Origin of the sequence: Methylacidimicrobium tartarophylax (genome assembly GCF_902143375.2) — a bacterium.
GTDB classification, from domain to species: domain Bacteria; phylum Verrucomicrobiota; class Verrucomicrobiia; order Methylacidiphilales; family Methylacidiphilaceae; genus Methylacidimicrobium; species Methylacidimicrobium tartarophylax.
In genome coordinates this window covers 1-40984 of sequence record NZ_CABFVA020000034.1, presented here as the reverse complement: position 1 = coordinate 40984, position 40984 = coordinate 1, and the positions used below count along the sequence as shown (strand labels likewise).

Annotated in this window: 41 protein-coding genes and 2 tRNA genes; 23 read left to right on the top strand and 20 right to left on the bottom strand. The window is 60.3% G+C overall.

Annotation, left to right across the window (positions count from 1 at the left end):
• From MAMT_RS04345 to MAMT_RS04335, 3 genes are all read left to right on the top strand, one after another.
• Positions 1–536, top strand: a 536-nt coding sequence (locus MAMT_RS04345) for a YceI family protein (RefSeq protein WP_142659786.1), incomplete at its 5' end; no start/stop codon positions are given.
• A 27-nt stretch (positions 537–563) separates the two neighbouring features.
• The gene (locus MAMT_RS04340; protein ID WP_142659785.1) at positions 564–1955 is read left to right on the top strand and encodes a hypothetical protein; all 1392 of its coding nucleotides are present in this window, start codon (positions 564–566) and stop codon (positions 1953–1955) included.
• The gene (locus MAMT_RS04335) at positions 1945–2940 is read left to right on the top strand and encodes an MBL fold metallo-hydrolase (protein WP_142659784.1); all 996 of its coding nucleotides are present in this window, start codon (positions 1945–1947) and stop codon (positions 2938–2940) included. Before MAMT_RS04340 ends, MAMT_RS04335 begins: the two co-directional genes overlap by 11 nt.
• A gap of 90 nt (positions 2941–3030) precedes the next feature.
• Here MAMT_RS04335 and MAMT_RS04330 read toward each other — a convergent pair whose 3' ends face one another.
• The gene (locus tag MAMT_RS04330) at positions 3031–3687 is read right to left on the bottom strand and encodes a class I SAM-dependent methyltransferase (RefSeq protein WP_142659783.1); all 657 of its coding nucleotides are present in this window, start codon (positions 3685–3687) and stop codon (positions 3031–3033) included.
• A gap of 230 nt (positions 3688–3917) precedes the next feature.
• On the opposite strand from MAMT_RS04330, the gene MAMT_RS04325 reads away from it, so the two are divergent.
• Together MAMT_RS04325 and MAMT_RS04320 are read left to right on the top strand one after the other, a co-directional pair.
• Positions 3918–4175 (top strand): AbrB/MazE/SpoVT family DNA-binding domain-containing protein, encoded by a 258-nt coding sequence (locus tag MAMT_RS04325; protein WP_142659782.1) that lies wholly within the window; start codon positions 3918–3920, stop codon positions 4173–4175.
• The gene (locus tag MAMT_RS04320) at positions 4172–4498 is read left to right on the top strand and encodes a type II toxin-antitoxin system PemK/MazF family toxin (protein WP_142659781.1); all 327 of its coding nucleotides are present in this window, start codon (positions 4172–4174) and stop codon (positions 4496–4498) included. The genes MAMT_RS04325 and MAMT_RS04320 overlap by 4 nt, the downstream gene beginning before the upstream one ends.
• Here the strand turns inward: MAMT_RS04320 and MAMT_RS11765 are convergent.
• On the bottom strand, positions 4482–4604 hold the full coding sequence (locus tag MAMT_RS11765; RefSeq protein WP_281289098.1) for a hypothetical protein: 123 nt from the start codon (positions 4602–4604) through the stop codon (positions 4482–4484). The two genes, MAMT_RS04320 and MAMT_RS11765, sit on opposite strands and share 17 nt — an antisense overlap.
• A 372-nt stretch (positions 4605–4976) precedes the next feature.
• Here MAMT_RS11765 and uvrA point away from each other — a divergent pair, with 372 nt between their 5' ends.
• Positions 4977–7853 (top strand): excinuclease ABC subunit UvrA, encoded by a 2877-nt coding sequence (gene uvrA, locus MAMT_RS04310; protein WP_142659780.1) that lies wholly within the window; start codon positions 4977–4979, stop codon positions 7851–7853.
• The gene (locus MAMT_RS04305) at positions 7850–10384 is read left to right on the top strand and encodes a tetratricopeptide repeat protein (RefSeq protein WP_142659779.1); all 2535 of its coding nucleotides are present in this window, start codon (positions 7850–7852) and stop codon (positions 10382–10384) included. The genes uvrA and MAMT_RS04305 overlap by 4 nt, the downstream gene beginning before the upstream one ends.
• A gap of 9 nt (positions 10385–10393) precedes the next feature.
• Here MAMT_RS04305 and MAMT_RS04300 read toward each other — a convergent pair whose 3' ends face one another.
• The 3 genes from MAMT_RS04300 to MAMT_RS11300 form a co-directional block, all read right to left on the bottom strand.
• On the bottom strand, positions 10394–12415 hold the full coding sequence (locus MAMT_RS04300; RefSeq protein ID WP_142659778.1) for a hypothetical protein: 2022 nt from the start codon (positions 12413–12415) through the stop codon (positions 10394–10396).
• A gap of 69 nt (positions 12416–12484) precedes the next feature.
• Positions 12485–13612: a citrate/2-methylcitrate synthase gene (locus MAMT_RS04295; RefSeq protein ID WP_142659777.1), complete on the bottom strand. Its 1128-nt coding sequence runs from the start codon at positions 13610–13612 to the stop codon at positions 12485–12487.
• Positions 13613–13633: 21 nt separating this feature from the next.
• Positions 13634–14038, bottom strand: coding sequence for a hypothetical protein (locus MAMT_RS11300; protein ID WP_178086908.1), 405 nt, complete (start codon positions 14036–14038; stop codon positions 13634–13636).
• Between MAMT_RS11300 and MAMT_RS04285 the strand changes: the two genes are divergently transcribed.
• Both MAMT_RS04285 and MAMT_RS04280 read left to right on the top strand, forming a co-directional pair.
• The gene (locus tag MAMT_RS04285) at positions 14037–14753 is read left to right on the top strand and encodes a polysaccharide deacetylase family protein (RefSeq protein ID WP_246186518.1); all 717 of its coding nucleotides are present in this window, start codon (positions 14037–14039) and stop codon (positions 14751–14753) included. The genes MAMT_RS11300 and MAMT_RS04285 overlap by 2 nt on opposite strands.
• Positions 14754–14835: 82 nt before the next feature.
• Positions 14836–14911: transfer RNA gene (locus tag MAMT_RS04280), tRNA-Phe, on the top strand.
• A 24-nt stretch (positions 14912–14935) separates the two neighbouring features.
• Here MAMT_RS04280 and MAMT_RS04275 read toward each other — a convergent pair.
• Positions 14936–15562, bottom strand: coding sequence for a D-sedoheptulose-7-phosphate isomerase (locus tag MAMT_RS04275; protein WP_142659775.1), 627 nt, complete (start codon positions 15560–15562; stop codon positions 14936–14938).
• Between the two features lie 145 nt (positions 15563–15707).
• On the opposite strand from MAMT_RS04275, the gene folK reads away from it, so the two are divergent.
• The 4 genes from folK to MAMT_RS04255 all read left to right on the top strand — a co-directional run bounded on the left by folK (position 15708) and on the right by MAMT_RS04255 (position 19321).
• Positions 15708–16244, top strand: a complete 537-nt coding sequence (folK, locus tag MAMT_RS04270; protein WP_246186517.1) for a 2-amino-4-hydroxy-6-hydroxymethyldihydropteridine diphosphokinase — start codon at positions 15708–15710, stop codon at positions 16242–16244.
• Positions 16216–17016: a 3-methyl-2-oxobutanoate hydroxymethyltransferase gene (gene panB / locus MAMT_RS04265; RefSeq protein ID WP_142659774.1), complete on the top strand. Its 801-nt coding sequence runs from the start codon at positions 16216–16218 to the stop codon at positions 17014–17016. The genes folK and panB overlap by 29 nt, the downstream gene beginning before the upstream one ends.
• A 319-nt stretch (positions 17017–17335) precedes the next feature.
• Positions 17336–17953 (top strand): hypothetical protein, encoded by a 618-nt coding sequence (locus MAMT_RS04260; RefSeq protein ID WP_142659773.1) that lies wholly within the window; start codon positions 17336–17338, stop codon positions 17951–17953.
• A 105-nt stretch (positions 17954–18058) separates the two neighbouring features.
• On the top strand, positions 18059–19321 hold the full coding sequence (locus tag MAMT_RS04255) for an FIST signal transduction protein (RefSeq protein WP_142659772.1): 1263 nt from the start codon (positions 18059–18061) through the stop codon (positions 19319–19321).
• A 37-nt stretch (positions 19322–19358) separates the two neighbouring features.
• Here the strand turns inward: MAMT_RS04255 and MAMT_RS04250 are convergent, their stop codons facing one another.
• Entirely contained in the window at positions 19359–20501 is a 1143-nt protein-coding gene (locus tag MAMT_RS04250; protein WP_178086909.1) for a glycosyltransferase family 4 protein, read from the bottom strand.
• Positions 20494–21513 carry a glycosyltransferase family 2 protein gene (locus MAMT_RS04245; RefSeq protein ID WP_246186516.1) on the bottom strand — a complete coding sequence of 340 codons (1020 nt, stop codon included), beginning with the start codon at positions 21511–21513 and terminating at the stop codon, positions 20494–20496. The genes MAMT_RS04250 and MAMT_RS04245 overlap by 8 nt, the downstream gene beginning before the upstream one ends.
• 70 nt (positions 21514–21583) lie before the next feature.
• Between MAMT_RS04245 and MAMT_RS04240 the strand changes: the two genes are divergently transcribed.
• From MAMT_RS04240 to MAMT_RS04225, 4 genes are all read left to right on the top strand, one after another.
• Positions 21584–22357, top strand: coding sequence for a polysaccharide deacetylase family protein (locus tag MAMT_RS04240; protein WP_142659769.1), 774 nt, complete (start codon positions 21584–21586; stop codon positions 22355–22357).
• Between the two features lie 21 nt (positions 22358–22378).
• Positions 22379–23203: a glycosyltransferase family 2 protein gene (locus tag MAMT_RS04235; RefSeq protein ID WP_142659768.1), complete on the top strand. Its 825-nt coding sequence runs from the start codon at positions 22379–22381 to the stop codon at positions 23201–23203.
• Positions 23204–23484: 281 nt separating this feature from the next.
• Complete coding sequence (locus tag MAMT_RS04230; protein WP_142659767.1) at positions 23485–25326, top strand: cytochrome c oxidase subunit I; 1842 nt, start codon at positions 23485–23487, stop codon at positions 25324–25326.
• A gap of 87 nt (positions 25327–25413) precedes the next feature.
• Positions 25414–25641 (top strand): hypothetical protein, encoded by a 228-nt coding sequence (locus MAMT_RS04225; protein ID WP_142659766.1) that lies wholly within the window; start codon positions 25414–25416, stop codon positions 25639–25641.
• 201 nt (positions 25642–25842) lie between these two features.
• On the opposite strand, the gene MAMT_RS04220 is transcribed toward MAMT_RS04225, so the two are convergent.
• From MAMT_RS04220 to MAMT_RS04210, 3 genes are all read right to left on the bottom strand, one after another.
• The gene (locus MAMT_RS04220) at positions 25843–26142 is read right to left on the bottom strand and encodes a hypothetical protein (RefSeq protein WP_142659765.1); all 300 of its coding nucleotides are present in this window, start codon (positions 26140–26142) and stop codon (positions 25843–25845) included.
• Between the two features lie 400 nt (positions 26143–26542).
• Positions 26543–26926 carry a hypothetical protein gene (locus tag MAMT_RS04215; protein WP_142659764.1) on the bottom strand — a complete coding sequence of 128 codons (384 nt, stop codon included), beginning with the start codon at positions 26924–26926 and terminating at the stop codon, positions 26543–26545.
• Between the two features lie 170 nt (positions 26927–27096).
• Complete coding sequence (locus tag MAMT_RS04210) at positions 27097–27591, bottom strand: thioredoxin family protein (RefSeq protein WP_142659763.1); 495 nt, start codon at positions 27589–27591, stop codon at positions 27097–27099.
• A 132-nt stretch (positions 27592–27723) separates the two neighbouring features.
• Between MAMT_RS04210 and MAMT_RS04205 the strand changes: the two genes are divergently transcribed.
• Entirely contained in the window at positions 27724–29190 is a 1467-nt protein-coding gene (locus MAMT_RS04205; RefSeq protein WP_142659762.1) for a sigma-54-dependent transcriptional regulator, read from the top strand.
• Positions 29191–29213: 23 nt separating this feature from the next.
• Here MAMT_RS04205 and MAMT_RS04200 read toward each other — a convergent pair whose 3' ends face one another.
• The 3 genes from MAMT_RS04200 to MAMT_RS04190 all read right to left on the bottom strand — a co-directional run bounded on the left by MAMT_RS04200 (position 29214) and on the right by MAMT_RS04190 (position 31083).
• Positions 29214–29591: a Fur family transcriptional regulator gene (locus tag MAMT_RS04200; protein ID WP_142659761.1), complete on the bottom strand. Its 378-nt coding sequence runs from the start codon at positions 29589–29591 to the stop codon at positions 29214–29216.
• Between the two features lie 17 nt (positions 29592–29608).
• Positions 29609–30154: a ribonuclease H-like domain-containing protein gene (locus tag MAMT_RS04195; protein ID WP_142659760.1), complete on the bottom strand. Its 546-nt coding sequence runs from the start codon at positions 30152–30154 to the stop codon at positions 29609–29611.
• Between the two features lie 164 nt (positions 30155–30318).
• Positions 30319–31083 (bottom strand): hypothetical protein, encoded by a 765-nt coding sequence (locus MAMT_RS04190; RefSeq protein ID WP_142659759.1) that lies wholly within the window; start codon positions 31081–31083, stop codon positions 30319–30321.
• 376 nt (positions 31084–31459) lie between these two features.
• On the opposite strand from MAMT_RS04190, the gene rpsB reads away from it, so the two are divergent.
• The 5 genes from rpsB (at position 31460) to MAMT_RS04165 (ending at position 36458) form a co-directional block, all read left to right on the top strand.
• The gene (gene rpsB, locus MAMT_RS04185) at positions 31460–32239 is read left to right on the top strand and encodes a 30S ribosomal protein S2 (RefSeq protein WP_142659758.1); all 780 of its coding nucleotides are present in this window, start codon (positions 31460–31462) and stop codon (positions 32237–32239) included.
• 58 nt (positions 32240–32297) lie between these two features.
• Positions 32298–32900: a translation elongation factor Ts gene (gene tsf, locus MAMT_RS04180; RefSeq protein ID WP_142659757.1), complete on the top strand. Its 603-nt coding sequence runs from the start codon at positions 32298–32300 to the stop codon at positions 32898–32900.
• Positions 32901–33014: 114 nt separating this feature from the next.
• Positions 33015–34376 carry an acetyl-CoA carboxylase biotin carboxylase subunit gene (gene accC, locus MAMT_RS04175; RefSeq protein ID WP_142659756.1) on the top strand — a complete coding sequence of 454 codons (1362 nt, stop codon included), beginning with the start codon at positions 33015–33017 and terminating at the stop codon, positions 34374–34376.
• Between the two features lie 4 nt (positions 34377–34380).
• Entirely contained in the window at positions 34381–35052 is a 672-nt protein-coding gene (gene thiE, locus MAMT_RS04170) for a thiamine phosphate synthase (RefSeq protein WP_142659755.1), read from the top strand.
• A 431-nt stretch (positions 35053–35483) separates the two neighbouring features.
• Positions 35484–36458, top strand: coding sequence for an NADPH:quinone reductase (locus MAMT_RS04165; RefSeq protein ID WP_142659754.1), 975 nt, complete (start codon positions 35484–35486; stop codon positions 36456–36458).
• Positions 36459–36492: 34 nt separating this feature from the next.
• On the opposite strand, the gene htpX is transcribed toward MAMT_RS04165, so the two are convergent.
• From htpX to infA, 6 genes are all read right to left on the bottom strand, one after another.
• The gene (gene htpX / locus MAMT_RS04160; protein WP_142659787.1) at positions 36493–37398 is read right to left on the bottom strand and encodes a protease HtpX; all 906 of its coding nucleotides are present in this window, start codon (positions 37396–37398) and stop codon (positions 36493–36495) included.
• 8 nt (positions 37399–37406) lie between these two features.
• Positions 37407–38741 (bottom strand): phosphoribosylamine--glycine ligase, encoded by a 1335-nt coding sequence (purD, locus tag MAMT_RS04155; RefSeq protein ID WP_142659753.1) that lies wholly within the window; start codon positions 38739–38741, stop codon positions 37407–37409.
• Positions 38738–39550 (bottom strand): MBL fold metallo-hydrolase, encoded by an 813-nt coding sequence (locus MAMT_RS04150; protein ID WP_142659752.1) that lies wholly within the window; start codon positions 39548–39550, stop codon positions 38738–38740. Before MAMT_RS04150 ends, purD begins: the two co-directional genes overlap by 4 nt.
• Before the next feature lie 16 nt (positions 39551–39566).
• Positions 39567–39640, bottom strand: a tRNA-Asp gene (locus MAMT_RS04145).
• Between the two features lie 214 nt (positions 39641–39854).
• Positions 39855–40724 carry an MBL fold metallo-hydrolase gene (locus MAMT_RS04140; protein WP_142659751.1) on the bottom strand — a complete coding sequence of 290 codons (870 nt, stop codon included), beginning with the start codon at positions 40722–40724 and terminating at the stop codon, positions 39855–39857.
• Positions 40725–40745: 21 nt separating this feature from the next.
• The coding region (gene infA / locus MAMT_RS04135) for a translation initiation factor IF-1 (protein WP_142659750.1) at positions 40746–40984 on the bottom strand (239 nt) is incomplete at its 5' end.

Here is a 40984-nt window from a genome sequence, read left to right as displayed (position 1 = left end):
GGGCCTCGGCCCAGCCCGTCTCGCTGCCGGTCGACAGCAGCAAAAGCTACGTGAAATTTGTCGCGGACTCCTTCCTTCACGACTTCCACGGCGCGGAAACCCGGATCACGGGGAGCGCGGATTGGGACGCCGCGACAACCCCGTCGATCCAGAAGGCCGTGTTGGTCTTCCCGATCGCGGGCCTTACGACCTTCCACAAGAAGCGGGACGAGGAGATGTTCCACTGGCTTCATGCCAAGCTTCACCCGCAAGCCTCGTTTCGATGTGAGGGAATCCGCGTGCTCTCCGGCAATTGTTCGACCGCCACGGCCCAGGATCCGGCTCACGTCTCGGTTTCCGGTATTTTCGATCTGAATGGAGCGCGACATCCGCTGAACGGTGACGCACTCTGGTGGCAGGAAGGAAAACGGATCATGGTCTCGGGCAAGACAAAGCTCGATACGCTTCAATTCGACCTGCCCCAGATTAAGAAATCGTTCATGACGGTCGGCACCACGTTGCCCATCGAATATCAGTTTGCCTTCATTCTCCCGTAACCGGACCTGTTGCGACTCTCGGGAGGAATGGCGGTCCGTCCCGTCCTGGAGGACGGATCGCCCTCCCGGGCCAGTGCGATGAATGTCCTCCTCGGCGAGCAGCAAAACCCGGTCGGGTTTCAGACCGGACTTTATCGGCTTACCGCCGGCTTCAGCCTCTTCTGGCTGAGCGCCGCCAATCTCGTCGGACTCTGGCTCGCGCTTCTCCTCTGCTGGCCGGAGGTGGGAGCCGTGTCCGGTCCTGCGGGCTATGGGAGGTGGATGGCGCTCCATCTCAACTGGCAACTCTATGGCTGGTGCTCTCTCCCGGTTGTCGGCGTTCTCTTGAGCCGATGGCTTCCTCGCCGATCCGATGCGCTGCTCCAGGCGCGCTGGTCTTTTGTCCTCTGGTCATGGGCTCTCGGGCTGGGCGGCGCCTGGTGGCTCGAAGGGGAGAGCAGCGGCAAGCTCTTCCTGGATTGGTCCGGTCTGTCCCGGATCTGCTTCGTTGCGGTTCTTGTCGGGCTCTGGGGTCTACTGGCCTACTCTCTGCTCCGCGGGTTCCGGGGCAAAAAGAGCGGTGAGCAGAGCGAGGGCTCGATCCGGGCGCCCTCGATGTTCGACTGGCTTCTGCTTGCTGGGCTCGGCACCGTCCCCCTGGCGATCTGGAATGCAAGCAAACCCCAGCTTTATCCACCCATCAATCCGGAAAGCGGGGGGCCGACGGGTACCAATCTTCTTGGTTCTACCCTAGCGGTTATCCTCATCCTCGGGCTCCTTCCCGCCTTTCTGGAGATCCCACGCCGGAATCGGCGGATGGTACGTCCATTCTGGGGGATCTTCGTGGTAGAGAGCATCCTCTACCTGCTGCTCAATCATGGTGACCAGTCGAACCGGGACTGGAAGCAGATCGGCGGATTGGCAGGCCTCCTGATCTGGATTCCCCTGCTGCCTCTCTATCTGCACTCCTTCGCTTGGGCGGACGGCTCGCGCCTCTGGGGTATTTCGTTCGCCGGGTGGTGGGCGGCCCTGGTGATCACGGGCTTCACCTTTTTCCTGCCGGGAATTCTTGATACCGCGAAGTATTCCCATCTGCTTGTCGCCCATGCGCATATTGCGATGGCCGGCATGCTGACCAGTCTGAACATGCTGCTGCTCTTGCAATTAGCCCGAGGAGTTCCCGGAAACCCGGGCCTCCTGGGGGAGCCGATACGCTTCTCTTTGTGGCATGCGGGGCTCCTCCTCCATCTCCTGGCTCTCAGCGCCACGGGATGGAACGAGGTGCGGGCACCCGGATGGCTGTGGCACCATGCGACCGAGGTACGCTGGCTCTATTTTCTGCGGGCGGCGGGCGGCGTTTGCATGACCGCCGTTTCCCTCTCATGGCTGTTTGCCTTGCTTCGAGGAGAGCGGGAGCCTTCGGAAGGCCATGGGGTATAGACCGGAACGCCTGCCCGGATTTCCTTGGAACGCCAGCAGGAAGGAGGGCCGTTTCCAAAACATCGACTCGCCATGGGTTCCCCGCTGGAATGATGTCTTTCGTTGGAAGCTTGCCAGCCGGTCTCCGAGGGGCCGAGACGGAGGCCACGGCGCAGCCTGCCTCCCGGAAGAAGTTCTCGTCGACTGGCCGGCGCTACGCAATCCGCCACCGGAGCGCATCGTGGCCACTTGGCTTGGTCATTCGACTTTTCTTCTTCAACTTGGTGGACTCACCGTCTTCACCGATCCTCTCTTCGGAGAGTACTGCGCACCCTGGCCCATTCCGGGTTTCCGCCGCCGGCGCCCCTCCCCTTTCCGTCTCGAGGAAAGCCCCGCTCCCGACCTAGTGATCCTCAGCCACTCCCACTTCGATCATTGCGATCGCGCCAGCCTCCAGCAGCTTCCTCGTGCGACTCTTGTCTGCTGTCCGATGGGTCTTCGGCCGCTCCTCGCGCGATGGGGGTTCCGCCGGGTCGTAGAATTCGGATGGGGAGAGTTCATCGCCGACGGTTCGTGGAAGCTCCTCTGTCTCCCCGCGCAGCACGCTTCGGCGAGAAGTCCACTGGATCGCGACCGCGTTCTCTGGTGCAGTTGGCTGTTTTCCTCGGGCGGCCGCCGGATCTTTTTCGCGGGCGATACCGGTTATGCTCGCTTTCATGCGGACTTGGGCAAGCTTCTGGGACCCGTCGAGCTTGCCCTGCTTCCCATCGGGGCCTATGAGCCCTCGTGGTTGCAGCAACCACTTCACCTCAATCCCATGGAGGCGGCCCAATTGCATCGGGATCTCAAGTCCGGGATGTCACTGGCCATGCATTGGGGAACCTTCCGCCTCTCCGACGAACCATGGGAGGAGCCGCTCCGGCTCCTTGCCGACGCCCGGCAGCTTTTCGGCCTGTCGGAAGACTCCTTCCGGGCGCCCAAGTTCGGGGAGACCATTCGCCTCTAGGCTGCCTTTCTCTCAAACGTGCTCCTGCGGCTTGTCCGAGGGAGCGGAGAAGGGAATGCCATCCATCCCAATCCGTGTCGGGCGGGCTGACTATCGCCTCTCGGCGACGAACTGATAAGCCCCGAAGAAGGTCGAACGGATCCTCCAGCGCCACTCGCTGGAGCGTAGACCGAGAAACTGCGGAAGCTCTTCTCCGACGAAGCCCGCGCGGATGCTTGTGGATGCATCATGGTAGCCGACGGGTCCCAAGGCGCCGAGAGTTCGCAGGACGCGCGCTTGGGCGAGGTGAAGTGGGCTCCGAGCAGTTTCCAGCGCGAAGAGAAAGCGACAGGATTCCCGTATTTGGACACCCAGCCGCACGAGTTCGTCTTCCGAAAAATGATGGAGCACCATGTTCGCGATGAGAAGAGGGAACTCCTTCCATCTTTGAAACTGCAGAATATCTTCCTGCACCCATTGCCAGCTTGTCGGCCAAGAGGCGGGTCTGCCGATGCGGTCGATTCCTGCGAACTCGATGCGCCGTCGAGTCTTCTGGTCGGCAAAGAGATGGGCGCCCAGGGCCCCATCTCCCGCTCCTATCTCCAAGCCTTGCCATGAGCCGGAGGTGTCTTCGGCAAGCCGGGTCCGGAACCAGTCGAAATTCCGCATCAAGGCGTTCATTCGCCGCAACTCTCGTCGGCTCCGTTGTGCTTCGGGACTCTCGGGATCCAGTCGATCGATCCACTCGGGCTCGACGATCCTTTTCATCGGTTGCATGCAAAAGGCCGCGATTGCCGCCGGGTCAGGGGCTTCGATCGCTTCTTCTCTCTCAACCTTGGCGATCGAGAGAGGAGGGTAAGCAGGACCCTCTGGGACTTCCACCAAATACTGCCACAGTCCATCGAAAAGCGTTCCGCCGCCTTGACGGCGCGCCAACGAAAGCCTTGAAAGATCGGCTGCCGGAAGTTATATATGGATATAATTCTTGGGAGACGCCAATGCACACCACGAATCTGCGTAAGGTCGGCGGGTCGGTCATGCTGGCCGTCCCCCGCGCGCTGCTCGACATTCTGCACCTGCAAGCCGGTGCCAAGGTCGGCTTGTCCGTCGATCACGGTCGCCTCGTGATCGAGCCGGCGGCACGGCCTCATTACACGATGGCCGAGTTGTTGGCCGCATCCGACTATTCGCAACCGCAGCCGGCGGAGGAACGCGAATGGGTGGATGCCCCGGCCGTGGGCGACGAGCTGATATGAGGCGCGGCGACGTGTACATGGTGGATCTGGAACCGACGCAAGGCCGGGAACAGCGTGGGCATCGCCCGGTGCTCATCGTCTCGCCCGACGATTTCAACCGAGCAACCCGACTGCCGGTCATTCTACCCATCACGAAGGGCGGCGAATTCGCCCGTCGCATCGGCTTTGCTGTGCCGCTGACCGGAACAAAGACAACCGGGGTCGTGCGCTGCGATCAGCCCCGTGTCCTTGATCTGACGGCCCGCAACGGGCGCAAGGTGGAAAGCTTGCCCTCGGCCATCCTGGATGAGGTTCTGGCGAAGACCGTCACGATCTTTGAGTGACTTCCGCCAAATCCTGCTCCAGTCCATCGAAAAGCGTTGCTACCGCTTCCCATCCCATCCGGGCGTAGGGACCCGGCCGGATCGGGAGATCGGGAATTTCCAGCATCGGCCTTCCCGCAGGCAAGAGATTCGGTCTCGGCCGCCGGAGACTCCGTTAACCGCCATTTCTCGCAAATTTCGTAGCCGAGGCGCCGCAAGTGGGCTTGGATGCGAGGCGCGGCGCTGGTTTTCCACCGGAGTTGTATGACGACATACTGCAAGGATGGAAAACCAAGCCCAACGAAGCAGACGAGCCCATGTTGCAAGCCGCAGGAGAAAGCTTGTGAGAAATGGCGGTGAGTCTGCATTCCCTTCTCGATCGTCCCGTGCGCGGGAGCCGCTGCCTGTCAACTCTTGACGCCCCTGGAGAGTTGACCCGCTTAGAGGCAATGGTAAGCTGATTCATATCCCGGCGGCGCGTGGTGGCTGCCCTATCGGAATGGCAGGAAAGTGGATCCAGATACGCGGGGCGCGAGAGCACAACCTGCAGAATGTCGACGTCGATCTCCCGCGTAATCGGCTCATTGTCATCACGGGGGTGAGCGGTTCGGGAAAATCGTCGCTCGCCTTCGACACGCTCTATGCCGAGGGGCAGCGCCGCTATGTCGAGAGCTTGTCGACCTACGCCCGGCAGGTCCTGGGCGCGTGGGAGAAGCCGGAGGTCGACCGAATCGAGGGGCTTTCCCCAGCCATTGCCATCGAGCAACGGACATCGGGAAGCAGTCCGCGGTCGACGGTTGCCACGGCAACCGACATCTATGAGTTTCTGCGCCTTCTCTTTGCGCACTTCGGCATTCCCCATCATCCGCAGACCGGAAAGCCGCTGCGGCGATACACCGTGCCGGAGATGATCGGCGAGATTCTGGCCCTGCCTCCCGGGACGTCGATTCAACTGTTGGCCCCGGTGATCCGCGGGGGAGGGCGAAAGGAGTTTCGTCAGGCGGTCGAGCGGATGCGGCAGCGCGGGTTTGTCCGGGCCCGAGTGAACGGGAATCTTCTCGAGTTGGAAGAGGCGGAAAGCTTGAGCGGCAAGGGACCGTACACGATGGATGCCCTTGTCGATCGTCTTCGTTGCGAGTCGGAAGCAAAAAGCCGATTGCACGACTCCCTGGAACTGACGATCAAAACGGGCGATGGCGTGGTCCTTCTGCTCTACCAGACCCCGGAGGGGGAGGCCGGCGAGCGTCTTTTCAGCGACCGTCACTTCGATCCGGAGACGGGTTTTCGATTTCCCGATTATTCCCCTCGCCATTTTTCGTTCAACAATCCCCTCGGGGCTTGCCCGGCCTGTCACGGGTTGGGCACCGAACTCGCTTTCGATGCGGACGCGGTCGTGCCGGATCCCTCGCTTCCTCTTGCGCAGATGCCGATTGCCCCATGGCGTAGATTGGGCAAGGCCCTCCAAGCGGTTTGTCACCAAGAGCTCGAAAGGCTGGCACAAGAATTCGGCGAGGAGATGAGCCGGCCTTGGCAGGAGTGCGCGGAACGTTTCCGGGAAGTCGTCCTGCACGGATCCGGGATCGAAGGTGGCCCGGCGCCCAAAAGGAGCAAGCAGAAGAGCCCATTCGAGGGGGTTCTTCCCGGGTTGGAGAGGATGTATCAAGAGGCGCGTTCTTCGGCTCTGCGCGCCAGGCTTCGCCCTTTTCTGGCTCGCAGCGTCTGCCGTTCGTGCGGGGGTGCCCGCCTGCGTCCGGAAGTCCTGGCGGTGACGATCCAGGCAGACGGCTGGCCTCCGCGCAATATTCGGGAGTTTACCCTGTTTTCGGTCGACGAGGCGGAGCGCTGGCTGAAAGCAATCCCGATTCCTCGGGAAAAGGAGCCGGTGGCGGCCGACATCTTTCGCGAGCTCGGCCAGCGCCTCGAATTTTTGCGAAGAGCCGGATTGGGTTACCTGACTCTCGATCGGGAAACGCGCACGCTCTCGGGAGGGGAAGTCCAGCGCATTCGGCTGGCGACGCAGATGGGAGCACGCTTGAGCGGGGTGGTTTACGTTCTGGACGAGCCGAGCGTAGGGCTTCACCCGCGCGATCATCGGAGGCTGCTGGGTCTCTTGGCCGAATTGCGCGATTTGGGCAACACGGTGGTGGTCGTGGAGCACGACGAGGAGACGATCCTCGGCGCGGATTATCTCATCGAGATGGGGCCGGGTGCGGGCCCGCTGGGGGGCCGCGTGCTCGGCACGGGCTCTCCCCAGGAAGTTTTGAGCCTCCCCCGCTCGATCACGGGCGCCTGTCTGCGCGAGCCGGCGGTCCCGGGAGGGGGCAGCAGCAGAGCGCCCGGCGCGGGGTGGCTGCGCGTGGTCGGTGCCCGGGCAAACAATCTTCGGAACATCACGGTGAGCTTTCCGCTGGGGTGCCTGACCGCCGTCTCGGGGGTGAGCGGCTCCGGGAAGAGCACGCTCGTCAACGACGTCTTGAGCCGCGCGTTGCAGCGACGATTGCACGGCGGGCGAACGGAGCCGGGAGCACATGAACGCATCGAAGGAGCCGAAGCAGTGGATCGGTTGGTGATCGTCGATCAAGAACCGATCGGTCGCTCGCCCCGATCGAATCCCTTGACCTTTTCCGGAGCCTTTCAAGAGCTTCGGCTGCTTTTCGCCCGTCTGCCTGCCGCCCGCGTGCGGGGATATGGGCCGGATCGGTTCAGCTTCAATGTCCCCGGAGGACGATGCGAGCGATGCCAAGGACAAGGGGTGATCGAGGTCGAAATGAGTTTCCTGCCCGCTGTCTACGTGCCCTGCCAGTCCTGCGGCGGGAAGCGGTTTAACCAGGAAACGTTGGAAGTCACTTACCGGGGAAAGAGCATTGCCGAGGTACTCGAAATGACGGTGGACGAAGGCCGAGAGTTTTTCCGTCCGGTTCCCGCCATCTGGGACAGGCTCGATACCCTGGCGAGGGTGGGGCTCGGGTATCTCTGTCTCGGCCAATCGGCAACAAACCTATCGGGTGGAGAAGCCCAACGGGTCAAGCTTGCGGCGGAGCTCGGCCGGCAGGCATCGGGAAGAACGCTCTATATCCTCGATGAGCCCACGACCGGCCTCCATCTCGCGGACATCGAAAAGCTAATGGAGGTCCTAATCCTGTTGAGAAACGCGGGCAACACCATCATCCTCATCGAACACAACCTGCGCGTTCTGCAGCGCGTCGACTACTTGATCGATCTGGGGCCCGAGGGGGGAGAGGGCGGAGGGCAGGTTGTCGCTCAAGGGACGCCTGCGCAAGTGGCCAAGGAGCCGGCGAGCTGGACCGGCCGCTTTCTTCGGGAGCAGAGAGATGCAGGATCGAGGGCAGCGGAGGAGAGGGCCGTGAGAGCATGAGGGGAGAACGATCGCTCAAGAGAAGCGGCTTCGGAATAGCCCGTCTTGGGATCTCCCTGGGCTTCCTTTTCTGGGTCGGCGGACTCCATGAAGCCGTTGCCCAAGAGGAGGCGCTGGCGCCGGCTCTCACCGCATTCGAGGATGGGCTTTGCGAGCGCTGCGTCCAGGAGGTCGAGGGCTTTCGGAAGCATTTCCCCGATAGCTCCCTCACCTCGAGCGCGAGTCTTCTCGAGGGGAAAGCGCTCTACTTCCTTGGCCGTTACCGGGCGGCGGAGGAACGACTGGCTCCACTGATCCGAGCTCGGCTGCCGAAAGCCGCGGCGGGAGAGGCTCTTTTCTGGCGAGCCGAATGTCTTTGCGCTTTGCAACGATGGTCGGAAGCGATTCAGGACTACCGTGCTTCTCTGGCCAGACTTCCGGCAGGGCCGCTGACGCAAAGGGCGCAGCTCGCTCTTGGTTGGTGCTTGTGGCGCGCGGGGAAAGTGCAGGAGGCGGAATCGGTGTTGGAAACTCTCGCTCATGGTTCTGCGGGTGAGACGCAGACGCGAGCCCTTCTCCTCCAAGCTCGGATGGCCCTCTCCCTGGGACGGCGTGAGGAAGCGGAGGCACGATTCGGTCAACTGATTCAAGGGGAAGACCGGATGGAAGACGCTCTCTGCGAGGCGCGTTTTTGGCTGGCGGAGCTTCATCGAGCGGACGATCCCGCTCAAGCGATTTCCCTCTATGAGGCGGTGGCCAGGACAGCGAGATGCCCAAGGGAGCTTCTGGTGCAGACCTATCTAGGGTTGGGCGAGGCGTATGAGAAGCTGGGCGAGAGCGCCAAGGCGATGGCCGCCCTGGAAAGAGCGCTTGCGTTCGAGGAGAAGGGGAGTCTTTGGCTCCGGATCAGCGAGCGCTATTTGGAGAGTGCGGCGTCTCTCCAGCTCCTTCCCGAGGCGGAAAGGAAACTGGGCGAGATGCAGCAGGGCAGGAACGGCCGCGAATGGGAAGCGCGGCTTGCTTTCGCCATGGCGCAGGCGCGCAGTCGAAGCGGCGATAGGGAAGGGGCGGAAGCTCTCCTGGAAGAAACCGCTCGCCGGAAGCTTGGACCCGAGTCGGGCTCGGCGATCCGTTATGCGCTTGGCCGGATGTATCAAGAGGATGAAGCCTGGGATGCTGCGGCGCGATCCCTTCTTCTGGTCGAGAAGGGGGGCGGGGTTTTGGCGCCCTATGCCGCCTTTCGCTTGGGCGAGATTGCTCTGGTTCGAGGGAACGCGGCTTCTGCCGAGGAGAGTTTTCACTTGGCGGAGGGAGCCGCCGTTTTCCCGGAGGAAAGCCTCTACAATCGTCTGATCGCCTTGGCACGGGAAAAGCGGCTTGAGGAGTTCGAAAAGACAAAAACGATCTTTGTCGAGCGTTTTCCCCAGAGTTCATTGCGGTCTCGTCTGCTGTTACTGGAGGCAGAGCTCCTTCGGGAGGTCAGGCGACCGAGGGAGGCGGAACGGGTGCTGGAAGCAGGCCTGCGAGAGCCAGGGCTGCGATCCAGCCGGCCGCAGCTCCTTCTGGAGCTCGCCGACCTCTATGCGGAAGAAGGAGAGGATGCGAGGGCGTTTGCCTATTACGAGCGGCTAGTCGAGGAATTCCCCAATGACCCGCTGGTACCGGAAGCGCTTTACCGGGGAGCCTTTGCCGGAAACCACAGTGGGCGGCTGACCGATGCCGAGGCAAGGCAGCGGTTAGCGGATCTCGCTGCGAACAAAGCGGCTGGTCCCCTCGCCCCGAAGGCGCTCTTCGGGGCCGCCCAGTTTTGTTACAATGCCCAAGATTATGCCGACGCTCAGGCTGGTTTTGAGCGTATCGCCCAGGACTACCCCCAGAACCCCTTGGCGGATTCGGCCTACTACTGGGCGGCGAAGGCCGCAGTCGGCCGCCATGACCTTCTGGATGCGCTCCACCTGCTGGATCGAATCCCCGAGAGTTCAGCGTGGAAAGCGGAGGCTAGACTTTTGCAAGGGAAGATCGATCAGGAGCTGGCGGAATACGGCAATGCGATGATTCTTTTCGATGCGGTCTTGGAGGAGAACTCGTCCGGACCGATCCGAACCGAGGCCCTGCTGCGAAAGGGGGACTGCCTCTTCGCAGAGGGTTCCGGAACGCCAAAGAGCTATGGAGAAGCCGGAAAGGCGTTTGCCGCGGTCTTGAAAGAAAAGGAGGCCGATCCGGCGGAGCGGGACGAGGCAGGTTTCAAGCTGGGAGTCTGTTTGCAAAAGCAAGGACGCGAAGAAGACGCCCTCTCGGTCTACCTGGATGTCCTGGATGGCCGCCTGGGCGTCGCGAAAGAAGGTTTAGGAAAGCGGGTCGCCCCGGAGATTCGCTGGCGGATCGAAGCCGGGATTCAGGCTGCTGCGCTCAAGGAAAAGGCTCAGGATTGGAGAGGGGCCGTGACCATTTATCGAAAGATGGAAAAGTTGGGAGGACCTACCCGAGAGGAATTCCACGAGACCGTCAATCGACTCCGTCGGGATCACTTTCTCCTTGAGGAAGGCGGTTGATGGGCCCTCTTACGATTGCCAGCAAAAGAGGGGTTCCCCCTTCGGGCCCGTTCGGATTTGGACTTCGGAGAGGGTGGCCGCCGCAGACAGGGCCTGTTCCCGGTCGACCTGTCGAGGAAGGCGCTGGAGGAGCGCCGTCAAGGGAAGGACTTGTTTCGCACGGATCGAGTCGCGGATCGACTCGATGAGCGGCAAGGAGAGACTCTCGGATCTGTGTCGATCCGGAGGAGCGGGGTCAGGAATCGGGAGTCGGGCGCGCCAGGAAGCGAGAATCCCTTTTGCCCTCTCGTGGATCTCTTCTTCGATCGATGAAAGACCTGGGTCGTGGCGAAAGGAAAACAAGAGAGAGACGGCGGCGGACAGGTCGAGCATTTCCTTGGCCGAGAGAAGGAGAAGGGAGAAGCCAGGAGACCGTTGCTCGGTCCAGTTCCGGCTGGGGAGTGCACGCGGCTCCTCCTGTTCGAAAACCAACCCATAGGGCTGGAACGAGCGGCTGTCCGCCTTTGCCGCATCCGTTGCCTTTTCGAGGTAGGAGAGAAAGGCCCGTTCGTCGGTTCTGCGGGCTTGAGGCTGCGGAAAGAGGAAAAGATCCGCTTCCGATTGCCTCCTTCGCGCGCAAAAGAGCGTGAAGGGGCGGATCTCTTCTCTTTGCCAGGCAAAGTCTGCGGGCGGTTCCAGAGGCAACAAAGCCCATTCCACGATCCAGCCAAAAGGGAGATTCGGGCGGGAGATCTCCCACTGGAGTTTTGCGTCGAAGAGCCATCGAGTTCCGATCGAAGAGGGATTGGGATCGGCCGACTGCTGTTGGTCCCAGGAAACGGCAACGGAAAGGAGCAGAGCGCGTGGCGGCAAGGAACTCCGGTTCTGGTAAGCGCTTTCGAGCCACTGGGGAGAGATCGCCGATCGCCGCCGCCCCAATCGAGAAAGTCGTGCTTCGAGGAGTTCCGCCGCTTCCGATTTCTCGATCTCGCGGAGCAAAAAAGGCGCAGAGAGAAGGCTTCGCTGCTTTTCGGACCAGTGAGGAAGAACCGAGGTGTTCCAATGCGGGAGGCGTGCGCCCAGCAAGACAAAGACCGGCGGACCTTCGCTCAGGGCCTGGAGAAGGTCCCCGGCGGACGCGGCCAACGCCGGCTCCGCTCCCCAAGCGTCCGCGTTGTCAAAGGCGAGAAGGAACGGCTTGGAAAGCTTGCTGAGTCGGAGAAGATTCTCGACATGCCTTCGGCAGAGTTCTTCGTCACTCTCAAGAGCTTCCATCGCCTGCTCCCGAGGCGCGACCGCAAGGTTCGCGCGGATCGCCTGCGACCAATCGATGGGCTCACCGAAAATCCAACGGCGACACGCTTCCTGGATGACTCGATCCTCCGTCCGAACAGCCAAGCCGTGAATCGCCCAAAGCCAATTGGGGAGCTGATCCCCCAACAGTCCAAGCTCCGAAAGCAACTCTTCGGCGAAGGGAATGATCCTGGCATAGTCTTGGCGGAGCCATTGGACCCATTCCGGGACGAGTCCTTCGAGCAAGACCTTGGACGGATGGCGACGCAAAAAGCGAACGGCCGAGCGCAGCCTGGCGTCGCGGATCCTCCCCTGGTCAACGAGCCGCGTGGCCAGGGATCCGAGAATCTCGTTGGCGAAGACTTGGATCCGGCTCGGTTCTTCGGGCCATCGGTGGATCGCGCGGGAGCGATCGGGGAGGGACAGCTCCATTCCAAAAGCCTGAAGCAGCGCCTTCCACGGAGCCAGAGGATTGCGGAAGGGGCGGATATAGAAGGGAAAGGCTCTCCCCTCCATCAACCGAAAAAGAGTTCCAATCAAGGTGGTCATCCCTCCGCCGGAAGCGTTCGAACCGGCCAGAAGAAGCGGCTGGTGCTCCCGCCAATTGCCGCCGGGCGGCCATGAGTTTTCCGTCCTTGGGAAGCGGTGGTCGAATTCGCTTAAGATTCGTTGGAGGACTTCGGAAAAAAGAGGCCGCCATGCCGGGTCGATTTTGCGCGGATCGACGACGAAAGTTGGCCAGAACGGATTAACCTGCATGTCTCATGAAGTTCGCACCCGAGTCCCGTTTGACGGGGGCGAAGAGGCTTCCTCGGATCCGAACGACCGCTATCCTCGCTCGTCGATCTTCGGAAACGGTCGAGGCGCCGGGCCGATATAGGTAGCCAAGGGCCGAATCAGGCGATTGTTCGCTCGCTGCTCGAGGATATGGGCGGCCCATCCGGAAGTTCGGGCAATCACGAAGAGCGGGGTGAAGAAAAAGGTGGGAATGTCGAGGAAGTGGTAAACGACGGCACTATAGAAATCCACATTGGGATAGAGACCCTTCTCCGAAAGAAGAAGGTTTTCGATTCGCTCTGCGACCGGGAATAGCGACCGGTCGCCCGCCTCTTGCGCGAGCTGCTTGGCCAGGGCTTTTAGGATCGGCGCCCGGGGATCTCCTTTTTTATAGACGCGGTGGCCGAAGCCCATGGCTTTTTCTTTCTTCTCGAGCATCTTCCGGATGCCGGCTTCCGCCTCGTCCGGCGTGGAAAAGCGTTCCAGGAGCATCATCGCCGCCTCGTCCGCCCCCCCATGCAAAGGCCCGCGCAACGCCCCGATTCCTCCGGTGATGCCGGAATAGAAATCCGAAAGGGTGGAAACGATCACGCGGCAGGTAAAGGTCGACGCATTGAACTCGTGCTCGGCGTGAAGAATGAGCGCCGCATCGAGTGCTCGGACATGCAGTGGCGAAGGAGCTTCTCCTCGTAATAGGTAGAGAAACTGATCGGCAACCGTTCTATGCTCTTCGGCCCTCGTCTCGATCCGCCTCCCGTCCCGATGGAATTGGTGCCAATAGAGCAGCATGGAAGGGAAACAGGCGCAGAGCCGACCGGCGATGGCGTGAGCATCGCGGTCTTCCCCTTCCGGCTCCATGGTCCCCAAGGCGGAGCAGCCTGTGCGGAGAATGTCCACGGGATTGGCCGTGGGAGGAAGCTGCTCCAGTATAGTCTTCAGCGCCGGCGGCAGGTCTCGGAGGGAGATCAGCAGATTGCGGTAGCGGTCCAGCTCCGGCCGACTCGGCAGAACTCCGTAGACCAGAAGGTAGAGGACTTCCTCGAAGGAAGACGACGAAGCCAGATCACGAATGGAATAGCCCCGGTAGGTTAGGTCGAGTCCTTCCTTGCCGACCGTGCTTAAAGCAGTCTCTCCCGCAGTGATTCCTTCCAGGCCGCTGGTATTTTTTTGTTCTGTCACCGTTTTGCCTCATTTCGCTCTCTAGGCGGCATCCGACTTGGTGTCGTTTTCCTGTCGTAACGTGGCTTGCAACCTACCAAGACTCGTTGCGACGGGCAAGGCTCCAGTCCTGGCCGCCATTTCTCGCAAGCTTTCTCCTGCGGCTTGCAAAATGGGCTCGTCTGCTTCGTTGGTCTTGGTTTTCCCTCCTTGCAGGTTGTCCTCATACAGCTCCGGGGGAAAACCTGCGCCGCGCCTCGCATCCAAGCCCATTTGCGGCGCCTCGGCCACGAAATTTGCGAGAAATGGCAGCGAGAAACGGGCGGGGGAGAGCGGGATTGCCAAGGAGGGATGGGACCTGTTACGGTCGCTTTCAGCACCTGCTTTACCTATGGATATTTCTCGCCGCGTTTTCTTGCAAAAACTGGGCCTTTTGAGCGCCGGCATGGCCGCCCCGGCGCTGAGTCGGGCTGCTCAGACCGGGCAGAGCGCCGGCCGGCCCGGAGCCGAAAGCATCCGGCGCGCCACCGCGATCGCCGGGCAGGGGGCGGGCGGTATTCACTTTTTCAATCATGGCCCGGGGCTCGGCCGAAGGGTCGCCGTCACCTTTGACGACGGTCCGACCCCAGGGGTGACGGAAAAGGTGCTGGCCGCTCTTCGAGAACGGCATCTCTCCGCGACCTTCTTTATGATCGGGCAACGCGTAACGGCAGCCCCCTCTTTGGCTCGTCGCGTTCGGGAGGAAGGGCATGAGATCGGCAACCATTCGTACACGCATCCCCAACTCGGACGAATGCCCGCTCCACAAGTTCTGGCGCAACTCCAGAAGACACAGGAGGCAATCGAGCAGGCCACCAAGTTTCGGCCTTGCTGGATGAGACCGCCCTACGGTTCCTTCCATCCAGTCCAAGCTCCGCTCGCTGCGCAAGAGGGGCTGGGCGTGGTCTTGTGGAGCGTCGACACACGTGACTGGGCGCGGCCGGGAACGGAGCGAATTTTGGGGACTGTTTTAACGCAGACTCATCCAGGATCGATCGTGCTCATGCACGATCTCCACCTGCAGACCGCCGAAGTGGTGGGACGGATTTTCGATGGACTTTTGGAGCGGGGATTTGAATTCGCTACGATCTCCAATCTTCTGGGCGCTCCACGCATCGCCTAGCGGGCATGAAGGGGAGGCAGAGCGTTGACTTTCTTCTCCTTCGCGAGAGAATGCAGCTTCCGCCGACAAAGGGCGGAGAGATGGCTGGGTAGCTCAGTCGGTAGAGCAGCGGACTGAAAATCCGCGTGTCGTCGGTTCGATTCCGACCCCAGCCACCACCGCCCTGCGGGTTGCTCGCGCCGTCAGTCGCCTTCCCTGCTTTCCGGACTGGCTTTGGATCTCCATGGCTCCTCTTGGTTGCCCATCGCCTTTTCCACGCACTCGAGGATGACGTGCAAACCCCAGGTATGGAGTTCCTGGATCCGTGCCGTGGAGTGGCTCGGAACGATCCAGGAGACATCCGCCTCCGGAGCGGCCTGACCCCCGTCCTTTCCGAGAAAAGCAGCCGAGCGGATCGAGCGACTTCTCGCCAGGCGCAGTGCCGAAAGGATATTGGCGGAAGAGCCGCTGGTCGAAAAACCGAGAAAGAGATCTCCAGGCCGGGCGAGGGCAGACAACGGTCGGGAGAAGATCTCGGAAAAGCCGAAATCATTCGCGATGCAAGTCAGCGCCGTCGGATCGGCGCAGAGCGAGACGGCGGGGAGAGGATCGCGGGTCGTGCGGTAACGACCCACGAGTTCTTCGGCGAGATGGAGTGCGTCCGCCGCGCTGCCGCCGTTACCCGCCGTAAAGATGGTCCCTCCTTGTCGCAGGCACTGGACGCAAAGGACGGCAACCTTCTCCAGAGCGGGAAAGGTTTCTTCCGCCCGACGCAGCGTTTCCTCGAGCTCTCTCTTGCTGGCGCGCAGGATGGATTTAATCTCGTTCACGTCACCCCTCTCGCAGCCGAGTCCCTTTTGCAAGCCGCAGGGGAACGCTGGTGCGACAGGCAGTCTGAGTATGGGTGGGAATCGGAGGAGAAAACGAAGATTCCCATCCGGAGCAGCTTGCCCAAGATGAAAAAATTCGCAAGCCTTGGAGAGTGATGCTCTGGCAGGAAACGGGACGCAGTTCGGGGGCCGGATGATCGCCATGCGCGCAGGAATTGCCCTAGGGTCCAATCTGGGAGAGCGGGAAGCCAGGATGGAAGAGGCCTTTTCCTTCCTTCGAAATCTCTCAAAGAGCGGTCGGTTCCTCCGCTCCTCGCTCTGGAAAAGCGAACCGGTCGACTGCCCTCCGGATTCCGGCGAGTTCTTGAACGCGGTTGCCGAGATCGACTGGGATGGTTCTCCCGAGGATCTTCTGGCTTCTTTGCTGGCCTTCGAGAGAAGAGCGGGCCGATTGCCTGCCGAAAAGCGGCAGAGGAACTCGCCTCGCCCGATCGATCTGGATCTCCTCTATTGCGGAGATCTGGTTCGACACTCTCCCGAATTGACCTTGCCGCATCCACGGCTGATCAGCCGGGGTTTTGTGCTGGGTCCGCTTGCGGAAATCAACCCGCACCTCCGCCTTTCAGGTTTCTCCCGCACGGTAAAGGAGCTTTATGACCGACTTATCCAAGATCACTCCTGAATGGGTTCGAAGCAGAAAGGACGCTGCCCAGAAGATTGCTGCGCTGACCGCCTACGATTTTCCGACGGCCCGGCTGCTCGATGAAGCGGGGATTCCGATTCTCCTGGTCGGGGATTCGCTGGCGATGGTTGTCTTGGGCTATGCGGACACCACCTCCCTTCGGCTCGAGGAGTTCCTTCCGCATCTTGCCGCCGTGGCGCGGGCGAAGCCGCGGGCTCTGGTTATTGCCGATTTTCCTTCCGGAACCTATCGGACTCCGGCCGAAGCCCTCGTCACCGGGAAGGCCCTGGTGCAAGCCGGAGCCGAAGCGGTGAAGCTTGAGGGAGGAGTAGAGGCGAGCGATGCGATTCGGACGCTCGTCGGAGCCGGAATTGCGGTGATGGCCCACATCGGACTCCTGCCTCAGAGTGCAGGCAGGAGGTTCCGCAAGGTCGGTCGTCAGTCGGAGGAGAGGGAACGGATTCTCGCGGATGCGCGTGCGGTGGAAGAAGCAGGAGCATTCAGCGTCGTCGTGGAAGCGGCAGATGCGGGGCTGACGGCGGAAATTACCCGGTGTCTGCGGATTCCTACGATCGGGATCGGCTCAGGCTCGGCGTGCGACGGTCAGATCCTGGTTTTTCACGACCTGGTCGGCCTCTTCCCCTGGTTTCGGCCCCGTTTTGCGGAGCCCAAGGCAGATCTTGCCCCACTGATTCGGGAGGCAGCCCGCCTCTTTCTTGCGGAGACCCAGGGGAAGGCATCGCCGGCCCCCCAAAGGGATTCTCGGCTCTGAGAGAGGTCTTTGAAACAGAATCAAGTGGCAGGCTCCTTGCCGGAGCGCAGAGCGACTGTCTTTTCTTGAGACAGCCTCCGTCCGCCATCCGGACGCGGAGGCGCTCCCGCCGGAGAGCGAAAGCGGGAAGGAAACCGCCGTTGGCCCGCGGAATGCTCCGGACGAGAGCAGAATGGAGCGTCTTTTCGGCGCAAGGCGGAGCGTAGGGCGTCTACTCGATTGGTCGGGGAGATTCTGCAAACGCCTGCTTTTGTGGGCTGCTGTTTCTGCGGTCGGAGCGAATGGCGCTCTCTGTTGGAACGGAGAGGGAGGGGAAGGAGTGATTTTGACCCAGGAATCAGCCGCGCAGGGATCCCGAGGCGACCAAGGAAACTCGTGGTTCGTCGCTGGATTTGTCGGGCCCCAGTGGAATCGCTTCTCTTCTGGATTTGTCCCTGCTTCCGGGGCTCCGGTTCGTTCCGAAGACGATGCCACAACCATCCTTTCCCCGACCGGCGGATACTACTGGTATGACCCTCGGAAGATGGGCCACTTCAGCTTCACCCTCGAGTTGACCGGCGCCTATAACGTGCAAAGAATTTCGACCCAGATCGGTGATCGGGGCCGTGCCGATGCGCTGAGCGGCGGATTTACCGTCCTTTTTGGCACGGTCGGCTATCGGATGGGAGCCTGGGAGCCGATTCTCGGGTTCGGAGCCGGCGCAGGCTTTCTCACGTCGGAGAGTCGGACCGAGGCATCCTCGGTTGCCATTGTGCCTGTCTTGCTCGTCGATGTCGGCATGCGCTATCATATCGACGCGCGCTGGTCCTTGCGCTTCGAGTCCTTCTTTGGGTGGACAGGATCCGTTTCATATTCCTATCCTTCCGGTGAGGTCGTAGCGGGCCATATGCTGAGCAACAACGTGGTGGTAGGCTTGGGCTATGCGCTCGGTCCGTAGGAAAAGAACGATCGGTGATCGAGTTTACTTCGCGACAGCGGTCGAGCCTGAGTCCGGAGACCGGACATCCCCTTCACACAAACCGAGATAACGAGGAGTGGCTTAATGTACCAGGAAATGGATTCGGCCCGTTACGTCCGCACGACCGTGGCCTACGGGGCGGACGTGCAGGAAGCGTTGGAGAAGTTGCGGCGACAGGGAGTTCAGAGCCCGACGTTGACGCTCCTCTTTGCGGCAAGTTCGCTGGACCAGGGCGAGATTGCCAAGGAAATCCAGAGTGTCTTGGGCGGTCATTCCTGGGGATTGTCCTGTGCCGGCCATTTCAATGGCGAGCAGGGGAACCTTTCTACGGAGGGAATTCTGCTTCTGGCGATCGAGCAGCGCGGGGATGTGCTCGCTCCCTGCGTGGTGATGGGGAAGATCGACGGGCAAGAGGAGGAGAGGGCGCAGGAGTTGACGCGACAGGCTTTCGACGGGGCTGATTTCAGTCCCGAGTTGCTCTACATCGGCTTTACCGGCAAGCGCGCTTCGCAGATGCTGCAAGCCAATCCATTTACTCTGCTCGTCGGCCATTCGAGTGTAGGAACGGAGGAAGCCGTCTTGCGGGGCATCTCTCGGGCGGTGGGTCGAGGGGCCCGTGTCGTGGGAGGGACGGCAGCCGACCGACTCTATCTCGATCGGATCACGGAAACCTATGCCCACGGGGATGGGGTGATCGACAAGGGAGGGCTCTCTCTTTTGGGCATCGCCACGACGCTGAAGAATGGAGTCGGCATGGCCAACGCCTTTCGTCCGATGGACGCCAAGGGAGCCTTCGTCACCGAGAGCGAGGGCAGGGTGGTCAAAACCCTGAACCACCGTCCGGCGGCCGATGTTTATGCGGAGCTGATCGGCGCCTCCAGTTGGAGGGAGGCGCAGCAGCGCTTCAGCAGCAATCCGATGGGGATCATCGAGGTTACGGCAGGCTATTGGCAGGTTCGCAGCCCGGCCCTAATTCAGGAGGACGGCTCCATTGTCTTCTTTTCCGCCATTCCCAAGGGCAGTGGATTGACCCTGCTGGAGGCGGATGCGTCGAGCCGTGTCGAATCGGTTCGCTTGGCAGTCCGGCGGGCGCTGGCCGACGCGGGAAGCCCGAAAAGAGTAGCGGCGGTCGTCGTCTTTAATTGCATTCTTTGTCATCAGCAGGCGCTCTGCTTGGGCTCCGGGACGGACGAGGTGCGGGCGATTCGCGAAGAATTGGGGGAGCACGTCGCGGTCGTTGGGGCATCCACATACGGGGAAACCGGCACGACGGTTGCGGGAACCATCGGTCATCATAATCAGACGATCACCGTGTGGCTCTTAGCCGACGAGGCCATTACCCAGTAAACGGTCTCTTTTTTGGAAAGCCGTCCCGTCGAATCGTTCAAGAGGCAAGCCGGCGGTAGAGCGCGAGGGTCCGTTCCGCCAGGATTTCGGACGAAAACCGTTGGGCGACCTGCTCGTGAAGAGCCAGGCGCTCGGCGAGGGCAAGGGACTCCCGCCGGGCGATCTCCTCCATGGCCGAGGCAAGCGTTTCAGGCGTAGACTGGTCCAAGAGCTTGCCGCAGCCTTCGGAAACAAAGGCTTCGGGGATCCCGTCGATCGCCCCGGCGATCACGGGCTTGCCGCACGCCAATGCCTCCAGGATCGCCAGTCCTAGGGCCTCGGTTCCTACGCCGGGCCGCACCAGGCAGTCGATCGCATTCAGGAATTCCGGCATTCGGTCGCAATGGGGGAGGAGAAGGACCTTCCCCTGCAGTCCCAGGGTCCGCACTTTCTCCGCGAGATAGCCCTGCATGTTGCCGCTGCCCAAGAGGAGGAAGCGGGTCTGTGGCAGACGCGCATGCACGAGGGCGGCAGCTTGCAGAAAGACCTCTTGCCCTTTGCCATAGGGAAAAGAGCAGCCTCCGACCAGGGCAAAGATCCGATGCTCGGGTCCAAATCCCCAGGAAAGCCTTTCCCCGGTCTCTTCCCTCGGTACGAATCGCTCGACCTCGATCCCAGGCGGGATCATGTGGATCTTGGAGAGATCTCCTTTTATCGGCGGGCGGGCGCGGCGCTCCCATTCGGTCGAATCCGGCTCATAGTCGCCTACCGTCAATACGCGATAGACAAATTGCGATACCGCAATCATGCCGCTCGAGGCATTCAGGAGAAATCGTTGGCTCGGCCAGGAGCTTGGGCTTTTCGCCATGTGGCGCGTGAGGAGAGCGGAAGCCCGGCCTCCGGCCAGACGCGCAGCCAGGATGGTGGGCCAATAGTCCCGGCCATGATGCGCGTGGATGACAGAGAAGCCGCCGCGACGGATCCATCTCGCAAGAGCGAGCACGAGACCCGTCTTATCGCGTGGGAGGGGAAGAATCTTGATCCCTCGCTTTTCGACCTCATGCGACAGAGGTCCTCCGGGCGGCCCGGCCAAGGCGACCGAGCATCCCAGACGCTTCAGCCCGACAGCCAGGAGAATCGCTTGCACGTCTGTTCCTCCGCCGCTGAGCAGAGAATCGACTTGAAGGATGGCGTTACTCACGAGGGAGCCCCATTCGTTCCGGCCTGCCTGCCAAATGCCAGAGCAAGAGAGACCAGCGGACACCGAGCCGCTCCCGGAAGCGGGGTCGAGTTCGCTGGAAGGGAAAGATCAAAAGGTCGCCGGCCAGCTCGGCGACGAGGCGGATCGGGAGGGCGATGCGAAGACAAATCTGGTGCGATCGCGGAGCATGGAGGGCAAAGTAGCGATAACGGGATCGCCAGTATTCGATTCGCGCCGCCGCGGGAGAGGCGGCCGCGCTTCGACCTTGGCCGTGCCAGACGTGAACGTCGGGAAGGTGATAGACGAGAAAACCGGCCTGCCGTGCCCGATAGCAGAAGTCCGTTTCTTCCAGGAAGAAAAAGAAGCCCTCGTCCATTCCGTGCAGCCGTTGCCAAAGGTCGGCGCGCGTGAGGAAGCAGGCCCCGATCACCGAATCGACGACCGTCGGATGATCTACGGAGCGTTCCTTCCCGGGGAATCGCGCAGGAAAGAAACGGCGGAGGAGCGACCGATTGCCGAGCTCGGTCCAGAGGCTCGGAAAGTTGGCGATCGAGTTCTGCAGGCTGCCGTCCTCGTTGTGTAATTGAGCTCCGGCTACCCCGCATTGGGGAGCTGCTTCCATCCATCGGACGGCGCGTTCGAGCGCGTCCGGCTCCAGACGCGCGTCACTGTTCAGCAACAACAGATATTTTCCCCGGCTTCTTTTCGCCGCTCGGTCGACCGCTGCGGCGAAACCCAGGTTGCGGGATGAGCGCAAGTAGACCGCCTTCGGGAAGGCGAGAGGAATCTCCTCGGCCGTGCCGTCCGTGGATCCGTTGTCTACAAGAACCAACTCCGTTGGAAAAGAGGTCCGGCTGGCTTCGACCGAACGGATGGCTTCGCGGAGAAGATCGCGAGTATTCCTGGTGACGATGATGATCGAGACCAGAGGGTTCCTCTCCGCGGCACCCTGTGGGCCATCGGTCGGCGGAATCGTGCCGGGTGCTTCGCATCCGGCCGCTCCGTCCTCCACGGAGAAATCCTGGCAAAACAGAGCGGAGATTTGCGATTCGAAACCTTCTTCATCTAGAGTGTTTCCGAACATGGCCCCATCCCGTCCTCTTCCATCGCCGGACGCGCTTCCTCCTTATACGAATCTCTGGGCCTATCGGAAACGTTTTGCCGAGGCAGCCCCGATCCTGATGTATCACAAGGTTGGCTCTCCTCCGTTTGGGACGCGCTTCCGCGGCCTCTACCTTCCCACTTGGCTTTTGGCCAGACAATTGTGCGAATGGAAATCGGCGGGCTGGACGTCCGTGAGCCTCGAGGAATTTATCGAGCCCGCCGTGCCGATGCGGCGGCGCGTCGGCCTGACGTTCGACGATGGGTACGCCAGTCTTCATGAGGAAGCGCTCCCCCTTTTGCGCGAGATCGGTTTTCGAGCCATCGTCTTCTTGATTGCCGATCGAATCGGCGGCTCGAACGATTGGGATACTGCAATCGGGGAAAAGCCGGCGGCCTTGATGGATCGGACACAGATCCAAGAATGGATAGAAGCCGGTCAGGAAATCGGCGGCCATACCCTGAGCCATCCGTCCCTGGTGCGGTTGACGCTTCCCGAAGCGCGCCGGGAGATCGTCGACGGCAAGAAGAAGCTGGAGGATCTTTTCGGGCGTTCCATCGACCACTTTTCCTACCCGTATGGAGATTGGAATCCGCAGATTCGCGATCTTGTGGCTGAAGCGGGCTATCGGACGGCATGCACGGTGGAGCGGGGCATCAACCAGGTAGGGGATGACCCGTTCCTCCTTCGACGGATCATGGCCTGCCGCCCTCCCCGCACGCTAAGAACCCTCTTCGGCCTCATGCCGGGCTAGATCGGAAGCACGAGCGAACGCATGCAAACAGAGCGGACACGGAAGCTGCCGATCTCCGTGGCGATGATCGCCTGCAATGAGGCGCGGAACCTGCCAAGAAGCCTCGGAAGCGTTGCCGGATGGGTGGAAGAGATCATCGTTGTCGTCAATGATTGCACCGATCGGACGCCGCAGATTGCGCGGGAGTTTGGAGCCCGCGTAGAGGAACGCGCCTGGACCTGTCGTCGGGATCAGAAGAATGTGGCGCTCGGGCTCGCCATCCAGCCCTGGGTCCTGGGGCTGGATGCGGATGAGGAAGTCTCCCTGGAGATGCGAAAGGCGGTCGAAGAGTTCTTTTCCGGAGCCGAGAGAAAGTTCGATGGCGCGTCCTTCCGCCGCAAGACCTGGTTTCTCAACCGCTGGATCACTCACGGAGATTGGTATCCCGATTACAACCTTCGGCTTTTTCGGCGTGAGCGTGGGCGTTGGGGGGGGAATCGCGAGCATGACAAGCTCATCCTGGACGGTCGGGTGAAAAGAATTCGCGCAGAGCTGCTCCACTATTCTTTCCCTACGGTGGAAGACAATGTGCGAAAGATTCCCGCTTTCGCAGCGGCGTTTGCCGAAGAGCGGCAAAGCAAGGGTCTCGGCTTTCAATGGAGGGACCTTCTCCTTCGACCTCTGTGGCGCTTCTTGCGTGGGTATGTCTTCCGCTTAGGCTTTTTGGATGGATTTCCCGGTCTCTACATCGCCACGGTCACCGCTCTGGCGACTTTCGTTCGTTATGCCAAGCTCTACGAGCGCGAGTTCGGCAAACAGCCACCGCTCGGCACCGAAGCCTCTCCTACGTCTCTCGCCCGCGGATAGCAGCCGTCGGTAGCGGTTTGCGGCAGTTCCCTCCCAGCGTTCCTTTTTGGTACGTCGCCTTATGAGCAAGAAGCGGGTATCCATCCCGATCTTCCCCGGGCAATCTGCACGGGCCTCTTCGGGGTGAACGGCGAGGAGAGCACCAGGATAGTCCTGCGAGCAGCTATGGATTAGCGTGATACAGGTACGGGAAAAGAGGGAAGGGAACAGTCCGCCGCGCGGCCGCGGGCTGCGCCTCGATCCGGCGCAACGAATCTTTAGGAAGCGGAGGGGGAAGAGGGATGGACAGCCATATGACCGAAAATCCTGTGGAACCGGGGCAACATGGGCACGGGGAGCCTTTGCCCTGGTGGAAACGGTGGGTCTTCTCCGTTGATCACAAGGTGATCGGTATCCAGTACATGGTGACCTCGCTGCTGATGGGTCTCTTCGGGTTCGTCCTCATGATTTTCATGCGCTGGCAGCTCTCCTATCCTGGAAAGCCCGTGCCCATTTTTGCGCACCTGATGCAGCAGGTCTTCGGATCGAACATGGCTCCGGGCGGAGTCATGACGCCGCAGTTGTATAACTCATTCGGGGCGATCCATGGGACCATCATGATCTTCATGGCGCTCGTGCCCGCGCTTTTTGCGGGGTTCGGCAACTACATCGTTCCTCTCAAGCTGGGCGCTCCCGACATGGCCTTCCCTCGGCTCAACATGGCGAGCTTCTGGTGCTTCTTCGTGGGTGTCGTCATTATGGTCGCGAGCTTTTTTGTGCCGGGAGGTGCGGCAAAGTCGGGATGGACCTCCTATCCTCCGCTGGCGGATCTTGCCGACTCCGGTCCGGGATTTCACCCGGTTCTCAACGGTCAGACCCTCTGGCTGCTCGGGATGGCCTTCAACATCACCGGTTCGCTGCTGGGGACCATCAACATGATCACGACCATCTTCCAGCTCCGGGCGCCGGGGCTGGGCTGGATGCGGCTCCCGATCTTCGTCTGGTCTGAACTTGTTACCGCTTTCCTCATGCTCCTGGCCTTTCCGCCGCTCGAGTCTGCCGCCGTCATGCAGCTCATGGATCGGCTCGCCGGAACGAGCTTCTTTTCCCCCGACGGCCTGATCGTTGGAGGACAGCGGGTGGCGGTCAGCGGAGGCGGCGCTCCGCTCCTTTGGCAACATCTCTTCTGGTTTCTCGGGCATCCCGAGGTCTACGTCCAGATCCTCCCCACCATGGGCATCATTGCGGAGATTTGGACGAACAATACCCGCAGGCCACTCTGGAGCTACCGGGCGATCGTCTACTCCGAGATCGCCATCGGATTGATCGGGATGGTCGTCTGGGCGCATCACATGTACATGACGGGCATGGGCCAAGGCGTGACGACCTTTTTCCAGATCTTCACCACGCTGATCTCGATTCCCTCGGTGCTCATTGGAACGGTGTTTCTTCTTTCCCTTTGGGGAGCGTCGATCCGCGTCAACCTGCCGATGCTCTTCGCCTTGTCTTGGCTTCCTCTCTTCGCCATCGGCGGCTTGACCGGGCTTCCGAACGGCTGGAGTTCCTCGGACCTCGTCCTTCACGACACCTACTATGTCGTGGGCCACTTCCACTACATGATGGCGCCGACCTCGCTCATGGCTCTCTTCGCCGGGATCTACTACTGGTATCCGAAGGTGACGGGCCGCATGATGAACGACTTCCTTGGGAAGCTCCATTTCTGGCCGACGCTCCTCTTTTTCAACGGCATCTTCTTCCCGATGCTGATCCAGGGGATGAACGGGATGCACCGGCGTTGGTACGACGGGGGAGCCGGCTGGCAGTACGCGCAGCACGTCCTTTGGCTCAACCATGTGATGTCGATCTCGGCCTGGCTGCTGGCACTCGCACAAATTCCGTTTATCATCAACTTTTTCTGGAGTGCGAAATACGGAGAGAAGGTGAAATCCGACAATCCGTGGCAAGCAACCACTCTGGAGTGGGCGACTCCCACTCCCCCGCTTGGACATGGGAACTTTCCCGTGGCTCCCACGGTCTATCGCGGTCCCTACGAGTATAGCGTCCCAGGGGCTGAGCGGGATTTCCTCCCTCAGTGGGAGCCGACCGCGGAGGAAAAGGCACCCGCCGAGAAGGTGCATGTCTAGCGGAAGCGGCGACGCGTTGGCCGGGATCGAGCGGCGAAGAAAGCGGTCGGGGCGGCAATACGAGATATTGGAAAGCGAGAGCAGGTTGTGCTGAACACGCTCCTAACTCCCGAAGCGATTTCTGCGCCGGTCGGAACCCAAGCGGAACGGGCCGGGTTGGTTGCAGGATTGTTCCTGCTGGCCCTCGTGATCGGCGTTGTGGGAGCTTTCGTCTGGGCGGGCTACCGCCTGCTGAAGCGGGAGAGAACTCCGCCGCCGGCCTACGCGGAGTTTCTCAACCAGGATATTGTCGAGGAAGTCGACGCCGAAACTTAGCCTGCCTGTCCCCAAGCGTTCTCCTGCGGCTTGCGAAATGGGCCGTTCTGCCTCGTTAGGACTTGGTTTGTCTTCGTGCAGTATGTCGTCAACCAACTCCAGGGGAAAACCTGCGCCCCGCCTCGGGCACGAAGTTTGTGAGAGAGGTCGGCTGGGGTGGTGGACGCTGACCGGCGGCGATCTTGGGTGCGGACTCGCGTGTTACTGCTGCTGGGGCAAATAACCTTGTTCGGAAGCCGCCGGCGGGTTTTCCGAGGAGTCCGACTTCTCGATGGCGCGCGCAGGAGGGGGTGGAGGAGCCATGGCTCGAGGCAGGGGGGCGGGCGGATTCTGCATATCGAGAATCCTTAGACGCACGGCTTCACTCTCCTGGTGAAAGGCCTTCCTCTGTTCGATCAGGCGGGTCACGATCCGGGTCAAAAGATCAATCTTCTTGTCGCGGGAAGCCCCGTTCAATTCGCCTAGGAGGTGCTCCAGTTCGTCGTCTTGCTCGCGGGTCATCTTCCGCAAACGTTCTTGCATCTGTTGAATCTGCCGCTGTTGTGCGGAACTAGGCCGAGCGAGCACTGGCGAGGCAACGGGCTGTGCCGCTGCCGGGCGCAATTGGGCGAACATTGTGCCGAAAAAGGCTCCGGCTAGACCAAGCCGTACGGCGCGGCCCCAGGCAGATGTCGACGGACGGAAGGCTCGTCGGTGGAGGAAAGGGCTCATGCGAAAGGAGGGGGAAGAGGACGACGTTCGAAAGAAAACGAACGCGCGCTGCCGGTCACCCGGACTGCAAGCGACAAGAACGCTATGAGAGCCCGAATATCCAGGGGAGGTTGCTCCATCCGCCGGTCAAATGCGACCCCTTGAAATCCAGGCTGCGTATCGTCTTTGAAGCCGAGTAGCGGGACGAAACCTATTTCCCTTCACCCATCTGATGCATCCACTTTTGATGCATGCCTTCCATTGCGTCGTGCATTTCCTTCCGCTGTTCGACGAGCTTGTTGATCACGGCGCAGGCCCGATCGAGCTTCTTGTCGGAAGGAGCCTGGTTCATTTCTTCCGTCAGACGCCGCAACTCGGCGTCTTGGCGCTCCATGAGACGCCGCATCTTCTCATGATTTTCCCGCACCTGCCGGTGCATTGGGTGGTGATGATGATGGTTCTCCGGCGTGGCGGCCTGGGACTCGGCTTCCTGGGAGGAGGACGAAGAATCCTGGGCATGCAATGGGGAGGAGAGAAAGAGAGCCAGTGCACTCACCGAGAGTGCCTTCGCGCCTGTGGACCATGTTCGTTTCATATTCGTTGGATGTAAGGAAGCAGTTGTGTGCGAATGCTAGACTTGGGAGCGACTTCAGGAAAGATTTTCTTTCGGCTCCGGGTAAGGTCGCGATTCAGGCGCGCTTCGTCTCCGAGAGCGCGGGAACCCATTGGCCGTGCCTCGGCTATGCACTTGGTGAGATACGCAGGTCAACCTCCGGAAGTTGCTTTCTGACGAAGCTGCTCGACTTTGTCCAAGAACGGCTTGGCTCCGCCTGGCATGTAACCCATGGAGGCGACCTCTTGCCCTTCGGGATCCAGCAGCAGGATGGTCGGGAAGGCGTCGACGTGGTATCGGTCCGCGAGCTCTTTGTTCTGTTGCTTCAAAGCCTCCGTTTGCGGTTTGCGTTGAGGGAAATCGAGCTCAAGCAGCACGAGATGTTCCTTGGCGTACTGCTGAAACTCCGGGGTCGAAAACACTTCGCGCTGGAGCTTTTGGCACCACGGGCACCAGTCGGAACCGGTAAAGTTTGCCAGCACCAGCTTCTTTTGGGCTTTGGCTTCCTTGAGAGCCTTGGGATAATCCGTCGTCCAATTGGCAGATCCAGCGAAGGCCGCTGCGGAAAAAAGCAGGGGAACCATCCAACCGAGGACAAGGGCCAACCGTCCACTTTGAAGCCGCCGGGCGGCGCATGCGAAGTCCATGAGGCTGACAATACAGAGGGCTTCGATCTTTGGCAAATGCGCAGGTGATTCTCGAAGAGCAACCGAGATGGAGCGGGCAAAAGCGGATTTTGCTCTTGGCTCCGACGGCAAAGGGCTCCATTTTTCTAGTGCGTGACCATAGCTAAACAGACGGATCCATCAGCGACGAAGGAGCAAAAGCCCGTCCTCCGGCGTTCCATTCTCGTCGTAGACGATGAGCAGGACGTCCACTACTCATTCCAGAGGTTGCTGGAAGATCTGCCGATCGATGTGCGGGCTGCTCAATCGGGTGAGGCGGCCATCGAACTGCTCCGGAAGCAGCCCGCCGAAGTCGTCATCATGGATATCCGGATGGGCGGCAAGAATGGCTTGGAGACGCTCCGGGAGATGAAGCGCATTGCGCCGAAGCTCATCGTCCTGATGATGACCGCCTACGGCACATCCCATACCGCCATCGAAGCGATGAAGTTGGGTGCCTACGACTATATCCTGAAGCCGTTCGACATTCCCGATCTCCGGCACCTGATCGAGCGATTGTTGGAGGCCGCTCGTCTTGCTCAGGAAGAGGGTCAGACAACGGCGGGTACGGCCGATCGGCAGGGGTTGGCGCTCGTCGGAGACTGCGTCCGGATGCAGAAGGTCTACAAGCTGGTCGGCCAGGTGGCAAAGACCAATGCGACCGTGCTGATCACCGGGGAGAGCGGAACCGGGAAGGAGTTGATCGCCCGCGCGATCTACCAGCACAGCATGCGAGCCAATAAGCCTTTCATTGCGATCAATTGCGCTGCGATTCCGGAGAATCTCCTGGAAAGCGAGTTGTTTGGACATGAGCGGGGTTCGTTTACCGGGGCCATGGCTCAACGCATTGGAAAGTTTGAACAGGGCGACGGCGGGACGATTTTCCTGGACGAGATCGGGGAAATGCCCCTGGCGACCCAGAGCAAGATCTTGCGGGTCCTTCAGGAAGGCGAGGTTTCTCGGTTGGGGAGCAACGAGTCGATCCGAACGGATGTCCGCGTCATCGCGGCGACCAACAAGGATCTGGCTGCAGCGGTGCAACGCCGGGAGTTTCGCGCCGACCTTTTTTATCGCCTGAACGTCGTTCGGGTTTCCTTGCCTCCGCTGAGGGACCGGGCCGAGGATATTCCTGATCTTACGGCGCACTTCCTCCAGAAGCATCGGCGCTATCTTCCCCAGGCTGCGGTACGAATTGCACCGGATGCAATGCAGCTGCTGCAGGCCTATTCTTGGCCAGGCAATATCCGGGAGCTCGAAAACGTCATTCAGCGCGCCATGGTCTTGGCGGCCAGCAGCACCATTGAGATAAGCAACCTCCCGGAGGAAATGCAGGAGGAACTTTCCACCCATTCCGAGGGGCGGCGCTCGGCGGAAGAACGTGCGCTCGAGGAGACGGTGCAGATTTTAGGCGACCTCGTGTTGCAAAACGGCGCGACCGATTTAATCCAAAAGCTCGTGGGTCGTCTCGTCCAGAGGATCAAGAGGAAGCAGGGGGGCGATGAGCGGCAGGCTGCCGAGGCGCTCGGCTTGCGCTTGGCGGATTTGCGGAAGCTCGCCATGCCGCAAATACCCCGGGAGTAGGCGGTTTCTTCCGGCGAGAAGAGTTATTGCTCCTCTTGGCACTCGGGGCATTTTCCATACAAGATGATCTCGTGATCCAGGACTTGAAAGTTTGGCGGGGCCAGCTCGGCTAATTGTGCAGCACAGTCCGGAACCTCGAAGACCTTGCGGCAGCCGTTGCAGAAGAAGTGATGGTGGTGGCCTCGGGCTGCGGTTTCGTACCTGGGGGGTTCGCCGGGAATCTCGACGATGACGATCTTTCTGTCTTTACGCAGAGCCCGCAAAGCCCGGTAGACGGTCGCCACACCGAGGTGCGGTACGGCCTTTGCTGCCCGGGAGAGAATTTCCGGCGGGGTGAGCGGGCTTTCGGCAGCCTCGAGTACGGCGGCGATCGCAAGTTTTTGCTGCGTGATCCTTTCCATGCCGAGTCGTTGTTGTCTCAGGAAGGCTTCCAGGGGACGGAAAGGGACTCCTTACGCTGAGTTTGTTCGTTGAAATAGGAGATTTCTCCGTGGCGGACTCCATGCTCGTGGAGCAAGCGGGTGACCTTGACATCGTAGCAACAATATTCGGCAATCTGGAGGAGCTTGCCCTCTTTCCACCAGCGAAGAGCCTGCACTCCTTCCGCTGTCTTGCCGATGCCTAGGGTAGCGCGAGCGAGACTCTCCAGGCTCATGCGTCTCCCGGTCTGGGCTTCTACGTCCCGGAGAAGATCCAACGCGGGCAAGTCTCGGAGGTCGAACACCGTATAGGCCTCCAAAACAGGAAAATCGAAACCAAGGATGTTAAAGCCGACGATCAGGTCTGCGCTTCGCAGTTCCTGGAGAAGAGCTTCGACTTCCCCTTCCAAATAAATCCGATAACCCTGCCGAGCGGTTCCGTAGGTCACGCCCAGAGACATGCGCATGGCGCTCTTGTTGCGCCATCCTCCGACTTCGTTTGCCCCCTTCTGGGTTTCGAGGTCAAAATAGACGAGATTCATCATCGCTCGTGTATCCGTTCTGGTGGGCTACATCAGGGCTTGCGGGCTCTCTTTCGGCTCGTTCCCCTTGCGCCGCACGCAGGCGAGAAAGGTCGTCACCGTAGCACGGTTTTATCCGGAATCCAATCTCGAACCCGCAACGGATGTGGAAGGCGGAAAGGGCCGGATCACCGCTTCGCGGGGAAGAGCGCCGGCGCGAATAACCCGGAAGATTGCGCCGCCCTTCGCTCCTCGTTCAAGATTGCGCGAAGAAGAATGGCTTGCTCTCCGTATTTCATCCACGGGCCGGTCGGAACCTCCTCCTCGGAGACAAATCGCCAATCCGTAAGGTCTAGACCATGCAAGCCGAGAAGATCCCGCACCGCGGGCGAGACATCGAGTCCTGCTCCGTTGTAGAGATGGGGTCGATCGGAGCCGAAGATGTAGGAAGGAAAGTCGGCGCGCAACGGCCCGACATCTTCCCACTGTGCATAGGCGACTTTCCCTTTGTGTCGGATTTGCACCCAGCGACCTTTGCACTGAGAGACATAGCGATTGCCGCGGGAGGGTTCGCGGTACCAGGGGATCCATCGCCGGGCGAGATCCGGATAGGCCACGTCGTTAAAAGGCAATGCGACGTAGAAGGGATTCAGAGTGGCGGCGAAGCGTCGTGGCAGGAAACCGACGCGGCGGCTTGGATCATCGAGTCCGCCATAATTTCGAGTCCAGTGGACGTCCCAAGCGCTTGCGACATTCGTGGCCGCACTAATGGGAGTCCTTCCCTGTCCAATCCAGAACACGGTCGTGACGATGCTCTTGTGCCAAGGGTACGATGTCTTTTCCGAAGCAGCTTCCGCGGGGAAGCCCGTGCAGAACGTCAAGAGCAGACCGGCGGCCAGGGAAGCGACAAGGGCGGACAGGGGCCTCGGGGCGGGCAAGGTCGCTTTCTTCATGGGAAGTTCAGTTCCTGCTAGCCTTCCCGTTGCGTTCTGTCAATTTCATTCCTCGAAAGAGAAGAACGCAAGCCGGTTTCTTCCGGAGAAAGCGCGTATTCTTGCGATTTGGCTTGGCGGCAACCGGCACCAGCGCGTAGTGTTGATATTTCGCACGGAAACCAGCAGGTAGAGCCGCAAAATAGAGCCGCAGAAGAAAGACGGGCAGTGCGGGGTGGCGAATTGGGATGGCGGATGTTTGGGGCCGGGCGGAAAAGGGGCCTGCCCTCTATGATTTGCGAACGGTTTTACAGCAGACTACGGCAGCAGGCGCGACATGCCCGTGCACGAAGTGGAATTTAACGGAAAAGCCCGCACAGCAAAGCAAGGATAGGAGATGGTCGACGTAAAGGCATTGGTTGAGGCCGGAGTGCACTTCGGACATCGAACCGACAAGTGGCATCCTCGGATGAAGCGGTATCTCGCCGGATCACGAGGCGGGATCCATTGGATCGATCCGGAGAAGACGAGGCAGCAGTTGGAAAACGCATCACGCTTTCTGGAAAAGCTGTCGGGAGAGGGCGGTAAGGTGCTTTTTGTCGGTTGCAAACGACAAGCGGCGCCGAACGTCGAGGAGTGCGCGGCGGCCAGCGAATCTTTTTACGTCAGCCACCGCTGGCTTGGCGGCACGCTCACCAACTTGGTTACCATCCGAAAATCGGTGGAGCGGATGCGGTGGATCGACCATCTTGAGGAAAAAGGCCTGATGGATCGGATGCCGAAAAAGGAGGTTGCTGTTCTCCGTCGGGAGTACGGGAAGCTTCGTCGGCATCTCTGGGGAATCCGGGGAATGGAGAAAAGTCCTGAAGCGTTGATCGTGGTGGATGTCGTGCGGGAGGCGATTGCTGTCTCCGAAGCCAGGAAGCTGCGAATTCCCATCGTGGCGATCGTGGATACGAACGCCGATCCCGAAGCGATCGACTACCCGATTCCAGCCAACGATGACTCCATCCGTTCGGTTCGCCTGATTCTTCGGGAGCTCAACCAGTCGATCATCGAGGGGAAGACGAGGCTGGGATGGAGCCCCGCCCTTCCTGTGGACGAGGCGGCTTCCGGCGAAGAACAGGCTTCGCAGGTGCCATCCCACGTGCCGTTCGCGGGTGCCGCGTTGACGTAGGGGCTTTGACAGGGAATTGCGTCCGGCGCCGAGGCAGCCGGGAAGGGGTGGCGGAAACATGAAAGAACCGATCGGGCTGGAGCAAATTAAAGAGCTTCGGGAGAAGACCGGGGCGGGAGTCATGGACTGCAAGAGGGCGATCGAGCAGTCGGGCGGAAGCCTGGAAGAAGCCGAAAAGTGGCTTTGGAAGCGTGGAGTTGCCAAGGCTCAAAAAAAATCGGCCCGGGAGACGCCGGAAGGCGTCATCGCATCCTATATTCACGTGGGCGATAAGGTAGGCGTTCTTGTCGAGGTGAATTGCGAAACCGATTTCGTAGCCCGAAATGCCCTTTTTCGGGAGCTGGTCAAGGATCTCACTCTCCAAATTGCTGCGGCAAACCCTCAGTATATCACCCGTGATCAGGTTCCGGCGGAGGATGTGGAGCGCGTACGCCAGGCGATCGCGAAGGAGATCGTCGGCAAGCCTCAGGCGATCCTGGATAAAATTGTCGCGGGGAGGCTGGAAAAGTATTTTGCGACGAACTGTCTCCTGGAACAGACCTTTATCAAGGATCAGAACGCGACGGTGCGCGATGTGCTGGCGGCAAAGATCGGCCAAATTGGGGAAAACATCGTGATCCGTCGGTTTGTGCGATACCAGTTGGGTGAACCTTTGCACTGATTGCGAAGGGAGACGAAGGGTGCGTTTCCCGGGAGAGATCAGTTCATTCCGGGCGGAAGGATCGGAAGCATTCGATCCGGAAGCCTGAAAAGAAGGCGCGGAAGGGCGCAAGGGATGTTTAGCAAGGTTCTCATCGCGAATCGAGGAGAGATCGCCGTCCGGGTCATCCGGGCTTGTCGCGAACTCGGCGTTAAAGTCTTGGCGGTCTACTCGGACGCGGATCGAGATTCCTTGGCCGTCCGAATGGCGGACGAAGCGATCTGCATCGGATCCGGGCCGGCGATGTCCAGCTACCTGCGCGCCGACAGAATCATCAGTGCTGCGGAGATCGGCGACGTGGACGCCATCCATCCCGGCTATGGTTTCCTCGCGGAAAATGCAAACTTCGCCGAAATATGCTCAAGTTGTAATATCAAGTTCATCGGGCCGTCCGCTTCCGCCATCGCCAAGATAGGGGACAAAGTCCAGGCTCGCTTTCATGCGCGAAAGATCGGGGTTCCTGTTCCGGCAGGGAGCGAAGGGATCGTGGAGAATGAGCAAGAAGCCTTGCAGGCCGCTCGTCGGATTGGGTTCCCGGTCGTGTTGAAGGCCGTGGCAGGGGGTGGGGGAAAGGGGATGCGTGTCGCCCATAACGACGTGAGCTTGGTGCAAGGGTTTCATGCTGCGCGCATCGAGGCGGAAAAGGCGTTTGGAGAAGGGGGCCTTTACGTGGAAAAGCTGATCGAAGACCCCCACCATGTGGAGATTCAAATCGTCGGGGACCAGCGGGGACGGGTGATCCACCTTGGAGAAAGGGACTGCTCGATCCAGAGGAAGAATCAAAAACTTCTGGAAGAATCGCCTTCTCCGATCCTGGATGCCGGACTTCGCAAGAAGATGGGGCGAGCAGCCGTCCGTTTGGCCGAATCGATTCATTACGAAAACATGGGAACCGTCGAATTTCTCGTCGATGGGAGCGGCGCTTTCTACTTCATCGAGATGAACGCCCGCATCCAGGTAGAGCATCCCGTCACCGAGCAGGCTTACGCGATCGATCTAGTGAAGGAGCAGATCAAGGTCGCAGCGGGTTATCCACTCGACAAGAATTGGGATGGCCGAGAGCCCGTGCAACACGCGGTGGAGATGCGAATCAATGCCGAGGATGTCTGGAAAGATTTTCGTCCTTCCCCGGGTAGGATCGAGGCGCTTCAATTCCCCGGCGGGCCGGGAGTCCGCGTCGACTCTCACCTGGTTCTTGGCGCGACGATCCCCCCTTACTACGACTCGCTGCTCGCAAAAGTCATCGCCTCCGGTCAGACACGGGAAGAGGCGTTGGCGCGCTTAGGACGAGCCCTGGACGAGCTGGTCCTGGAAGGGGTGAAGACGACCGTGCCGCTGGGCAAGGCGATCCTCCGCGATCCCGATTTCCGCAGAGGGGATTATTCCACCACCTTTTTGCCCAGACTCCTGGCCGCTAAGGGTGCGGAAAAGACGTAGCGTCATGGACGGCGAAGAGCGGCTATGGCTTCGAAAGATGCGGCTTCGCCAAGCGCGTCTTTACGGGATCATCGACTTGGGAGTGCTGGGGGACATGGATCCTGCGGCTACTGCGGAAAAGATGGTGGCCGGCGGAGTCGAAATCCTTCAGCTTCGCGCAAAAGGCCGTACGCCGGAATCCTTGGAGGCGCTTGCCCTCTCCTTACGGGAACTGGCCGACTGTGCCGGAGTTCTTTTCCTGATCAACGATTGGCCTCTTTTGGCTCGGCGAGTGGGAGCAGACGGTGTCCATCTCGGACAGGAAGACCAGCCTATTGCGGAGGCACGGGAAATCCTTGCCGATGCGCAACTGATCGGGAAATCGACTCACTCGCTGGAACAGGCCTTAGCCGCGGAACGGGAGGGAGCCGATTATATTGCAGTCGGCCCCGTCTTTGCCACGCCGACAAAACCAGAGGCCAAGCCTGTTGGTCTGCGTTTGATCGGGGAGGTGCGCGGATGCCTGAAGAAGCCATTCTTCTGTATCGGAGGAATCCGCAAGCCGAATTTGCCGGCGGTCTTGAGCGCGGGAGCCGATCGGGTGGTGATGGTCTCCGCCATTTTGCAGGCAGCAGACATCGAGGGATATTGCCGCGAGGTCGCAGCCATGCTCGGACCCAAGAACCTTCTGGCCTAAGCCTGCATGTCTCACGAGACCGCCAACGGCGTCCGTGCCCTATTCCGCTAAGGCAAGAAGGTCGTTCGAAGGCTGGAAGACGGCGCAGAATCTCTTGTCGACCTCGAGGATCGAGATCCCTTGTCGACCCATTGGTCACGATCGCGACGATGGAGAGATTCTTCTGGATCCGGAGGATCACCGCGGTGTCGTTCGCGCCGCCCTGGACTGCCGCCGCCGGAACAACCCGCATCCTCCATGGGTTGAGCCCGCTCCCGTTCTATGGAACCCATCCCTAAAGTTTCAGAATACAAGTGGGTCAATTTTCAATCGGCGTTGACATGAGAGCAGTACGCGGGCACCCGGGAGAAGGGAAAAAAACAGACGCCTCTCAAGAAGATGCGAAGCGCAGTCCTTGCCCCGATCCGGGTCCGGCGTCAGGATCTAGCGCTATGCATGCCATTGTGGTCAAGGCTTACGGCGGGCCGGAGGTTTTATCTTGGGAAGAGTGTCGGGATCCCCGGCCGGGTCCGGCCGAGCTGCTCCTCTCCGTGCGGGCGGCAGGGGTCAATCCGGGCGACGTCTACCTCCGGTCGGGAGGACACGATCCCTCGCTCTTGCCGTTTGTCCCGGGCGTGGATGGAGCCGGCGTCGTGGAAGAGGTTGGCCGGGGGGTGTGTCGATTTCGCCCGGGAGACCGTGTCTATTTTTCCCTCTGGAAGAATACCGGAGCCTATGCAGAGCGGATCGTCTGCCGCGAGCACGAGGCGGAACGACTGGTCGATGCTCTGGATTTTGTACAAGGAGCCGCCATTGGAATCCCCTGTAGTGCGGCGTACCGAGCGCTCTTTCTACGCGCAGGGGCTGCGGCAGGAGACGTCGTCCTCATTCATGGGGCGAGCGGAAGCGTCGGGCTGGCCGCTGTTCAGCTCGCGCGAGCCGCCGGACTGACCGTCATCGGCACCGCGGGCGATGAAGAGGGGAGAAGACGCATCGTAGAGGAAGGAGCTCACCATGCCTTGGATCATCGCTCGCCCGAGCATTTTCGCCACGTCCTTGAGATCACCAAAGGGCAGGGAGTGGACATCGTATTGGAGATGCTGGCGAACGCTAATCTGGGAAAGGACTTTGACATCACTGCCACGGGGGGAAAGGTGGTCGTGATTGGCTCCCGGGGATTGGTGGAGATCGATCCGCGGGGATTGATCTCCCGGGACCTTTCCGTCTTCGGAATGTCGCTTTCCGCTGCTTCTCCCAAGGAGCGGCAGATCATCGCGGCCGCGGTGGCGGCACGCTTGAAAAAAGGACTTTTGCGACCCGTGATTCGAACCATCCTGCCCATGTCGGCCGCGGCTCAGGCACAACGGCTGGTCATGGAACCGGGAGCTTCCGGAAAAATCGTCCTGGTACCGCCCGCATGCACCTAGCCGGCAGCCTTCTGCCAACCGAGGGATCGGCCGATCAAGCCGCAACCTGGAGCCGCTCCAAAGCAGCAATCCGCTCCTCGAGAGGAGGATGGGTGGCCAGGAGGGAGAGAAAGCCGCTTGGCTTGCCGTTGATCTTTAATGTATTCAGACTGGCCGATCGCTCGTCGATCACCGGCCCGCCCTCGCTGAGAGCCTGAAGCCCGCGAAGTGCCGAAAGCATCGCGTCCGGCCCGGCAATGTGGGCGCTCCCCGCGTCTGCCCGAAACTCCCTCTGCCGCGAGTACCACGCGACGATGAAAGAGGCGAGAATCCCTAAGACGATCTCGGAAAGGAACATACCGATGAAGAATCCCATGCCCATGCCTCGACGCTCGTCATTGTCCCGATTGAGGAAACTATCCACGGCAACACCGATGATTCGGGAGAGGAAGACCACGAAGGTGTTCACCACCCCCTGCAGAAGTGTCATGGTGACCATGTCACCATTCGAAACGTGGGTGAGTTCGTGACCGAGGACTCCTTCGATCTGACGACGATTCATCTGGGAGAGAAGGCCGGAACTGACCGCGACCAGTGCGTTGGAGCGGGACGGTCCCGTAGCAAACGCGTTGACTTCCGGGCTCTGGTAGATACCGACCTCCGGCATGGCAATCCGGGCGCGAGCCGCGAGGGATCGTACGGTATTCAGGAGCCATTCTTCCCCTTCGGTCTGAGGGGAATCGATGATCTGAATCTGATAGGCCATCTTGGCCATCCACTTCGAGATGGCCAGAGAGATAAAGCTTCCCGAAAAACCGACGACCAAGGAGAAGACCAACAGAAGCGGATAATTGATGCCCGCCGCCGTCAGCCAGCGATCGAGGTGCAAGAGAGAGATGACGGCGGTCAGCAGTACCAGGACTGCGACGTTAGTAACCGTCAAAAGAAAAATGCGCTTCATCATGCCCACTAGTATAATGGCTCGAACCTAGAAAGCAAGCCGTGCTCGCCCTCCGGCTCCGGAACCGGCCGGCCGGCAAGGAAAGAGGCGATGTCCTTGCGGAAATGCATGTCGGGGAAGGTAACCGCGTTTACTTGTTCGTAGGCGCGTTTCCGCGCCTCGGCGAGGCGATCCCCCCAGCCGACCGCCGTGAAAACTCTTCCCCCTGAAGTTCGAAGAATCCCTTGGGTCTGCTTCGTGGCGCCGTAGAAGAGAAGACCTTGCCTTTCGGAAGCGGGAGCTTTCGCTTCGGAGAGGATGATGCGGTCCTCGAGACGCGGGTTTTCGGGATAGCCTGAGGAGGAGATCACAACCCCGACGACGGAGCGCCGGTGCCGGAGGAGATGGAGCTGTCCCAGCTCGTCGCGGCAGGTCGCGCCCGCGATTTCGCTCAAAGGGGTTTTCAGAGTGGGGAGGAGGACCTGCGCCTCGGGATCTCCAAGGCGGACGTTGATCTCCAAGAGGAAAGGGCCGTCTTGCGTGATCATCAGGCCGGCGTAAAGAACGCCGCGGTAGTCGAGGCGCTCTCCAGTGCAGGCGGCATGCAGGCGGGAGAAGATCGATTCTTCGATTTGCCGTAGCAAGGCCGGAGAGACGAACGGACTTGGCAGAAAGGCTCCCATGCCTCCCGTGTTCGGACCTCGGTCGCCATCATCGATCCGTTTGTAATCGTGCGCGACGCCCAGGAGGGAATACTGGTTGGCATCAAAAAGCGCGAATGCGGAAAGCTCGACTCCTTCCAGAAAGGCCTCGATCAAGATCCGCTGCCCGGCCGCTCCATAAAGCCGCCGATCCATCAGGGAAGCGATCGCTTTCTGGGCTTCTAGGAAGTCTGTCACGATGAAGACGCCCTTACCGGATGCAAGGCCATCGGCCTTGATTACTTGCGGAAAGGGGAACCCCCGGCTGAAGGAAGTCGCTTCACGGGGGTCGTCGAAAGAACGGGCTTCCGCCGTGGGAATGCCGTAGCGCTTTGCGAGATCCTTCGTCCACACCTTGCTGCCTTCGAGCCGCGCCGATCGAGCGGACGGGCCGAAAACCGAAAGACCATGCCGTCCGAAGGCGTCGGTGATGCCGGCGCAGAGGGGGGCTTCGGGGCCGACCACGGTCAGATCCGGCCTCAGTTCTTGAGCCAGGAGACTGAGCGAGTCGATATCGTCGGCGGCGATCGGTAGGTTTTCGGCATGTAACGCCGTTCCGGCGTTGCCGGGAGCCGCGTAAAGCTTTTCGACTTCCGGGTCCTGCCGGAGCGACCAGCAGAGGGCGTGCTCGCGGGAGCCGCCGCCGATGACCAAAACTTTCATGGAGTACCTCGGAATGCGTAGATCATGGGGGAGGGAGGAAGTTCCGCCGCGGAGAGAGAAAACTCCGAACCGTCGATCCACCGGACATTGGATCGGTTGTCCAAGTAGCTGGCGAGAGTTCGTAATTCCAGGTCGCCGCTCAATTCGGTTCGATAGGCAATAGGAACGATGATTCGTGCGGAAAGATCGGCAGCGATCTTGTCGAGCTCGGAGACGAGCAGACCGTCTCGGCCAACCGGAAGAAAGAGAACGTCCACGGTACCGAACTCGTTCAGCAATTCCGGGCTCAGAGGATGTCCCAGGTCACCGAGGTGGGCAAAACGGATCCCATCCAGATTGAAAACAAAAGCGGTGTTATGCCCGTGAATGTTCCCTTGAGATTTGTCGCGGAAGCAGAGAATGCCTCGGAAGAGAAGGCCACGGGCATTGTTCGTGCCGAGAGCCGCGACGCTGCGAAAAATCTGTGGCGTTCCCTGGATGCGTTCTCCTGCGGAACGATCGTTCGCTTCGTTGCTGATCAAAACGACATCGGCCTGGAGAGAGCCAGGAAAGCGATAGTGGACCGTTTCGTCGCCGAAAGGATCGATGGCAATTCGGATGCCGGAAGAAGCGATGAGATAGACGAAAGCGTGGCCATACCATCGGATCAAGACGCTCGGAGCCGCAGCGTGTCCAGTCTGGGCAAGGAAAAGAAAGGGAGATTGGAGGAAGAGCAGGAGGAACGCGCGAACCAGCCATCTTCCTCGGCGCAAGGTTCGCTTGCAGAAGGCGGAATTGCGCTCCGAGCCGGGCGATGGCTTTAGCTGCATAGGTCGTTAAATAAACCGGAGCCAACGGGTCTCGAACCCGCAACCTCTGCCGTGACAGGGCAGCGCTCTAACCAATTGAGCTATGGCTCCCTGGTTTATTCGAAGCATCCCTCTTCCGAATGGAGGAGAGGAAGTTTCGCCGGGATTCCGATCCCTTGGATGGTTTGTCACCATATTCTACCCTTCGCAAGAGTGACAATGGAAATCTGCCTGACTTTTCGTCCGCAGATGCGGCCCAAGCCGCGAGAGCAGGTTTCCTGCCCGGACGGAGTGCTTGCCGCGCTTCTGTTTCGATTCCGCTTGCTCAAAAGACCTGCGGAACCCCTTCGTGTAAAAAATGGACCTGCGAAAGGACGCCCGCGCGGCTCGCGGCAACCAATAGCCGGTGGGCAGGCTCATGAAGGGGCTCGTAGCTCATCCGGTATGTTCCAAAGTGCATGGGGATGAGAATCTTGCCCTGTAGTTCGAGAAAGGCTTGGACGGCTTTCTCCGGGGTGATATGGGACACTCGTTTCGAAGGCTGATCGTAGCAGCCGATCGGCATGAGGACGATCTCCGGCCGGAGCCGCCTCCCGATCTCCGGGAACTCCTTGAAGTAGGCGGTGTCCCCGCAATGGTAGACGGTGCGCCCGCCATAGGTGAGGGAATAGCCGCCGTAGCCGCGATGTCTGTCCGCGAGATACCGCGCGCCCCAATGATGCGCGGGTGTAAACGTCATCGAAAGCCCTTGCAACTCCCAACGATCCCACCAGGCCATCTCCCGCACCTGCTCGAAACCCAGGTCATGCACCAGGTTGCCGACTCCGGACGGGACGAGTACGGGCTGCCGGGCAGCAATTTCTCGAAGGGACTTCCGATTGAGATGATCGAAATGAGCGTGGGTGATGAGCACCAAATCGATATTCGGCAGGTCACGGATGGCGATGCCTGCTCGTTTGAGCCTGCGGATCACGAGCATCCAATTGGCCCAGTTCGGATCGATCAGGATATTGTGCCGCGGCGTTTGAATGAGGAAAGACGCATGCCCAACCCATGTCAGGCAGACTTGACCTTCAGAGAGAGCAGGGAAGGTAGGAGAGAGACGAACGCCGCCTCGCCGGACGAAGAGCGAAGGCAACAAGACATCTAAGAGAAAATTGCGATATCCCTTCTTTGGCGGCTTGGAACTGTGCACCGTGTAAGGAGGTGCTTTGGTTTAGTGCCGACGACCCCCGCGTCGGAATCTTTGGGTCCTTCGCGCGGGGCGCCTGTCTTGAGAAGGACGATCCAGCCGGTAGAGGATGCGAGCTTTGGTCAGGTCGTGCGGGGACATTTCCAGCTTGACCCGATCGCCGCATGTCAGTCGAACGAAATGCTTTCGCATTTTCCCGGAAATATGCGCAAGAACCTGGTGCTGGCTCTCGTCCAACTCCACCCGGAACATGGTTCCGGGAA

What these genes read in the sequence shown, in the direction of transcription:
- MAMT_RS04190 (WP_142659759.1), bottom strand. Translation starts at nt 31,083, where the DNA reads ATGAAGAAAGCGACCTTGCCCGCCCCGAGGCCCCTGTCCGCCCTTGTC.
- MAMT_RS04285 (WP_246186518.1), top strand. Translation starts at nt 14,037, where the DNA reads ATGGCCGCCCCGGCGCTGAGTCGGGCTGCTCAGACCGGGCAGAGCGCC.
- MAMT_RS04340 (WP_142659785.1), top strand. Translation starts at nt 564, where the DNA reads ATGGCGGTCCGTCCCGTCCTGGAGGACGGATCGCCCTCCCGGGCCAGT.
- MAMT_RS11300 (WP_178086908.1), bottom strand. Translation starts at nt 14,038, where the DNA reads ATGCCGGCGCTCAAAAGGCCCAGTTTTTGCAAGAAAACGCGGCGAGAA.
- MAMT_RS04215 (WP_142659764.1), bottom strand. Translation starts at nt 26,926, where the DNA reads ATGAAACGAACATGGTCCACAGGCGCGAAGGCACTCTCGGTGAGTGCA.
- MAMT_RS04210 (WP_142659763.1), bottom strand. Translation starts at nt 27,591, where the DNA reads ATGGACTTCGCATGCGCCGCCCGGCGGCTTCAAAGTGGACGGTTGGCC.
- MAMT_RS04330 (WP_142659783.1), bottom strand. Translation starts at nt 3,687, where the DNA reads ATGAAAAGGATCGTCGAGCCCGAGTGGATCGATCGACTGGATCCCGAG.
- MAMT_RS04150 (WP_142659752.1), bottom strand. Translation starts at nt 39,550, where the DNA reads ATGCAGCTAAAGCCATCGCCCGGCTCGGAGCGCAATTCCGCCTTCTGC.
- MAMT_RS04320 (WP_142659781.1), top strand. Translation starts at nt 4,172, where the DNA reads ATGAGGCGCGGCGACGTGTACATGGTGGATCTGGAACCGACGCAAGGC.
- MAMT_RS04165 (WP_142659754.1), top strand. Translation starts at nt 35,484, where the DNA reads ATGCATGCCATTGTGGTCAAGGCTTACGGCGGGCCGGAGGTTTTATCT.
- rpsB (WP_142659758.1), top strand. Translation starts at nt 31,460, where the DNA reads ATGGTCGACGTAAAGGCATTGGTTGAGGCCGGAGTGCACTTCGGACAT.
- MAMT_RS04195 (WP_142659760.1), bottom strand. Translation starts at nt 30,154, where the DNA reads ATGATGAATCTCGTCTATTTTGACCTCGAAACCCAGAAGGGGGCAAAC.
- MAMT_RS04200 (WP_142659761.1), bottom strand. Translation starts at nt 29,591, where the DNA reads ATGGAAAGGATCACGCAGCAAAAACTTGCGATCGCCGCCGTACTCGAG.
- accC (WP_142659756.1), top strand. Translation starts at nt 33,015, where the DNA reads ATGTTTAGCAAGGTTCTCATCGCGAATCGAGGAGAGATCGCCGTCCGG.
- MAMT_RS04220 (WP_142659765.1), bottom strand. Translation starts at nt 26,142, where the DNA reads ATGACCCGCGAGCAAGACGACGAACTGGAGCACCTCCTAGGCGAATTG.
- uvrA (WP_142659780.1), top strand. Translation starts at nt 4,977, where the DNA reads ATGGCAGGAAAGTGGATCCAGATACGCGGGGCGCGAGAGCACAACCTG.
- MAMT_RS04255 (WP_142659772.1), top strand. Translation starts at nt 18,059, where the DNA reads ATGTACCAGGAAATGGATTCGGCCCGTTACGTCCGCACGACCGTGGCC.
- panB (WP_142659774.1), top strand. Translation starts at nt 16,216, where the DNA reads ATGACCGACTTATCCAAGATCACTCCTGAATGGGTTCGAAGCAGAAAG.
- MAMT_RS04335 (WP_142659784.1), top strand. Translation starts at nt 1,945, where the DNA reads ATGGGGTATAGACCGGAACGCCTGCCCGGATTTCCTTGGAACGCCAGC.
- htpX (WP_142659787.1), bottom strand. Translation starts at nt 37,398, where the DNA reads ATGAAGCGCATTTTTCTTTTGACGGTTACTAACGTCGCAGTCCTGGTA.
- purD (WP_142659753.1), bottom strand. Translation starts at nt 38,741, where the DNA reads ATGAAAGTTTTGGTCATCGGCGGCGGCTCCCGCGAGCACGCCCTCTGC.
- thiE (WP_142659755.1), top strand. Translation starts at nt 34,381, where the DNA reads ATGGACGGCGAAGAGCGGCTATGGCTTCGAAAGATGCGGCTTCGCCAA.
- MAMT_RS04230 (WP_142659767.1), top strand. Translation starts at nt 23,485, where the DNA reads ATGGACAGCCATATGACCGAAAATCCTGTGGAACCGGGGCAACATGGG.
- MAMT_RS04240 (WP_142659769.1), top strand. Translation starts at nt 21,584, where the DNA reads ATGGCCCCATCCCGTCCTCTTCCATCGCCGGACGCGCTTCCTCCTTAT.
- tsf (WP_142659757.1), top strand. Translation starts at nt 32,298, where the DNA reads ATGAAAGAACCGATCGGGCTGGAGCAAATTAAAGAGCTTCGGGAGAAG.
- MAMT_RS04300 (WP_142659778.1), bottom strand. Translation starts at nt 12,415, where the DNA reads ATGCAGGTTAATCCGTTCTGGCCAACTTTCGTCGTCGATCCGCGCAAA.
- MAMT_RS04325 (WP_142659782.1), top strand. Translation starts at nt 3,918, where the DNA reads ATGCACACCACGAATCTGCGTAAGGTCGGCGGGTCGGTCATGCTGGCC.
- MAMT_RS04235 (WP_142659768.1), top strand. Translation starts at nt 22,379, where the DNA reads ATGCAAACAGAGCGGACACGGAAGCTGCCGATCTCCGTGGCGATGATC.
- MAMT_RS11765 (WP_281289098.1), bottom strand. Translation starts at nt 4,604, where the DNA reads ATGCTGGAAATTCCCGATCTCCCGATCCGGCCGGGTCCCTACGCCCGG.
- MAMT_RS04305 (WP_142659779.1), top strand. Translation starts at nt 7,850, where the DNA reads ATGAGGGGAGAACGATCGCTCAAGAGAAGCGGCTTCGGAATAGCCCGT.